This window comes from Brevibacillus sp. SYP-B805, from assembly GCF_011059135.1.
Taxonomy (GTDB): domain Bacteria; phylum Bacillota; class Bacilli; order Brevibacillales; family Brevibacillaceae; genus Brevibacillus_F.
In genome coordinates this window covers 1-47,263 of record NZ_JAALGD010000024.1, presented here as the reverse complement: position 1 = coordinate 47,263, position 47,263 = coordinate 1, and the positions used below count along the sequence as shown (strand labels likewise).

Below are 47,263 nucleotides of genomic sequence, written 5' to 3'. Positions count from 1 at the left end.
GATTCCCGATCCTTTTGGTTTCCGTCCGATCCGACTTCGTTTTCGATAAGAAACGGCAGCCAGTCCCATCCGCTGCATAAGGCGAGCGACACGGTTCTTGCTGGTAAACAAGCCGCGTTTGCACAACGCTACAGCGATCCGGGGACTGCCATATCGACCCTTGAATTCTTTGTACACTTGCAGAATGGCTTCCTCGAGAATTTCCTGGTCGATGGTTCGTTGACTTTTTCTGCGTTTCTTCCAGTCATAATACCCTTGGGGGCTGATTCCAAGCACTTTACACATGAGCCGGACGGGATAGATTTTTACGTGGCTTTGAATAAACCGATACTTGGCTACTCGGGCTCCTTCAAGAATGCCTGAAACTTTTTTAAAATCTCATTCTCCCTTTCGAGTTCTTCCAAGCGCTTTTGTAGCCGTCTGATTTCGAGATCCTTGTTGGCGATTGGTTTCCCGTTACCTGTAAATGCTTCATCACCGTGTGTTTGATATTCATACACCCATCGGCTCAGCATCGTAGGAAGAATGCCTAAAGCCTTCGCAACATGGGAGACCTTCTTTCCTTCATCCATGATCTGCATCACGGCAGCTATCTTGAAGGCTTTGTCATACTTTTTACGCACCATAGAAAAACAACCCCTTTACACAAAGTTATCCTTAGTCTTAACTCCGTGTAAAGAGGATTGATGAAAGTCCAAATTACCCAACCCAGTGCCGAACAAGACCAAAGTGACAAGAGCTACTGGAGATTATGGGGCAGACTTGGTTCTTGAGAAGGACGGAAAAAAAGATTGTTGTCCAAGCGAAGAGATACAGTAAAAACGTTGGTGTTGAAGCCGTTCAACAGGTGACCACTTCAAAAGCTCATTATTGAGCTACAGAGGCTTGGGTAGTTACAAACCGCGACTTTACTAACGCTGCATATGAGCTGGGGAAATCAAATGGCGTTCGGTTGATCAACCGCGAATCACTTGTAGAGATGATTCTCCAGATGAACCCTGCAGCGAAACCAAATCCGAAACAAGTGATAGAACAAATGCCTCAAAAACAACTAATATGTGACCGGTGTGGTAACCAGATGGTGCTGAGAAAAGGACCCAGAGGAGAGTTTTACGGTTGCTCAGCATACCCCAAATGTAGGAATACAAAAGCGGTGTAAAAGGAAAGAACCCGTCTCCGCAATAAGCAGAGGCGGGTTTGTTGTTGATTCTTTATGTCGGTTTCTGTCGAAACATCTCCCTTGATGACAAAAGTCCTATCCCTCTATTCTGAAAGAAGAAGGAGGAAGAAGGAAATGCAGTATATCATCGGTCTCATTATCATTGGGTTTATCATTTACTTCATCATTACGTATTGGGTGGGAATCCTTCTTTTCGGTCTAGTCTGCATTCTTGGTTACCAAGCGTATCAGAAAGGATTGGGAAACAAAACAGGGAAGTGGTTGGCTGGAGGAGCTTCATTCTTTGCCCTGACTTTTCTTGGCTGGCTTAATGCAGATGAATCCGCAAAAACAGTTCCGGTTAACTCCACTTCAACGAGCCAGTCGAGTTCATCAGGAAAGGAACCGCAGAATACAGAGGCAGCAACAGGAATCAGTACTTCAACGGAGCAATCAACGACGAAGGCAGTGGGGACGACAGCTTCAACAACAGCAGCGGTATCAAAAGTGACATCTACAACATCGAAGGAACCCACTAAACAAACGACCGTTGCTCCCGCCCGAATCAAAGACAAAGTCATCGAGGCTATCGACGGGGACACAATCAAATTGGAACTGAACGGCAAAGAGGAGACGATCCGGTTCTTGCTGGTTGATACCCCGGAAACGCACCATCCGCAGTTAGGAGAGCAACCTTTTGGTAAAGAGGCTGCTGCGTTCACCAAGCAAATGGTAACCGGAAAAACTGTTGAACTTGAGCAGGATGTTACCAACGGTCCCGATAAGTACGGACGCCTACTTTACTACGTGTACGTGGATGGGAAGTCTGTTCAAGAAGCCTTATTTGAGAAAGGACTGGCCCGCGTCGCATACGTTTATGTCCCGAACGTGAAGTAAGTGGACAAGTATCGCGAGATCCAGGCTAAGGCGCAGAAAGCAGGTGTAGGTATCTGGTCGATTGAGAACTATGCTCAGGAAGACGGTTATCATACTGAGGTCGTGAAGAAAAACGGACCAGGAACGGGCAAAAGCACGCCTTCCACACACAAACCAAAACCGCGGCCAGCAGCACAACAACCATCACAAGAGGTCCAAAAATAATGAATGACGTGTTCTACGCGAACTGCAGTGAAGCCAGAGCTGCCGGAGCTGCTCCTATATATCGTGGGGAGCCAGGATATCGACCAAAGCTTGACCGGGATAATGACGGTGTGGCATGTGAGTAACAAAAATACATTACGAGGACTAGAGTAAATTACTTAGTCTAAATAGTGGGGACAATTTCTGTATTAACAATTGAGTAAATAGATAATGGGAGTAGAAGAACTATATGGAAGATTTAAAAAAAGCTGCTGAGAAAATAAAAGATTATTGGTTGTTAATCCCGTTTATTGTTTATACTATTGGTTTTTTTTATGTTCAAGGGCTATTAGGTTCTTTAAAGAAGAAGCCTTTATTTTTCGACTTATCTGGTGTTAGCGCATCTTTTGAATTTTATATAAAAAACGGATTAAAAATATTATATATTTTTGTAATTTCAATGGCATTTGCATTAATTTTATTCAAATACCTTAAAGAAACTACAGTCGTTAATAAAATCAAAGTTTATTATTGGTCACTTTTTTCTACTTTGTTTTTCATAACTGTTGTGATCTGGCTGGTAGTATTAGGATGCATCTTATACAACATTAACAATGAAAACTTAAGGTATTTGCTCGGTTACATAGATGGAGTAATTCTAATTATTAATATTTTTTACTATTGTGTTCTTTTTACTTATTTTTTAATTGGTTTATACATAATTGAAAAAAGTACAAATAAGAAAAACGGTATCGGATTCATTAAAAATGAAAAATATAATAATAAAAGTAAAGAATTTAAAATAAGTGATAATCTGTTCCACCTATTGCTTTTGGTATTCTCTTTAATAATTTCTCTTATCTATTCTGGAATATCGGACCAAACAATTAACGTAGAGAAAGCTCTCAATAATAAAGGTGGTTCCTTGAAATTTGCTGATATATATAGTAACAATCAATTTAAACGCTACCTCTATATAGATATCGTAAATAATTATTTTTATGGTTATGATTTATCATTTGATAACACCACTTCTGTGGTTATTCCTCTTTCAAAAATTGATAAACTAGAAATTATTGAACTTTCTGCACCAATAAAGGTGAAAACGTATAAAAATGGTGATAGCGGTGCAGTGAAAACAATTAAAACTTATTACCATTCTTTAATAACGAAGGATGCTGCTTCGTTTATTAATACTCTATCTTGGAACATTTATAGTAAATTTCCATATTCACTAGTACCTAAAGATACATTAAAAGAGCTTTGGAATATTAAAAATACGGAAAATATTCCAATAAACTATCAAATCTTTGAGGCGATTGATCAAGAAAAATCTAAAGGTACTACGGAGTATCTATATGTTGTGGAATATTACAAAAATGATGTAAAGTATCTTGAGTTTGAGATGATAAAAGAAAAAGAATCATATAAAATTAATCGTATTTCTGACGTAAAACAACCATTTACTATAACCCAAAATTAAATCTACCACTGGTTGAAAAACCAATATACAAGGAGGAATTCGTAAAGAGCAGTAACAGCGTCGTTATGGATAATACCAGCACAAGAAAGAAACGTTTTCGTCCTAAATTTACTGGGGGGTGTCGCGTCTGACCTAGTCGGGATCACTTAACATATGTCATGGAAACCCTTGATTTCTCAAGGATTAGGTATTAATAAAACCCGAGTTTATAAGTCCAAAGATGAATTTGGCCCTCTCGTCGTCTTTCGATGGGTTAGGAGACATATTTGTTCCCCAAAAATGACAGCAATATCCCCTTTTAAATTGAAAGGGGACTATCTCCAAAATCAGAAGCCCTTCCATGATCGGAAGGGCTCTCGCTACTTCTCAAATATTTTAAGAAATTTAGAAAGGGTGGTCATATACTTTTCTGTGGGAAGATACTCGTCTTTCTCCCAACCTTGAATCATTCGGGCACTTAACCCAAAAATCCTAGCGAACCCTACTTTGGTATAACCATGATACAATCGTGCTTTTTTAATTTGTTGGCCAAGGGTTTCCTCGGGAAGGTTTTCAAAACATCCAAGATATGCAACGGAAACACCAAGAGCATCAGCCAGAACTCTTAGGTTAGGGGGTGTTATTGCTGTCTTGTTCTGATCAGCCAATCGTAACGATACGACGCTAAGACCAGTTGCTTTGGCAAGATCGACGAGCAGCATGTTTTTCGAAAGACGAGCGCGCCGCAGCCTACCTCCAGGAGTGTCATCCTCAGGCAAGGCTGGTGACAATGAAGCATCTTTTTCAATCAAAATGTCAACGGTGTTTTCTTCACGCTTGTCCGTGCGGCTTCTACGGCTCCCGCGACCAACGCGAATGCACCTGCTCGCCGCAGCAGATCCAAAAATACCGGGCCAAGCTGTCCGGACCGCTGCTCGACCGGATCGACCTGCATCTGGAGGTGCCGCGCGTGCCGGTGCAGCTGCTTCACGAACGAGCGGCGGGAGAGCCGTCGGAGACGATCCGCAAGCGGGTTGAAGCGGCCCGTGAGATTCAATGCGAGCGTTTTTCCCGGCGACCACAGTTTCCGTTCAACAGCGCGATGAGCGGGGAGGAGCTGCGGCGGTTTGCCCGCATGAACAAAGACGGCCAGGATCTGCTGCAGTTGGCCTTCGAGAGGCTCGGCCTGAGCGCCCGCGCCTACGACCGCATCGTCAAGGTGGCCCGCACCATCGCCGACCTGGCGGGAGCGGAACAGATCGAGGCGGCCCATGTGGCGGAAGCGATCCGGTACCGGGCGTTGGATCGCGGCGTGATGGGATGAGGAATGATTGCCGATTTTTACGAGCGGTTGATTACCAACCGGTTTGCTGCGCAGGCGGCAGCAGGTTACTTTCATGAGCTTATTGGAGAAAGAACGTTGTCTGTGCACGTAAAGCCATCCGGATGGTTGGCTTTATCATTATAAATAGGGATTTAGTCAGTATTTGATAAAATATACAATAATGATGATTTTTAGAATCTGGTTTTTCTTTACGCTAAGCCGTCCACTAATCGCCATTAGCGGTCATCATCCGGTCTGAATCCGTGTTCTTATGCCTGCTAAGGGTCTCAGGAACAGGGCGGATCTAAGCGTACAAAAATCGCCTAAAAGGGGGAATTAAAGAAGTAAAAATCATTTATTTTTGTTGTTGCTCCACGATGCGCTTAGGTCATGTGCGGAGATCGCTGTGGCTTGATCAGGAACCGCTTTGATGCCGGTCTGTTTGTATTCTTGGTTACCAAGCATAACAGAAAGGATTCGGAAGCAAGGCAAGGAAATGATTGGACGGAGGAACAGCATTTTTCGCCAGGCCTTTCTTTGGCTCGCTCGGTTGAAGCGTGCAACCAATTTTACTTTTTAAGGGAAGTGGAAAGTCGTTCCTTATATCCGGTTACCTGGTAAACGGGAGTTCCTAATTTTGCCCAAGTCGCATCGCCATTCTTCATTTTGTATCCTGGGCAAACCATTCCGTTCATCTTGAATGCGACTTCACCGATTTTCTTTCCGCGCCGCCGCAAGCCAGTCGTATCCGACTCATAGTTTTTCTTATACGTGATGTTATTCCACATGATAGCTGGTTCAAATTCATCAATTTTATTGATACAGTTTTCCGTTGCTGGTTCTTTCTTTGCAACATTCCCAATCTCATTGGCTTGAAGAGCGTTGAAATTCATCAGCAGGATGAGCGTGATGGAGATTGCTACAAGTTTCATCATTCCACCTCCTCATCGTCACGTTTAGACGTTATAGATTTCCTTTTTGTTACATTCCATCTAAAGAAAAATCGAGTGGAATGTCCACTCGATTCTCTTACCCCGCAACCTGGCGATGCCAACGACTGACGTAACGACGAGGCATCTATGCGATAAGGAGAGGTATCTTCGTGCCGTGGATCACCTTGTAAACGACGCTGCCCAGCAGGATACCGGCGAGCCGGTTGAGGCCGCGATGGCCCATGGCGATCAAGTCTGAGCCGGTTTCTTCGGCAAACGCTTGGATCAGGTGGCCAGGATCCCCGACAGCCACATGGGTCGTATAGGGCAATTGATGAGAGATGAACCGCTGCTCGTATTTCTCGACAACGGATTTGCCGCTCTCCAACAGTTCTGCATCGCTCGTCCATTCCATGTTTTCCAGGCCGGTGTTCACGATGGGAGGAACAACCACATGCAAAAGGGAGAAGTGTGCTTCTGTTCTACGTCCGAGGTTGATGGCTGCCTCGGCCGCCTTCCATGCGTATTCCGACCCGTCGACAGCGATGAGGATCTTCCGGAAGGGACGGGGGTTCATTTTTGCTTCCGGTATCAGCACGACGGGAATGGTGAGGCGCTGCAGGGTCGGGTAGCTGACGCTGTGGTGCAGGAAGCTGGAGACGGCGTCGTATCCATGCGTCCCCATGATGACAAGGTCGTGGTTGTTTTCTGCATAGCGCCCGATGATCTCATCGGGGACGCCGTACGCTACATGCAAGCTGTGCGGGATGCCCTCCTTCTCCGCCTGCTGCAGAAAGGGGGCCATCATCCGCATCGCATCTTGGCTTTGAATCTCTTTGATCCGCTTGGCACTCAGGTAGTGAACGGTGTGCTGGGCGGGAAACGGCTGTAACACATGAAGAAGCGTCAGATGATCTTCTTGCGTTGCCAACGCCAGGGCGGATTCCAAGGCGCGCTTGGATGGTTCGGAACCATCTATGGGCAGCAATATGCGTATCATGAGCAAATCCCCCTCTCCAACGGTCAGCGAACGACCAGCACAGCGCATTTGGCATGATGGAGCACTAACCGCTGCTGAACGCCATCGGTGGGAAAGGCTGGCGTACAAAGAGAAAGGTAAAATGGGTTTGCGGCAATGCCTGAAAGGCTTTACATGTCCATTGCACCGCTTTATTTGAAGCGTCCGACCCGTCTACAGCGACTAGAACTTTTCGAAACATATCCACCAATTCCTCCCTCTACTGATTCATCAACTCGTTGTTATTTTTTCGGTTTCAGGACTACCGGTTTGTTGGGGGGCTTATGAAACCAGCGGTCGAAAAGCGGGAACAGATAGCGGTCGAGACCGATGGCGCCCGTATTGCGTCCGCCGACTAACAGGAAGACTCCGAACAAAATCATCCGAGGGTTAGAGGAGACGGTTCCGGCCAGCAGGAAAGCGAAGTTCATCATCACTCCAAAGAATCCGGCAGCAGTGGTCAAGCAGCCGAGAATCAAACCAAGACCCACAAGAAACTCTCCCCACGGAATCAGGAAGTTGAACAGCTCGACATGAGGCAGGGCAAAGCTTTGCAGGAACGCTGTGTAGGTAGGATACACCACTTCATTATGGCTGGTAACGGGATGAGCGACAGCGTTCTGCAGGAATTTGGCGGCGCTAAAACCTTTTGCACCAGTCAACTTTTCCCAGCCAGCGGTGAGCCATTCCCACCCGATGTATAAACGGGCGAGTAACAGCAGGACAGAAGCATACCCATTGTTTCGCAGCCAATTGACGATCAAAACGGTCATCTCCATCACATGATCTGATTGGATGAAGCCTTCAGTCAAACGCGTTCGTTTTGACCGAGGGCTCACTTTCATTGTAGGGGCGATGGGATGACGTTGTATGTAGGGGAGCTCCCTGAAACACAGGAGAGCCCTCCCTGATTTCTGTGGAAGGAAATGCTGAAGAAAGGGGAAGGCTGCTCAGCCTGGGCAGGAAATGGCCCGCGTCACGGACTCATTGTTTCATCGTACAGGAACAAAAATGAAAAAATCAGGAGAATTTCCCTTAGGAATAGGGAGTTTCCCGACTTACATGTTCGAGGAAATGTTCTACACTTATGGCATTACGTGATGAAAGCGGGTAATGAAGAGATGGGGAAATCAAGGAAAATCGTCATTGTTGGATGCGGTGAGGTTGGATCGACATTTGCTTTTACCGTTTTATTAAAAGGCTTGGTGAACGAGCTCATCCTCATTGATAAAAACAGAAAAAAAGCGCTGGGTGACGTACTCGATCTCAATCACGGGCTAATGTTAACGCAACCGGTAAATATCAAAGCGGGCGGTTTTGAGGACTGCAAAGATGCTGACATCATTGTGATTGCTGCAGGTGCTGCACAAATGCCAGGAGAGACAAGAATTGATTTGATGAACCGCAATGTCGCCATTTTTCGAGAAATCATTGGCGAGATCAACAAGCATAATCAGTCCGGGATATTGTTGGTCGCAACCAATCCAGTGGATATCCTGACGCAAGTAGCATTAAAATTATCAGGCTGGAAAAGAGGCCACGTGATCGGATCAGGCACGCTGTTAGACACCTCAAGATTCAGATATCTCATCGGCGATACATTAAAGGTCGACCCACGCAGTGTTCACGGACTCATCATTGGTGAACACGGTGATTCAGAGGTCCCCTTATGGAGTTCTTTGACAGTAGCGGGAATTAACGTGGCAAGTAACGATCCAGGAAGTCAATTTTACTTGTCGCCGGAACAAAAGGACCGAATCTTCCACAATACGAAGAATGCCGCTTATCAAATTATCGAAAACAAGGGGGCAACCAATTATGCGATCGCTCTTGCGCTTGCCCGTATTTGTGAATCCATTCTGGAAGACCAAAAGTCCATTTTGCCCGTCTCCTGTTATTTGGAGAATTATCTGGGAGTCAGTGATGTCTGCTTAGGTGTACCGGCGATAATCGGTAAGGATGGAATTGAACAAATTGTTTCTCTTCCTTTGAGCGATACAGAACGCGAATTATTTCAGAGATCCGCCGGCAAGCTTAAAGAGTTGTTAACATCAATCGGTTTTTAATCTGGAGGCACGCATGTGACAAACGAGGAAATGATAACCTTTTTGGAAAGAGCAAGCGTCGATACACGATCCGACTACGCAGCGTTGGCATATGCGAATGAAAACGGAGAAGTCAAATGGCTGCAAGCTGTCGGGAATCGAAGCAACCGATACAAACGGATGACAACATCCATGCGGCAAGGGATTTTCGGCCGGGTAATCAAGCTTGACAGGCCTCTTGTGATGAATCATCTGTCCATCAGAACCTATCAGGAGATTCAAGATTATGCGATTATCCTAACTGAACAACTGAAATCTTTCATTGCCATACCGCATTATCAGGAGGAGCGTGCCAAAGGCTTCACGAACAAAGAGATTGCGGAGCAGCTCTTTATCTCGGTAAAAACGGTTGAATCCCATAAACAAAGAGCGATGGAGAAACTAAACCTAAAAAGCCGCGCCGAACTGGTGAAATACGCGTTGAAAAAAGGACTATTAGATTTCGAGTAACGGCAAATTCGCAGTGGATTTTCTTCCTTCAAACAGCCTTCCGGTCTTTGACCAGGTGACAAACCAGATCCACGGTGAACCGGTTTAACAACGTAAAGACACCGTCCCCGTAATGGAGGGACGGTGTTGTCATTTTCGACGGGCAGTCGCATCTTTGCTCGGAAGCGAATGAGTTGCAATGACAGACAGCGGTTACGTTACTTTGGAAAACGATATTCACAATTTGTTCAGTTTCATCGCGTATGCAAGTTTTATTCGTTTTCTTCGGGATCTGAAGAAAACAGTTCCTCCCCCCCAAAGCTGCAGATCGTTGCTTCAATTCCATCCATCATTTGAGGGATTGTGAAACGTTTGTATATGTATACATTTTGGAGAATAAACACAAACCATCACAGAATTCATTTGTGAATAATTTCACAAAATGATTGGCGCCATCTTCACAATCCGACACGATTCGACCTCTTATACTGAAGATAAGGAACGTTCCTTTCAGCAATCAACAAGGAGGAGAAATCGATGAAACATCCTCTGCACATTACGTCCGAGATCGGTGAACTTCGTACCGTGCTCCTTCATCGACCCGGCAAAGAAGTGGAAAACCTGACCCCGGAATATTTGGAAAGGCTCCTGTTCGATGATATTCCTTATCTGCCGGCAATCCAGAAAGAACATGACTACTTTGCACAAGCGCTTCGCAACCGAGGCATCGAAGTGGTCTATTTGGAAAAGCTGGTCGCGGAAACTCTCAGTTCAAACGAGATCCGAGAACAGTTTGTGGACGACCTTTTGGAGGAGAGCAAAGCCAACATCAACGGCGCATTTCATCATCTCAAAGAATATCTGCTGTCCCTGCCCAATGAAAAGTTAGTGGAACAGGTTATGGCTGGGATACGGAAAAACGAGATCCAGGAAGAGAAGAAGATTCATCTCTACGAAATCATGGAAGACCACTACCCTTTCTACCTGGACCCGATGCCCAACCTGTACTTTACCCGGGACCCGGCCGCCGTTATCGGCGACGGAATTTCCATAAACAGGATGAACCGGGGGGCCCGAAAACGCGAGTCGCTGTTCATGGAGTACATCATCCGCTACCATCCGCGCTACGCGTCCCACAAAATTCCCATCTGGTTCAACCGCGAATTCCGGTTCTCAATGGAAGGCGGTGACCAACTGGTTCTCAGCAAGAATGTATTGGCCATCGGAGTCAGCCAAAGGACCACTGCGCAGGCCATCGAGCGCATTGCGTTGAGCCTGTTTGCCGGCCAGAAGGACATTCGCAAAGTCGTTGCGGTGGAAATCCCAAAATCACGCGCCTTTATGCACCTTGACACCGTATTCACCATGGTCGACCGGGACAAATTTACCGTCCATCCAGCCATTCTGGGTCCGTACGGGGAAATGAGGATATTTATCCTGGAACCGGGCGAAGAAAAAGGAACCGTGAAGATTACCGAACGTAACAACCTGATCCAGACTCTGAAAGAAGTGCTGGACCTGCAGGAGGTGGATCTGATCCCCTGCGGAGGCGGTGACTCGATTGCATCCGCCCGCGAACAGTGGAATGACGGTTCAAACACACTGGCCATCGCACCGGGGGTTGTCATTACCTACGACCGCAACTATGTTTCCAACCAATTGCTGCGGGAGCATGGGGTTGAGGTGATCGAAGTGCCCAGTTCCGAACTGGCCCGCGGACGCGGGGGCCCTCGTTGCATGAGCATGCCGTTGATCCGAGACGATATCTGAACCTATCAACACTATTCCCTGACAAGGAGAGATCGATATGGCATTCAATCTGAAACGGAGACATTTTTTGAAACTGGAAGACTTTACGCCGCAGGAAATCGGATTCCTGCTGGATCTTTCCAAGCAGTTGAAAGCCCAGAAATATGCGGGAGTATTGCCGAAACTGTTGGAGGGCAAAAACATCGCCCTGTTGTTTGAAAAGCCGTCCACCCGTACCCGTTGCGCATTTGTGGTAGCCTGCGTGGATCTTGGCGCCCATCCCGAATACTTGGGCAAGGATGATATCCAGCTGGGGAATAAAGAATCGGTGGCCGATACCGCCAAGGTTCTCGGAAGAATGTTCGACGGCATCGAGTTCCGCGGCTTCAATCACGAAACAGTGGAAGAACTGGCTAAGCACGCAGGGGTTCCCGTATGGAACGGGCTCACCGACAAATACCATCCGACGCAAATTCTTGCTGACTTCCTTACGATTAAGGAGCGTTTTGGCCGCTTGGAAGGAATCAGAATGGCCTACGTCGGTGATGGCCGGAACAACATGGGCAATACGCTGATGATCGGTTCCGCCAAAATGGGACTCGATTTCAGGATTGTGGCACCGAAACAGCTCTGGCCGGAAGAGGATCTCGTGCAAACCGCCCTTGCGATTGCAAAAAACACGGGAGCGGTCATCACCTTGACGGAAGATATTGAAGAAGGAGTCCTCGGGGCCGATGTCATCTACACTGACGTTTGGGTGTCCATGGGAGAAGAAGACCGGTTTGCAGAGCGTATTTCCCTTTTAAAACCCTATCAGGTCAACATGGACATGCTCCGCATGACCGGCAATCCGGACGTTATCTTCCTCCACTGTCTGCCGGCTTTCCATGACCTCGAAACCACAGTGGGGCGAAAAATTTATGAGGAATATGGGCTCCGGGAGATGGAGGTCACCGATGAAGTGTTCCAGAGCAGGCATTCACTGGTGTTTGACCAGGCGGAAAACCGGTTGCACACGATCAAAGCCATCATGGCGGCAACCTTGTAGTTGCCTTGAAGGAGCAACCAATCTAAGGAGTGAGAACAATGAAAGAGAATAAACTCGGACTGTTCTCCCTGACCGCACTGGTAGTCGGATCCATGATCGGTGGAGGCGCCTTCAACCTTCCGAGCGACATGGCGTCCGGAGCCAACAGTGGGGCGGTCATTGTCGGCTGGATCATCACAGGTATCGGCATGATTGCCCTGGCGCTGGTTTACCAGAATCTGGCCCTGCGCAAACCGGAACTGGACGGTGGGATATACAGCTACGCCAGGGCCGGGTTCGGCGAATTTTTGGGCTTTAACTCGGCGTGGGGCTACTGGATCTCCGCCTGGCTGGGAAACGTAGCCTACGCCACGCTCTTGTTCAGTGCTCTCAGCTACTTTTTCCCGGTTTTCGGGGAAGGCAATAACCTGGCATCCATCATCGGGGCAACGATCATTCTATGGGTCGTCCACGCACTGGTCCTGAAAGGTGTCAGAGAAGCTTCATTTATCAATTTGATAACCACCATCGCAAAACTGGTGCCGATCTTTCTGTTCATTATCATCATGATCTTCGCGTTCAAAGCCGACATTTTCCATCAGGATTTCTGGGGGAAAGGTGGATTTGATTGGCCGACGGTGCAGGAACAAGTCAAAAGCACCATGCTGGTAACCCTGTGGGTGTTTATTGGGGTGGAAGGCGCTGTCGTGCTGTCGGGCCGTGCGAAAGAGCGCAGGGATGTCGGTCGGGCTACCGTCATGGGATTGCTTGTCACCATGCTGATCTACGTGTTGATCTCCATCTTCTCGTTGGGAGTTATGAGCCAACCGGAATTGGCGGAGTTGGAACCCCCTTCGATGGCATACGTCATGGAATCGGTAGTCGGCAAATGGGGAGCGGCGGTTATCAATCTCGGTCTGGTGGTGTCCCTGCTGGGAGCCCTGCTGGGATGGACCCTCCTGGCATCGGAAATTCCTTATGTGGCCGCCAAGGATGGCGTGTTGCCGAAATGGCTGGCCAGGGAGAACGAAAACGGAACTCCCAGTGCCTCCCTCTGGCTGACCAACGGATTAATCCAGACTTTCATCCTGCTGGTGCTGTTTTCAGAATCCACCTACAAAGCGCTTTATTCCATGGCCGGGGTCGCGATTCTGCTGCCCTACCTGTTCTCCGCCTTGTACCAATTGAAGCTGGCTTATACGGGTGAAAGTTACGGCGGGGAAGAAAGACGCGGCAAGGACCTGTTCCTTGGCATCGTGGCCACGATCTATTCGATTTGGCTCGTTTATGCGGCAGGGCTGTCGTATCTTCTGATGGTGTCCGTCCTGTACGCGCCGGGAATTTTCTTCTACCTGAAGGCGCGCAAGGAACAAGGAGAAAAGCCGTTCAAGGGGTATGAACTGGGCGCTGCCGCCGTTATCCTGATCATGGCGGCCGTTTCCATCGCCCTCATGGCAAACGGAACCATAGCACCTTAAATATGGGATGGAGAGGAGTACAACATGAAAAGAGTCGTGATCGCTCTTGGCGGAAACGCGTTGCAGAAAGAAAACGAACTGGCTACTGCTGAGTCCCAGCAGAAAGTATGCGAAGAAACCGCCGAACAACTGTTGGATATTATCAAGGCAGGATATGAAATTATGGTGGTCCATGGCAACGGACCGCAAGTTGGCAATCTTGTCCTGCAGCAGCATGCGGCAAATACGGCCAAAACTCCGGCAATGCCGCTGGACACATGTGACGCCATGAGCCAGGGAATGATCGGATACTGGTTGCAGCGGTCCATTGACAAATCGCTGGTTAAGGCTGGCATTCGCAAAGAAGCGGCCACCGTCATTTCACAAGTGGTGGTGGATCCCGATGACCCGGCCTTTGACCATCCAACCAAGCCGATCGGTCCCTTCTATACGGAATCGGAAGCACGGAAGATCATGCGGGAGAAAAACCATGTGTTCAAGGAGGATGCCGGCCGGGGATGGCGGCGGGTGGTTCCCTCCCCGATTCCCATAGATATAGTCGAAAAAGAAGTCATTCGGGACCTGGTTCATGACGGCTACATCGTAATCGGGGTCGGCGGTGGCGGAATTCCGGTCATTCGCCGGGAGGACGGAACACTTGAGGGAGTGGAAGCGGTCATTGACAAAGACCTAGCTGCCGAAAAACTGGCTGAACAGCTCGACGCCGACATCCTGCTGATCCTGACGGCTGTGGAGAAAGTGTCGATCCACTTTCGGCAACCAAATCAAACGGATTTGGGAACGGTTACGACGGAGCAGATGAAGCAATACATTCAGGAAGGACATTTTGCTCCGGGCAGCATGCTTCCGAAAGTGCAGGCGGCGGTGAAGTTTGCGGAATCCAAAACCGGTAGAACCGCCATCATCACATCCTTGGAAAAAGCCTACGCCGCCCTGCTTGGAGAGGGAGGCACCCGAATTTTCGCCCGCTGATAAAAGGAGGGAGAGAGCCGGGGTTAAACCGGCCTCTCTTTCTCATCCCATCAAGTCAAAAAGAATGCGGGATCCTTGATGGTGATGATTTTGTGGGAAATATCCAGTTTCCCGGCCGCTTTGTATTCCTGCAGGACATGGCTGACCGTTTCCCGGCTGGTGCCGGACATTTTGGCCAGATCGGTCGTTGTGATTGGGCAGGGGATACAGAAGTCGGCAGAATCCGTCTTCTCTCCTATATCCTGCATCAGGAAACCGATCAGATGGCGTACCCGGTCGGATGCGTGAACCTGGGTCAATTTCTGGATTCGCACTTCATGTTTATACACTTTGTCTCCCATGGTCTTGATCAGATTGATCAGAGCCATGGGGTCATTCTGCACGAGACGTTCAAATGTGGCCGTTGCAATGTAGAGCACTTCAATATCGGTGACGGCTTCCGCTGAAAATCGGTAGAACTTGTCCTGGAACAACCCGACGTAGGGAAACATGCTGTAGGGTTTCAGATACATCAAGAACTGGCTGGAGCAATCTTCGTTCATCTCAGATAGTTTGATGTACCCGCTGAGAGAAAAGTAGATTCGGTCCCGCGGATCTTCTGTCATGAACAGGATTTGCCCCTTGTGGTACTTTCTGCAGAAAGCGTTTTCCAGAATCTCCTGGATTCGCTTGTCAGGAAGATTGTGAAACACAGGGAAATGATGATAGTGGCGTTCCAATGCGAGTCGCATTTTTACACCTCCCAGACAGCGTTACTTATATTTTAAACGTTGATGAACGAAAACCAGTGCGGCGATCATGACAATTTCTCTAACCTTTCAGAAAGGAGGGGGGTGTCCATGAGCCCGGTCACCCATCTCAGCCGCAAGGAATTCTATCAAGCGGTAGAGGAACAACTGTACAGCATGGGGCTGCAAATCGTAGAGTGGGACGTGTTTTTGCTCAGGGTGCAGCTGGCGGATCGTTCCGTTGTCGACCTGGATTTGAAGGCGGTCTGGGATCAGTACAAATACGATCCCCGAACTGAGACGGTTCGTGATTTCTTGCGATTGGAACTGGCGTTTTTGCAGAAAGAAGACGAAGCGGTCATGATTCGGCCTGTTACCTGTATAGGATGCGGGAAAGAATTTTTTACCTGGAAAGACATATTATACTGCTCTGAACAATGCAGATTGTTCCAACAAGAGTAACCCGGTTAAAGGGAATGGGAAAATAGGGAAACGGCTTGGTCGGTATATCAAGCGCCAAGCGTTAGCCGCTCGGCGCTTTTTTGGCGGATGATGGGGATACTGTGACGTTCACCTATTTTGATAAAACGGAGCAGGTAGAAAAACAGGAAACGATCTCGGTTGAAGAGTTGATTTCCAAGCTGATTCGCCATATGGAAATAACGGGTGAGCATGCCGTTTTCCTTTCAGACGGACGGAGGCGTGCATCTTTTCCCAATTGAATCGCCTGAATTGTTGTAATATAATTACAATACCAACCGGTTAGTATTCTGTTTGCCAAGGAGGCATGCACGTGAATTTTGATTACAGCGACAAAGTAAAGGACCTGCAGCGGCGGTTGACACAGTTCATGGACGAAGTGGTCTATCCAAATGAAGCGGTCTATGAGCGCCAGCTGAACGAAGGGCCGGATCGCTGGCATGTACCGCCGATCATGGAGGAATTGAAGGCAAAGGCCAAGGCGGCGGGATTGTGGAACCTGTTTTTGCCGGAGAGCGAATACGGCGCAGGACTGACCAATCTTGAATACGCGCCGCTGTGCGAAATCATGGGACGTTCCTTCATCGCGCCGGAAGTGTTCAACTGCGCCGCACCGGACACGGGCAACATGGAAGTGCTGGTCCGCTACGGCACCGAAGAGCAGAAACAGAAGTGGCTCATTCCGCTGCTAAACGGCGAGATCCGCTCCTGCTTCTCCATGACGGAGCCCGCTGTGGCGTCATCCGATGCCACCAACATCGAAACGACGATTGAGCGGGACGGGGACGAATATGTCGTCACCGGCCGGAAATGGTGGTCGTCGGGGGCGGGCGATCCGCGCTGCAAGATTGCCATCGTCATGGGCAAATCGAATCCGTCGGCGCCGAAACATGAACAGCATGCGATGATTCTGGTCCCGCTGGATACGCCCGGAGTGAAGATCACACGCCGCCTGCCTGTCTTTGGCTACGATCACGCCCCCCACGGCCATGCGGAAATTGAATATGACCGGGTGCGGGTTCCCGCTTCCAACATCATCTGGGGGGAAGGAAAAGGCTTTGCCATCGCGCAGGGAAGGCTTGGCCCCGGACGGATCCATCACTGCATGCGCCTGATCGGGGCGGCGGAGCGGGCGCTGGAGATCATGTGCAGGCGGGTGAAGGAACGGGTCGCCTTTGGCAGGTCTTTGGCGGAACAGGGAGTGATGCAGGAATGGATCGCCAACTCCCGCATCGAGATCGAGCAGGCGCGCCTGCTCACCCTGAAAGCCGCGTATATGATGGACACCGTGGGCAACAAGGCGGCGAAAAAAGAGATCGCCATGATCAAGGTGGTCGCTCCCAATATGGCTTTGCAGGTGCTGGACCGCGCGATACAGGCGCTTGGCGCGGCGGGCGTGAGCGAAGATTTTCCGCTGGCCGCCCATTGGGCCAATGCCCGGACGCTGCGGCTGGCTGACGGACCGGATGAAGTTCACCGTGCCGCTATCGCCAAATTGGAATTGAAAGCGTATTCATAGCATCTGTTATAGAAGACGGTCAAGATACCGACCGCCTGGAATGTTCCGGCACCATCGCCACCAAACAAATGTCGAGGAGGGTTGGCATGAATATCGGCGATATCCGTGTCTGCATGAAGGGCCTCCATCATCCGCCCGGCCCATTCGCCTTGATGGGTTTGTCGGGCATTGATACGGCTTGTAATGTGCAGCAGCGCTATGCGGAGACAGGAGATCCTGCAGTTAAGCCTGCGGCATGCACCGAAGAGAAGGGGAAGGCGGGGACACCGGGCCGGAAAACCGGCAAAGGATGGGATGACGATGCATAGGCAAGGTGATGGTATGGCGGATAACGAGCAGGCAAAACGCATGTCCGCGCGTCGGGATACGATTGCCGTACGCCGGGGGGAGGAGCTGGATGTACAGCGGCTGGAACGCTATCTGCGCGAAAAGCTTGGCATCGCGGATCGTTCCCCGCTGGTCATCCGGCAGTTTGGCAATGGGGCATCAAATCTGACGTACGAATTGCGGATCGGCGGTTGGGAGGCCGTCCTGCGCCGCCCTCCCCTCGGCCCCGTGGCGCCCAAGGCCCACGACATGGGACGTGAATACATGATCCTAAGCAGGCTTCATCCTGTTTTTCCGTTGGCTCCCCGGCCGTATGCATACTGTGACGATCCCGCTGTCCTGGGAAGCCCCTTTTTCGTCATGGAGCGGCGCCATGGCGTCGTCCTGAATACCGAGTTTCCGGAGGAGTGGGAACCGACGCCAGAGCTGTGCCGCCGCATCTCGGAGACGATGGTGGACCGGCTGGTGGAGCTGCACGGCATCGATTACGAGGCGGCGGGGCTAGGAGGCATCGGCTATCCCGAAGGCTTTCTGACGCGCCAGGTAAACGGCTGGATCGCGCGGTACGAGCGGGCCAAAACGGATGAGATCCCGGGCGTGGAAGAGCTGCAGCGGTGGTTGGCGGACCATGTGCCCCCATCCCCGCAGCCGGCGGTCATCCATTACGATTACAAGCTGAACAACGTCATGTTTGACGCTGAAGATCCAAGCCGGATGGTGGGCATCTTCGACTGGGAGATGACCACCATCGGAGACCCGCTGGCCGATCTGGGGTGCGCCTTGAGCTATTGGACCCAGGATGGCGATCCCGATCTCCTCAAATACGGGATGGGGAAGCCTTCCGTCACCGTGCTGCCCGGCTTCATGACACGGGCGGAGTTTATCGAGGCGTATGCCCGGAAAAGCGGACGCGACATTTCCCGCCTTCCCTACTACCTGACTTTTGCCTACTTCAAGCTGGCGGTCATCTGCCAACAAATCTACTACCGCTGGAAGAAGGGGCAGACGCAGGACGAGCGGTTTGAAAGGTATGGGGCGTTCACGCGCACGTTGCTGGCCGCCGCGCAGGAGATGGCGCGACAACCCTGACGTCCCTGCGGCGGATGCCTGAATACCTAGCCATGGAAGAAGACAAAGGAGTTGATCACGATGAGAGCCGTTCAGTTTCAGACGTATGGACCGCCCGATGTGCTGCAGGTCGTCGAGGTTCCCGTGCCAGCGGTAAAACCGGGCCATGTGCTGGTGCAAGTCAAGGCGGCAGGCGTGAACTTTGCCGATACGGCTCGGCGATACGGCCGCTATTTGGCGGAAACTCCGCTGCCGTACATACCCGGCTCGGAAGTGGCCGGTGTGATTACAGAAGTGTCGCCCGAGGTGGCCGGCTTCCAACCGGGCGACCGGGTCGTTGCGCTCACGGAGAGCGGCTGCTATGCGGAGTATGTGACGCTGCACGAGAAGCAGCTGATTCGGATACCGGAAGGCGTCGGGTTCGAGCAGGCGGCTGCCATCCTGCTGCAGGGGCTTACCGCCTATCATATCTTGAAAACATCGGCCCGCATGAGTCCGGGAGAAACGGTATTGGTGCACGCGGCAGCCGGCGGCGTGGGTACGCTGGCTGTCCAGCTGGCGAAGCGGATGGGCGCCGGTCTGGTCATCGCGACGGCCGGCAGCCCGGAGAAGCTGGAGCTTGCCCGCTCGCTGGGCGCAGATGTCGGGCTCAACTACCGCGAGGACGACTGGGCCGACCGGGTGATGGACATCACGGGCAACAAAGGGGCGGATGTCATTCTGGAGATGGTGGGCGGCGAGATTTTCAAAAAAAGCTTGCACTGCTTGTCGACGTTTGGCCGTCTGGTCGTCTACGGACGAGCGGGCGGCACCGAGACCCGGTTTGACCCTGCGCTCCTGATGCAGCGCAGTGCAAGCGTCATCGGGTTCTGGCTGGTCCATGTCATGCAGAATTCCGCGCTGTACAGGGAGAGTGTCCGGGAGCTGCTCGGCTATCTCGGGGAAGGCGCCTTGCGGGTGATCATCGGGGAAACGTTGCCGCTGGCGGAAGCACAAAAGGCCCATGAGCGGCTGGAAGGAAGACAGACCACCGGCAAGGTCGTGCTGCTTCCTTAGCCGGTTCACAGAGGAGGGGACGGAATGGAGAGCCTGTTTGATTTGACCGGCCGCGTGGCGATTGTAACAGGCGGCAGCAGGGGCCTGGGAGCAGGCATGGCGAGGGCGCTGGCATCGCACGGGGCCGATGTGGTGGTCGTCAGCCGCCATGCAGCGGAGGGAGAGCTGGTAGCGGAGGAGATCCGCGCCATGGGCCGGCGATCGTTCGCGCTGGCCGTAGACGTGCAGGATGTGGCTGCGCTGCACCGGATGGCGCAGACGGTAAAGGAGCGGTTCGGCCGCATCGATATTCTGGTTAACAATGCGGGCGTCGGCATAACCAGGTTTGCGCTGGACGTAACGGAAGAGGATTGGGACAAGGTGATGGATACCAACCTGAAGGGCGTCTTTTTCTGTGCCCAAGCCGTGGCGAAGGTCATGAAGGAGCAGCATGGCGGGAAAATCATCAATATTGCTTCCGTCGCCGGCGCGATGGGGGCCGTTGCAATCGCCCCGTATTGCGCCAGCAAGGCCGGCGTCATCAATCTGACGCGAGCCCTCGCCAAGGAATGGGCGCGGTACAACATCCAGGTGAACGCCATCGGTCCCGGCTATATCAAGACGGCGATCAACGAGGCGGAATTGTCCAACGAAGCCTTTTTGCAAAAAGTGCTCTCTTCCCTGGCCATCAAAAGGCTGGGCGAAGTGGACGACCTGGCGGGAACCGTTTTGCTGCTGGCTTCCGATGCCTCCCAATACATCACCGGCCAAACGATTTTCATTGACGGAGGGACGTTGGCATGAACCGTCATGTTGCCTTCTGGCCCAAAAGATTGCCGACGACGCTCACGGTTCCCAAAACCACCATTGATGCCAACCTGGCAGTCTCCGCCAACCGCTATCCGGACAAGGCGGCCATCTGGTATTACGGTCGTGTCATCACGTATCGGGAACTGGACGATGACGTGAACAACATGGCTGGATTTCTACAAAAGAAGCTGAACGTCGCCAAAGGGGACCGCGTCCTTCTTTACATGCAAAACTCTCCGCCCTATATCATGGCGTACTATGCCATTCTCCGGGCGGGGGCGGTTGTGGTGCCTATCAACCCGATGAATACGACGGAGGAACTTGCTTTTTACCTCGAGGACAGCGAAGCAAAAGTGGCCGTCGTCGGACAGGAGCTGTATGACCGGATCGCGCCGCTCTTGGAACGAACCCCACTGGAACATGTGATCACCGCCGCCTATTCGGAGTACGCCAATCCGAGCGGAGAGGAGCCGCTCCCGGCGTTTCTGCTGGCCGCGAGTGAACGGATGCAGGATGAGCGTGTGACTCCGTGGAGCGAAGCGCTGTCAGCCGGCTGTGCGCCGGACGCCGTGGCCTTCTCCACTGACGATATGGCCGTTTTGCCGTATACGTCCGGTACGACCGGCATACCCAAGGGATGTATGCACACCCATCGTACGGTCCAGGCCAATATCCTCGGCTCCGTCGCCTGGGGGAATCTGACGGCCGACACGGTCTCTCTTTCTGCACTGCCGTTTTTTCACGTGACCGGCATGCAGCACAGCATGAATGCCCCCATCTTCAGCGGCTCTACGATCGTGCTGATGACCAGGTGGGACCGGGAGACAGCCAAGTGGTTGATCCGGCAGCATGGCTGCACGCATTGGGTGAACATCAGCACCATGCTGATCGATTTCCTTTCCACTCCCGGCTTGACCAGGGAGGACGTGCAGTCCTTGTGCTACATCGCGGGAGGGGGTGCCCCCCTGCCTGAAGCGGTCGGCAAGAAGCTGCTGGAGCTGACCGGTCTTATGTATGTCGAAGGATACGGCTTGACCGAAACCATCTCCCAAACCCACTTTAACCCGCCTGACCGCCCGAAGCTTCAGTGTCTGGGCATCCCGTCATTTGACGTGGAGGCGAAAGTGGTCCATCCGGTAACCTTGCAGGAGCTGGGGCCGGGAGAAGAAGGGGAATTGATCGTCCATGGTCCGCAGGTTTTCAAGGGCTACTGGAAACGTCCGGAGGAAACGGAACAAGCATTTGTCCGGAAGGAAGGGAAGCCGTTTTTCCGGACCGGGGACATTGTCAAATTCGATGACGAGGGCTATTTCTTCATGGTGGACCGGGTGAAGCGGATGATCAACGCTGCGGGGTACAAAGTCTGGCCGACGGAAGTGGAGTCGGTGCTCTACAAGCATCCGGCCGTGGAACAGGCTTGTGTCATCGGGGTGCCGGACGAGCGCAGAGGGGAGCAGGTCAAAGCGTATATCGTGCTGCGGGAAAGCTGCCGGGACAAGACGGGCGCGCAGGAACTGATCGACTGGGCAAGCACGCAGATGGCGTCCTACAAATACCCGCGGATCGTGGAATTCGTCGATCGGCTGCCGATTTCCGGAAGCGGAAAAATCTTGTGGAGAGTGCTGCAGGAACAGGAGAGGAGCAAGCGGCAAAACGCATGATACCTTCATTTCCTTGAAACGGGGGATAGGCATGACCATGGTGAATACGGTGTTGGGGCCGATTACGGCGGACCGGTTGGGAAAAACCTTGATTCATGAACACTTCCAGTTCGGCTATCCCGGGTTTGCGGGAGACTGCACGTTGGGCAAGCCCGACCGTGAACAGGCTCTGCAGGTGGGGATTGAGGTGGCCAAACGGGTGATGGCCCATGGGGTAAAAACCGTCGTCGATCCCACTCCCAACGAGTGCGGCAGAGATCCGGTGCTGCTGAAAGAGATCGCCGAGAGAACCGGGCTGCAAATCGTGTGCGCAACCGGCTATTACTACGAAGGGGAAGGGGCGACCGCCTATTTTAAGTTCCGGGCGGGATTGGGTGACGCGGAATCCGAAATCTATGACATGTTCATGAAAGAGATCACGGAAGGCATCGGGGAAACGGGGATTAAGCCGGGTGTGATCAAACTGGCTTCCAGCAAGGACTGCATCACCGATTATGAGCGGATGTTTTTCAAAGCGGCTGCCAGGGCGCACAAGGAGACCGGAATCCCGATTCTTACCCATACCCAGGAAGGCACGATGGGCCCTGAACAGGCGGCGCTGCTGCTCGCAGAAGGGGTGGATCCGGCGAAAATCGTGATCGGGCACATGTGCGGAAATACGGATGCGGCTTATCATCTGCGCACTTTGCAGCAGGGCGTATCCATTGCCTTTGACCGATTCGGCATTCAAGGATTGGTGGGAGCGCCTACGGATGAGGCAAGAACGACCGTTTTGATCGGTTTGCTCGGAATGGGGTTCGAAGATCGCCTCATGCTGTCCCATGATACGGTCAATGTCTGGCTCGGAAGACCCCTGGCGATGCCGGCCACCGTCGAAAGGTTGCTGTCCAATTGGCATGTCACCCATCTGTTTGACAACGTGATTCCGGTGCTGCAAAAAGCAGGCATTCGGGAAGAGCAACTTGACAGGATGTTCGTGGAGAACCCCAGAAGATTGTTTTCCTAAATGATCGGCAGGCTTGACGCCATTCCCCCCAAACGGGTCAGCATCGGCCCGATGGGGGACTTTTTTTGCCTGGCACTGTCAACCGCCTGGGTTGAACCACCTGGTTCCATTCACCCAAAAAGGCCTGCCTTCACAGCAGCCGCCGCCAAATCATGTTATAATACACGGAAATGGTTCTGCCAGTCAGTTTCAGTCGAGAGGGGAGATGGGAATTGCCGCATATTACCCGCAAAATCGCCGAGCATGTCTGGGCGATCATTACGTATGAAGAAGCGTGGAAAAGCTTCATCAACAACTATGTGATCGCAAGGGATGATCGTTTTCTCCTCATAGACACCAACCTGCGAAAGCACCGTCCTTATGTGCAGCAGGCGCTGCAGCAGATCGGGGTGACGGAAGAGCGCATCGAGCAGGTATTTTTTACCCACCGGCATCCCGACCACATTGGAAATGCAGAGATGTTCCCATCCCGCCTCAACTGGATCCATCTGGAAGATTTTTTCGAGCTGGATGATTTCTCCCAAACGCTTTTCGGCCATACCCTCACCGGAAAGGCCGGGGAGGTGTCGGGGCTGTCGTTCAAACAGCTCGCCGCCCATACGGAAGGGTCCGTCGCCTACTTTGATCCCGCCAGCAAAATATGCTTCATCGGGGATCATCTCTGTTTCTTCGCCGAGCCGCTGGGAGAAGTGGTGGGGGAGGAAGCGGAGCGAAGGGCGCAGTATCTCCGCTTCATTGCGAAATGGAAGGAGCAGGAACCGGAAAAGGTGGCCGCCTTTCGGGAAGGGGTGGAAGCGGTGCTGGAATGGCCGGTTCAACTGCTTGCCACGGGACACGGCCCCATTCTGAAAGGGGAGATTGATCTCTTCCTGCGTGCCATTCTGACGGAACTTGATTCATGAACAAAACGCTCCTGCCAACACGACAAGCAGGCCGAAGGTGCGGCAAGCACCAACGGCCTTTTTCACTGTACAAGAGACGATTATCCCGCTTGGGTGGAGGCTTTCGTCCATTCTTCGAGCCGCTTCTCGATTTCGGTCCGGCTCAGATGCAGGATGCTGGCAAAGCGGAGGGTCAGCAGCTTTTTCAAATACTGGACGGCCCGTTCGAAGTTGCCTTTCGCCGCTTCGATTTCCGCCAGGCAGAAAAGCTGCAGTTCCGGCTTGAGCCGTTTCTTGGGCAGCATCTGATACGCTTCCCAAGCGCCGCCGAGGTCGCCCAACCTGGCATGGGCACAGACGATCACTCCCAGCGCATTGGTCAGGGAATGATCCCGTTCATAGACGCGAAATGCGACATCAAGCGCTTCCCCGTACTTTCCGCGCTGCAGATAGACGATGGACAGATTGTAGAAAAAATAGTGAACCATCGCCTGGTTGAACAGGGAGGGTTTCTCCTTGCAGGAGGTGAGACCTTCTGCGATAAACTTCTCCGCCAGCTCATAGTTGCCCCTCATGATTTCGGCCGTGGATTTATCCAGCATGGCGACCGTGCGGGAACCATTGCGGCGATAGGAGGTTTCCAGCCAGCGAATCATGAGGTCGGGGCGGTAGCGGTAAAGACTGCTGATATACTGAAAGCGGAACGGCCAGTGGAGTCGGATGAACGCAGCCACCAGGACGGCCGTCAAACCGCACAGGGTCGAGACCACGTTTAAATCTAGCAATGCCATGGCGGGTTACTTCCTTTCCTACAAATCGCGTACCCCCATATTAGCACGATTCTGCGCAGGCTGGTAGAGTCTTGCCCCCCGGCGCAGGCTACTGCCGCGAAGGGATGGCCAGCACACCGGCTTCCCGGAGGGTGGTTAACTCATGCGCTTTGATGGTCGTGTCGGAAATGGTGTACAGCATGTTGCGGATATACAGAATCCGCTCCACATTGTTCTCGCTTCTGTACCAGGCGTCCCCGGCTTGCAGGGGCACTTCCGGGTCCAGATGGGTGATGCGGGCGCGCAGCCGGAAGCCGTGCGCGAGGTCGAGGGAGTACACATAGGCGCCCTGGAAGGTAAAGCTGCCGTATTCGAGGCTGTTTCCGTTCCGGACCTGTTTGTCCTTCTCCATCAGGGTGACGGGGAAGGCGAGCAGGTTTTTTTCTTTGGAGAACAGGAGGGCCTTGTGGTTGCGCAGCAGCTCGGAATCGGTTCCGCGGTCCCCGATCACCTCCTTGAACATCTCTTTCGGATGGGCGACGTCCGACACATCGAACAGGGCCACCTTCAGTCCTTGATAATAGGCGGTATCCTTCACTTCTGTGGTATCCTTGCCGAAACCGATGAGATGGTTCTCGTCATACGGATGGAGGTAATCGCTGTAGCCGGGGATTTTCAGCTTGCCGAGGATTCGCGGCGCTTTCGGGTCTTGCAGGTCGATCACGAACAGGGGATCCACCTTTTTGAACGTCACCATGTAAGCGCGGCTGCCCATGAAGCGCACGGCATAGATTTTTTCGCCGGGCGCGATGTTTTCCAGCTTGCCGACTGTCCGCAGGGATGCGTCCAGCACATACATGTTGTTTTTCGAAGTGGCTTCGTCGTTACGCCAGATATTGCCAACCGTCGTGGCGATCCGCAGGAAGCCGTTCTGTTCGTCCATGGAGAACTGGTTCAGGACGGTTCCGGGCACGCGGCCGCTGCCTTTGTAAGCAACGTGTCCGTTGGTCAGGGCGAATTTGTACACCGTGGTGCTCTGGTTGGCTGGCACGGGGCCGACGAAAGGTACGCGTTTCGCGGCAGCGGGCGTTACCTCGTTCCTGCTGACAGCCACATAGAGATTGGCTGCCGATGCATACACATGCTCGCCGGAACCGAGGTAGGCGGAGACATCCAGATGCTGCCTGGGCTGATCCAGATTGAGACCGGCGACCAGCAGGTAGTTTGGCCTCACGTTGTCCGGGAAGTAGCGGATCTCCTGATAGCCAATGCCTTTGAATGTTTGTTCAAAGAGAGAATCCCGGTAAACCGGCGGCGGCAGCTCCGTTTCCGCCTGCATCACCCCATACAGATTAATAGAGCGGCTGCTTATCAGGTACAGGGAGGAACCGATCTTGCGCGAGGTCAGATAGCTGCCCTCGATCTCCACCTCCCGCAGCTGCCGGGGGGCGGTTTTGTCGTGGATGTCGTAGAGGACGGCTTTCGTCGTAACGGGCACGAAGTAGTCAGCCTGCGCCGCATCATAAACAGCGGGGTGGGATTCTCCGATCACCACCAGGTAATTGTCGTCCACATACAGCTCCTGCGGGGTGAACTGCTCTCCCTGGAAAGGCAGGCGGCTGACGATTTTCATCTCTTGGACCGGATAGGCCTGCGTGATGACAACCTCCTCCTGCCGCGCCTGATAGAGGTAAGTCCCGTCCGTCTTGACGATATCCGCCTCGTCCACCCCTTCCACCTGCACGTTGGTGGCGGAATAAACGGCGTCGGCGGGGGCGGTGCCGGCAGCAGGGACCGCAGCCTGAGGGGCACCCGCTTTGAATACCGCGCCGTTTTCCACGGCATAATCCATCCGAAGCGTACGGTGATACTCCCATTCCTTGGCGAGCAGCTGTTTCAGATGGGCATACGAACCGACGACCGGAAGCGGATTACCCCCGGACGCCCGCGTCTCCTCGTCTGACGAGGACGGGGAGGCAAACATCACCAGCGGCACTAAGGCCGCCAGCAAGGAACAGAGAAGCCGGACTTGCCGCGCATATGTTACCATGCTGATCCTCCTCGCGTTTTTCTGCTTGTTGGACGCGGTTCCTGCCGTTTCGTTTCAGGGGAAGTGCAAGGAGTGTCATACTCATGTACACGCATCTGTGGTATAATGAATGACGTTTACAAGACGAACGCTTGTGACTTTTCAGGGAAAAGGAGCGACATAGATGAACAAGTTCAAAGAGAGCATGCTGGCGCTCATCACGGAGACATCCACCTATCTTCCGCCGGATGTGCGCAAGGCGATCAACGAGGCGAAAAAACGGGAAGATCTGGGCACAAGATCCGCGCTTTCCCTCTCCACCATCACGCAAAACATCAAAATGGCCGAAGAGAATGTATCCCCGATCTGCCAGGATACGGGCATGCCCACCTTTGAGATCAAGACGCCGGTGGGAGCCAACCAGATCGAGATGAAGAAAGCCATCCTGGAAGCCGTGGCGGAAGCGACCAAGCAGGGCAAGCTGCGTCCCAACTCCGTCGATTCCCTGACCGGGGAAAACTCGGGCAACAACCTCGGGCCCGGAACGCCGGTGATTCACTTCGAACAGTGGGAGAAAGATGTGATTGAAGTCCGCCTGATCCTGAAAGGGGGCGGCTGTGAAAACAAAAACATCCAGTATTCGCTGCCGACCGAACTGGAGGGGCTCGGCAAAGCGGGGCGCGATCTGGATGGCATCCGCAAGTGCATTTTGCACGCCGTTTATCAGGCACAGGGACAGGGCTGCAGCGCCGGATTCATCGGTGTGGGAATCGGGGGAGACCGCACCTCCGGCTATGCGCTGGCGAAGCACCAGCTGTTCCGCCGTGTCGATGACGTCAATCCCAATCCAACGCTGCGCGAGCTGGAAGAGTATATTATGGAAGCGGCCAATACGCTCGGCATCGGAACCATGGGCTTCGGCGGCAATACGACGCTTCTGGGCTGTAAAATCGGCGTGGAAAACCGTCTGCCCGCCAGCTTTTTCGTCTCCGTCGCCTATAACTGCTGGGCTTTCCGCCGTCAGGGCGTCGCGATCGATCCGCAAACCGGCGAAATCCTCCACTATCTCTACAAGGACGAAATCGTCGAGATGGACCAAACGCCAGCTGACGCGCCGACAGGGGAAGGGCGACGGGAAGTGGTGCTTGAGGCGCCTATTACGGAAGAGCAAATTCGCAGCCTGAAGGTGGGGGATGTGGTGATCATCAACGGCCTGATGCATACCGGCCGGGATGCGCTGCACAAGTACCTGATGGATCACGACTGTCCGGTTGATCTGGAAGGCGGCATCATCTACCACTGCGGTCCGGTGATGCTGAAAGACGAACAGGGAGAATGGCATGTGAAGGCGGCAGGCCCGACGACCAGCATCCGCGAAGAACCGTATCAAGGCGAGATCATCAAGAAGTTCGGCGTTCGCGCCGTGATCGGGAAAGGCGGCATGGGGGCCAAGACGCTCAAAGCGCTGCAGGAGCACGGTGCGGTCTACCTGAACGCAATCGGTGGAGCCGCCCAGTATTACGCGGATTGCATCGAAAAGGTAGAAGGGGTCGACTTCATGGAGTTCGGCATTCCGGAAGCGATGTGGCACCTGCGCGTGAAAAACTTTGCCGCGATTGTCACGATGGACGCGCACGGCAACAGCCTGCATGCCGATGTGGAGAAGAGCTCGCTGGAGAAATTGGCCCAATTGGCCGAACCGGTCTTCAAATAAGAAAAGAAAATAACGAAGAGAGGGACGAAAACCCGAGGCGCGCATGGAAAGATGCGGCCCCGGGTTTTTTCGTTGAAGCAAGGTCCCTGTCCCGGCCGCGCCCTCCGCAGCATCCGCCCAGGCCGACTCCGAATGGTTATGGATAGTTTTTTGCAAGAAATGGGTGTCCGTTGATGTCCGCATGGTCACGCCGGGCATAGGGTAATAGCGACGATGCAGGATAAAAGGAGTGAGCAAAGTGAACTATCGCGTTCAGCCGGGCGACACCCTCATTGGAATCGCCAGCCGCTTCGGCGTGCCTGTGGAAGAGATTATCCGCGTGAATAATTTGCAATATCCGTATCGACTCTTTGTGGGTCAAACCATCTTCATCCCGACCGGCCGGCCGCCGACTCCGGGCAATGTCAACGAGCGGCTGGATCGCCTGGATCAACGGGTCAACCGACTGGAAAACCGCGTTGATCGGCTGGAAAGACAGGTCGTGGATCTGAATCGCCGGGTAACCAGACTGGAAGGCCCTCGTCCGCGCACATAGCCGGTTCTCTAAAGGGAACTTCGCACAGGGCCCATCATGCCATGCCGCACTGTTTTCGTCAGTCTGAAGGGAACGGGAATCCCCCCGCTCCCTTCATTTTTGTCTTGAACTCCGCTGTCCCGGACGCTACGATAGAAGCAACGAAATGGCACGTGAGCGAGAGAGCGCGAAAGAGGGGTTTTGACGAATGAAGCAAAAGTGGAACGTGGCGCTGCTGCAGATGGATGTGGCCTTCGGTCAGCCGGAGCAGAACAGGGAGAAGGTAAGGCAGATGGTCGAACGCCTGGAGGGGAAGGAAACCGACCTGCTTCTCCTTCCCGAATTGTGGGATACGGCGTACGACCTGGAGCGGCTGGATGAGATCGCCGATGACAGCGGCGCACAGGCAAAAGCACTGTTGAGCGAGACGGCGCGCCGGTTGAACAGTTTCGTGGTCGGCGGCTCCATCGCCGAGCGGATCGGCAACAAGGTGTACAACACCTCCTATGTGTTCGATCGCTCGGGCGCGTTGATTGGGCGATACAGCAAAGCGCATTTGTTTCGACTCATGGAGGAGGAAAAGTATCTGACCGCGGGAGATGAGGTCGGGATATATACCATGGATGGTCAGCCAACCGGCTCGATGATCTGCTACGACATCCGCTTCCCGGAGTGGTTCAGAACGTACGCCCTGCATGGGGTTAAAGCGCTGTTTGTCTGCGCCCAGTGGCCCCATCCCCGGCTGAATCACTGGAGGCAGCTGCTGATTGCCCGGGCGATCGAGAACCAGATGTACGTGGTTGCCTGCAACCGGGTGGGAGACGGCGGCAATAACACCTTCTGCGGCCATTCCATGGTGATCAATCCTTGGGGCGAGATCGTGGCCGAAGCGATGCAGCAGGAAGAGATCGTCACGGGCGAGATCGATTTCGCGCTCGTGGATGAAGTCCGCGGCCGCATTCCGGTGTTTGCGGATCGCAGGCCCGGCTTGTATCGCATGGCATAAATTTGGGCGATGGCAAAAGGGCAAACCCTTCTCCAGAAGAGCCTCTTTGGCATAGGGTGATAACAGAGAAAGTCTGGGGGAGGTGAATCGATGGTTCGGTTGAATGGCAAAAACATTCGCCATCATTTCGAAGGAGTTCACGGAAAAGTGGTCCAAATGCGGGAACTCGTCGAGGTTCTCGATCAAATGTTCGATTCGTTTCACCGGGTAAACAAGCTGAGCCGCCATATGCTGGGTCAGCCCAGGCAGGAACAGAAGCCTGACGAACGGTTCTGACGGTTGGCTGATATGAAAGAAGACGCCTTTCCCCAAGGCGTCTTCTTTAGCTATGCCGCTTATGGCCGGCGGGCCATCTGTTCCTTCACCGAGCGGATCATCGCTTTGACCATGCTGCCGCCCAGTTGACCGCCGATGCGCCCCGCATCGTGGGCGGTCAGATTGCCGTTGTATCCCGGCTGCAGCGGAATGTTCAGCTTACGGGCCGCTTGATATTTTGCATCTTCCGGTTCCAAAACGTTTTGCAAACGGGCTTTCAGCAGGTTTAACCCGTCCTCTGCGCCGGGGACGAGGGGTCTGCGCCTTCTGGCCACGACAAACACCTCCCCCGTTAGTATGCGCCATTTAGACGAGCGCTTTCCGTTCCTTGAAGGAAACGGTTGGATAATAGGCATGTTTCACCAGCAGGTTGGGGCCGGCGCAGCGGGCTTCCGGACAGTAGCAATTGATCTGTTGGTTGAGCGGATGGGCCAGCCAGCGCTGGAACATCTCCTGCAGCGAGTGGGTCTTGAGGTTGCCAAGCGGCTCCACATCCCCGAAGTCCGTGACGATGCCATCGCCGGTAAAGACATTGACATTCAGGCGGTTGCGGCCGTCCGGATCATTGCGGACGGACACGTTCCTGGCCTCCCGCAGGCGCCGGATCAGCTCGCGATCCGCTGCCAGCGGGCTGCAGGCGAAGAACGGCAGTGTGCCAAACAGCATCCACATCTCCTCGTTGCGTTCATCCAGCAGGCGATGGATCGCTTCCCGCAGCTGATCCAGAGAGAGCACTTCCAGATCGCGGGCGAAATCGCTCGGGTACATGGGATGAACCTCGTGGCGCCGGCACCCCATCGCGTGAATCTGGCGGTGCAGTTCGGGCAGCTTCCGCCAGGTGCGGGCGTTGATCATGGTTTCGGCTGAGACAAAGACCCCTTCCTTGGACAGCTGCTGCACGTTGGTGACGATGGTTTGGAAAAGGTTTTCTGCCTGTTTGAGCGACACCTGCTGCGGCGTTTTTGCGTATACGATACTGTGGAATTCTTCCGGCGTGCTCCAGTTCCAGGAGATATGCATCACGTCGAGATAGGGCAGGATCAGCTCGTACCGGGAGAAAGGCATCGTCATGTTGGAATTGATCTGTGTGCGCAGTCCGCGTTCGGCGGCATAGCGGAGAAGCGGCAGGATGATCTCTTTTACCGTCCGTTCGCTGTACATCGGTTCGCCGCCTGTTATACTGAGGGTGAGCAGATCTTCCGCTTCATCCAGCCGGCGCAGGATGTCCGCCATCGGCATCGGCGCGTCGTCCTTGAAGCGGAGGGTATCCCCGACCGCACAATGCTCACAGCGCAGGTTGCACAGATTGGTTACGGTAAATTCTACGCTCGTCAATTTATAGGAAGGGGGAGCGGCGTTATAGAGCGGCTCCCACGGATCTTGCGTGGGCGTCAACGGTGTGGTTGGAACCAGGCGAACCATCGAATGAAACCTCCTTCAAGCGGGTGGATAGTCGTTACATTCATGCAAATCGAACAAAATCATGGCGAAAGGAGAATACCTGGCGATGATAACGGGCATCTCGTTTGGAAACGGCGTGTTTTTTCATGATCGCAAGGTAATTGCCTGCGCCGAAGTAAAGAAGGGAACGATTCATCTGTGGGCGGAGACCATCACGCTGCGCACCATGGGCAAAATGTGGTGGCGTGTCGTCCTCTCCCTGCCATGGTATTACCATCTGTTTCACCTTATGCTGGCTCTCTTCCTGCTGGGGGCACTTGATATGCTGCCGATCGCGCACATCCCCGGGCTGCGATGGCTCACGGCCGTGGATCCCCTGTGGGCGGTCGTTTATCTGGCCGGCTTTCATTTCGTCTTTCCGGCCCGGTTGAAAAAGTTTCACGGGGCCGAGCACAAGGTGTTCAGCTATCCCGGCGTCAAGCGGCTGGAAGCTCTGGAGGAGATCCGGCGGGCGGACATCGTCAACAGCGGCTGCTCCACCAATCTGGTTACCTGCTTCTTCCTGCCGTTTCTGCTCACGGTGCCGTTTGCGCCGCTTTCCGGCGCCGTGGTGGCAGGCGCGGCGGGTTTTCTTGCAGGCATAGCCGCAGAAGGCTACCTGCGCCGCTATCTGCCCGTAATCTACCGGATCTCCGCTTTTTTGCAGCGTTACGTAACCACCAAGGAGCCGGACCGCCTCCATTTGGAGACGGCGATTCGTTCCTACCGGCTGTTTGAACACTACCGTTCCATGCCCGCCGGCACCAAATAACCGGCCTGCCGCACAGGGAAGGCCGGTTATGCGTCAGCTGCCCGCTTCTTCCTCCAGCCGTTTGTAGATCTTGCCCTTGTCTACATAGGACTGGCGGATGCGGCGAAACTCCCGGAAGTCATCTTCGGTCAGCTCCCGTTTTACCTTTGCCGGGGAACCGACCACCAGGGTGCGGGGCGGCACTTTCATGCCGGGTGGAACCAGGGCGCCGGCTCCCACCATCGCTTCTTCCCCGATCTCGGCGCCATCCATCACAATGGCACCCATGCCGATCAGGGCTCCCCGGCGGATGATGCAGCTGTGCAGAATCACATTGTGGCCGATCGTGACCTCATCCTCGATGATCAGCGGATTGCCGGGGCTCTGGTGCAGCGTGCTGTTGTCCTGCACGCTGACGCGCCGGCCGATGACGGTGGGCGCGATGTCGCCGCGAATCACGGTATTGTACCAGATCGACGTGTCGGCGCCGATGGTGACATCGCCGGTCACCACGGAACCGCGCGCGAGGAAGACGGACGGATCGATTTGCGGTTTTTTCCCTTCAAAAGGCAGTATCAACAAGCGCTATTCCTCCTTATGTACACCCTGCGGAAGCGGGCATGGAGATGCCGGCGGATGCGGACGGAACACCTGCAGGCGGCCGGTGTGGGGATTCAGATCCACGATGCTCCCCTCAAGAAACGGCCGATCGGCTTCTTTGTAACAAAGCATGATGCCGGAGATGGTCATGGTGCTCTCATCCGGTGACGGTTCGGTGATGGCGATGCTGTAGGCGTAGCTGCCGCAGCCCGTCGTGGTCACCACCAGGCGTATGCCGAGCCTGTCCGCGTCCGGTTCATGGCTGATCAGCGCCGACAAGCGGGCGCTGGCTGCAGGGGTGATGGTAATCATGGCACATTCCTTCCCTTCGAATCGGTGCGGCAGAATCCATACGTAATTCTACTACAGGAAGGGAAATTGAACAATTTTCTTTCCCTGCCAGTCATTTCAGTTGACCGGCATTCCCGATGTATGATAAATTATTTCATGCGAAATCACAATAGAGATAAGGAATGCGGGTAGTCGCTGCCGCAGTTCGCTTCTGGCGGCTGCGGTAGAGGAAAGTCCAGGCTCGCCCAGGCTGAGATGCCTGGAGTGTTCGTACCTGGTGATAAACCAGGGCAGCGAGGCTTCGGCGTCGCTGACGGCGCGGAAAGGGTTCTCCCTGAGACCCGAGTACGCTGAAAGTGCCACAGAAACGGAGCTTTCCTGGCGACAGGAAAGATGGAACGCGGTAAACCCTGCGAGCGAGAAACCCAAATTTTGGTAGGGGAACCGTCCTGAAGGAAATGAACGGAGGGACGGATGGCGCACCATGCGCCATAGATAGATGACTACCGCTCTTGGTGCGAGGGGAGACCCGTTTGCAGCACGGGAGTACAGAACCTGGCTTACAGCATTTCTTATCTCAGGCAAGTGAATCAGGTGAAACCGCCTTGGCAGCAAGGCGGTTTTTCGTTATTGGCAGATGCGTGGTACAATATTCGTATATAGTTGAAAGGTGCCTCACATCACACGCATGCGGAGGAATGCCCATGAACAAAGTGAAATGGCTGGCAGCTGAAGCGAAAAAGTGGAAGGATGAAGGCATCATTGACGAAGACCAGCATGAACGGATCATGAGCCGGTATGCAGGCGGGGCGCGAACGCCTGTCCTGCCCATCCTGGCCGCTGTCCTGCTCGGTTTGGGGGTGCTGACGTTTATCGCCTCCAACTGGCAGGGACTCTTGCCTGGCACCAAGTTGACCACGATCATCGTTTCCCTGGCGGCTGCCTATGCTGCAGGGGAATGGGGGCGCCGAAAAGGGCATGAGGGTTGGGGAGTGGCCCTGACCATCGTCGGCATCGCCATCTATGGCGCCGGCATCTTCCTGATCGGCCAGATCTATCAGGTGTCTGCCCATCCGGTTTACGCGTTTTACCTGTGGTTTGCCGGAGCGGTTCCGCTCGCCTGGCACTACCGCAGCCGGCTGATCGCCTGGGTCTGTCTGCTCATCCTGACTGTTTCCGCCCTCTATGGGATGGAGGACAGGTATCATGACGGCATGGAAAGAGTTTTTTTTTACCTGCTTTTTGCAGCGGGCCTTGCCCCGCTGGTGTGGCGGTTCCGCGGAGCGTGGCTGACCGCTCTCTCCGGGAGTCTGCTGCTTGTTTCCGCCGCTTATGACCTGGATGATGTCGGCGATGGCATGGTGTATCCCGTTCTTTTTCTCGCCTGCTATCTGGCCGGGCAATGGCTGCCGACGTCACTCGCCCCCATCCCGACCGTGCTGCGCAACCTTGGTTATCTGGGAAGCGTGCTGCTGACCGTATTCCTCATTTTCGAGCCCTATGACATCCCTGCCCACAACGTGACGGACACGTGGCTGGCGGCAGGCCTTGCGCTGTTGGCAGGGTGGTCGGCGATGCTCTCTTACCGGGCCAGGCAGCCGGAGAACGCAACGGACCTGATTCCCTTCCTGGCACACCTCCTCGTCTATTGGCTATCTCCGCTTCTCTTGAAGAATGCCGCCGTCGTCCTGATTCTCGGCTTGTTTGCCTTTGCCATCGGGATGATCGTCGGCGGCGAACGCAAACGGCAGGTGGACCGCATCAATCTGGGCGCCCTCTTTTTCGGCGTCAGCTGTGTCGTCGGGTATGTCAATTTCGCCTGGGATTTTCTGGACAAATCCCTCTTTTTCCTGCTGGGCGGGGCTTTGATGCTCGTGATCAGCGGTCTGCTGGAACGGCAGCGGCGCAAATGGGTAAACGATGCAAGGAGGGAGTCTCGATGAGACGATTCAGGCTGCTTTTCATCGTTGTCTTTCAAATCGCGCTGCTGCTGTCGATCGTGGGGAAATACCAATACATCGCCGCGTCCGGGATGAGCGTCACCCTCAAAACGGCCCCGGTTGATCCGCGCGATCTGTTTTCCGGTGATTATGTCCGCCTGCACTACGAGATCAGTGAGATCAACAAGCAGCACGTGCAGCAGGACATCGCCGACGGCCTCGACGATGTCCCCGTGTATGTGGTTTTGGAGAAAAAGACACATCCCTGGTTCGAAGCGGTCGGCGTCTACCAGCAACCGCCCCGGCTTCGGGAGGGGCAGGCGCTGCTGCGCGGAACGCTCCTCTATCAGGATGAGTACACCGGGACGCTTCATATTGATTATGGGCTGAACCGGTTCTATCTGCAGGAGAATACCGGCAGGGAATGGGAACAAAAACCGTTCCTGCTGGTCGATCTGCGGGTGACCGAAAGCGGAGACGCCATCATTGAGCGATTGCGCTGACGAACAACCTTTCAGGGTTTCCCGCCGACACAACATGTTCAAGGGTCCCCAAAAAGTATTCGGATTATGCTTCGAAGGTCAACGTCACTTTTTGGGGTTAAGCATAGCTTAAGTCGGCGGGGGTTTTCACGCTTGAATGGACACGCGGTACGTCCGCAGCCAATAATCGATCGAGGCGAGATAGGCGAAAAGCTGCGGGGTGCTCATCAACTGGCCGAACCACGGGATGCCGGACGCCTTGGCGTCGGAAGCGGCGATCGCCCGGACCGCATCGACATCAATCAATGGCAGGAGCGGCGAGGAACTGTCCGCCAGCACTTCCAGCAGCCATGTCCGCGTCGCCTCGGCATAGGCGGGGTTGTGGGTTTTGGGATAGGGGCTCTTCTTGCGGTACAAGACATCATCGGGCAGTATGCCTTCCATCGCCTTGCGCAGAATGCCTTTTTCCCGACCCAGATAGGTTTTCATCAGCCAGGGGATGTTCCAGACGTATTCCACCAGGCGATGATCGCAAAAGGGCACACGGGCCTCCAGGCTGGCTGCCATGCTCATCCGGTCCTTGCGATCCAGCAGGGTGTTCATGAACCAGGTGATGTTCAGGTAAAACATCTCCCGCCTGCGGGCTTCTTCCGGCGACTCCCCTTCCAGGCGGGGCACCTCGGCCAGGGTTTCCGCATAACGCCTGGCGACATACGCTTCCGGCTGAATCAGGTCCCGCACGTCGGGGGAGAGCCAGCGGGCGCGTTCGGCCGTCATCCGCGCCCACGGGAAGGTGCCGGCATTCAGCGCATCCTCCCGGTAAAACCACGGATAACCGCCGAATACCTCGTCCGCGCATTCGCCGGAGAGGACCACTGTGGTCTCCTTTTTAATTTCGCGGCAGAACAGATAGAGAGAAGCGTCCACGTCGGTCATGCCCGGCAGGTCGCGGGCGATCACCGCTGTTTTCAACGCTTCCACCAGTTCGGGCGTATCGACCTCGATCGCATGATGCTCGGTGCCGAGATAGGCTGACATGCGCCTGATCCAGGGCGCGTCGGCATTGGGTTGGAAATCGTTCGGCCGAAAATGCTTGTCGTTCCCCTTGTAATCGATGGAATAGGTATGCAGCCTGCCGCGCCCCTCCCGTTGGAAGACCCGGGCGGCGACCGCCGTGATGGTGCTGGAGTCAAGGCCGCCCGACAGCAGGGTGGCGATGGGCACATCGGAGACGAGCTGCCGTTCGATCGAGTCGAGCACAAGGGTGCGGACGGTCTCGATGGTGGTCTCCAGATCGTCCGTGTGGGGAGCGCTGGTGAGCGACCAGTATGTCCGCAGGGCAACGCCCGAAGGATCCACCGTCGCATAATGCCCGGGCCTGATTTCGGCGATGCCGCGAAAAACGCCGTGCCCTGGCGTCCGTGCGGGTCCGATGGCAAAGATTTCGGCCAGCCCCTCCCGATCGATGACCGGCTCTACGGAGGGGTGGGCCAGCAGGGCCTTCAATTCCGAGGCAAACAGAAAGCGGCTGCCTCTCACCGCGTAAAAGAGCGGTTTGACCCCCGTCCGGTCGCGGGCGAGAAAGAGCCTCTGCTTGCGTTCGTCCCAGATGGCGAAGGCAAAAATGCCGTTAAACCGCTCCAGGCAGTCGACGCCCCACTCGATATAGGAGGTGAGCAGCACTTCCGTGTCGGAATGGGAGCCGAAGCGATGCCCCCTCGCCGCCAGCTCGCGCCGAATCTCCTCCGTATTGTACAGTTCCCCGTTATATATCAACGTGTACACGTCATCGCCGTACAGTTTGGTCATGGGTTGGCCTCCCCCGGCCGGATCGACGACACACAGCCGTCTGTGACCAAGGGCGACATGGCGGGATATCCAATACCCTTCCGCATCCGGACCCCGGGACGTCAAGGTATTGGTCATCCGTTCCAGGACAGGTTGTTCTTGGGACAGATCGCGTTCCCAATCGATCCATCCGGTAATTCCACACATAGGCGCACATCCTTCCTTTTGCAGCATGCGAAACATAGCACATGGTATGCAGGGAGGGAGGAGGAGTTGTTTGTCCCGCCCGCATTCGGCGTCAAAAAGGAAGCTGGCGGCCGTTTTGAAAATTATAGTATAATTCTTACAAATTTCCTTGCATGGAAAAACGGGGGCGATTCGTTGGAGACACTGACGCTGCTCTTGTTCGAGCGGATGGGTATCCTGCTGATGTTTACGTTTATCCTGACCCGAATCCCGCTGTTTCGGCAGCTGCTCGACCGGGAAGTGCGTGTCCGTACCGCCCTGTCCTTTTCCCTGTTGTTCGGTTTGTTTGGTGTGGCGGGCACCTATGCCGGGGTTCTCGTAAAGGGGACGTCGTTTCTGCCATCGTTCTGGATTTTTCATCTGGAACCGGACGAGTCGATCGCGCATGCGGGCCTGGTCGGTGTCGTCATCGGCGGGCTGTTGGGCGGGCCGGTTGTGGGGGTGGGGGCCGGTTTGCTGACCGGTCTGCATCTCTACAGCCTGGGCGGGATGACCGCCTTGTCCGGATGCGTCTCTGCCCCCATCACCGGTTTGCTGGTCGGCTTTGTGGCGCGCTTTTTCACCGAAGAGCGCGTCATCTCGCCAGCAAAATCGCTGTTTATCGGGATGTTTGCCCCCATCCTCCTCATGGGCATGATCCTGATCTTCTCCACGCCCCCGGATGCGGCGCGGACGCTGGTCAATATCATCGGCATCCCGATGGTACTGACCAACAGCATCTCGATCGCCATCTTCACCACCATGATCCGCGTCGCCCTGAAAGAAGAAGAGCGTTCGGCGGCCATCGAGACGGAAAGGGCGCTGAAGATCGCCGAGCTGATCCTACCCCATCTCAAGCTGGGATTAACCCCGCAAACGGCCCGCGCCGCCGCCCAACTGCTGCTGAAGGAGCTGAAAGCCGCTGCGGTGGCGGTATCGGATACGGAACAGATTCTCGCCCATGTGGGGATCGGGGCCGATCATCATCTGCCCGGCGAGAGAATCAAGGCGGATCTGGCGCGGCGGGCGCTTCTGACGGGTCAGGTGCAGGTCGGGCTGTCCCGGGAGCATATCAACTGCCGTCACCCTGCCTGCGGGCTGGCGGCGCTCCTGATCGTTCCGGTCAATCAGGCGGGGCGATCGGTCGGGCTGTTAAAGCTTTATTTCAAGCGGCCGCAGCAAATCCGCAAAGTAGAGGAAGTGCTGGCCCAAGGCTTGAGCAACCTGATTTCCAACCAGCTGACGCTGGCGCTGGCGGAAAGGATCACGGGGCTGATGAAGGATGCCGAACTGCGCATGCTGCAGGCGCAGATTCATCCCCATTTCCTGTTCAACACCCTCAATTCCATCGTGACGCTGATCCGCGTAAATCCCGATCTGGCCCGGCACATGACGATCCAGCTGGCAGTCTTTCTGCGCATGAACCTGAAAATGACGTCCGCCCAGCTCGTCTCGATCGAACAGGAATTGAGCCACCTCAATGCTTATCTGGAAATCGTCCGCATCCGGTTCGCCGAGCAATTTACGGTCAGCTGCGAAGTGGAGAGCGGGATCGAGCATGTGATGATTCCGCCCGGCACGTTCCAGCCGCTGGTGGAAAACAGCATTCTCCACGGCCTGAAGGAGAAGACATGCGGCGGCTTCATCCGCATCGCCCTTCGCCGCCGGCAGGAGCGCGTGGAGGTGCTTGTGGAAGACAACGGGACAGGGATACCGCCCGAGATCCTGGATCAGCTCGGGGAGATGCCGGTTTCGCGGACGGAAGGCAACGGCATCGGGGTCCATAATGTGAACCAGCGGCTGATCAGCCTGTTTGGACCGGATGCGCGCCTGCGGTTTGCCAACAGGGCGGAAGGCGGCTGCCAGATACGCTTTTCCATTCCGATCATGAAGTGAAGGGGTTTGTCAAGCATGCCGATTCGTGTGATGATTGCCGAAGATGAGCGGTTGGCAAGGGAGGAACTGGCCTATCTGCTGGCGCAGGAGGAAGATATCGAACTGCTGCCGGAAGCGACAAACGGCCGCGAGCTTCTGAAGCTGGTGGAAGAACATGAACCGGACGTTGTCTTTCTCGACATCAAAATGCCGGAGATGGAAGGGATTCAGGCGGCGCGGATGCTGACCTCCCGCAAGCAGCAGCCGCTGATTGTCTTTTCCACCGCGTACGAAAATTATGCGCTGGATGCCTTCTCGCTCAATGCGGTCGATTACCTGCTTAAACCGACGGAGCCGCACCGGCTGAAGGAAACCCTGCAGCGCATCCGCAAGCGGCTGAACGAAGCGCTGCCCGCTGCGGACGGAAAGGATTCCCCGCCCACTGCCGCGCCAGGGCCCGGTCCCAAGGTGACGAAGCTCCTGATCGAGGATAACAACCGCTTCGTGGTGATCGACCCGCAGACGATCCTGTATGCCGTGCGCGATGAGCGGGTGATTCAGATCCACACGCTGACCGACACCTACACGTCCAAGATGACGCTGCAGCAGCTGGAGGAGAAGCTTCACGCCTACAACTTTTTCCGGACGCATCGGAGCTACCTGGTGAATCTGCACTATGTAAGCGAGCTGGTGCCATGGTTTAACGGCGCTTACAATCTGCTGCTGAAGGAAGGCAAGCGCGTCCAGATTCCGGTATCCCGCTCCTATGCGCGCGAATTGTTGAAACGGCTGGAAGGGGAGCAGTTGTAGGGGACAGCCCTGCATGTTACGCACGAAAAACGACATGTTGCGCAGAAAGTTTACAATATTGGCAAGATTTCGTTACAATATGTGGTAAGCGCTTACATTCAGGTGAAGCGGGCTAACCATAAAAAAACAAAGGAGGTATCCAGCGTGGCAAACACAACTTCGGCGGCCAAGGACGCGAATGCAGGAAAACAAAGGTCGGTCAACTACGCGGAAATTGCCCGTTCCGACAAGTTCAATACGCTGCTGCAGCGCAAAAAGGCCTTTATCGTGCCGTGGTCCGTTTTCTTCTTCGTGTTTTACTTTCTGCTTCCGGTGCTGACATCCTACTCAAAAGTATTGAATACGCCGGCGGTAGGCGCGATCACCTGGGCGTGGGTGTTTGCGTTTGCCCAATTTGTCATGACGTGGGCGTTATGTATCCTTTATACGAAAAAGTCGCGGGAATTTGATGCCATTGTCGAAGAGATCAAGCAGGAAGCAAAAGGAGGGAATCACTGATGCATGGTACCGCCTTTATCCTCTTTTTAATCATTGTTGCGATTACCCTCTACATTACCTACTGGGCTGCGAAACGCACGAACAGCACCAGCGAATTTTACACCGCAGGCGGCGGCCTTACGGGGTGGCAGAACGGGCTGGCGATCGCGGGCGATTACATGTCGGCCGCATCCTTTCTGGGGATTGCCGGGATGATCGCGCTCTCCGGGTTTGACGGTTTTTTCTACAGCATCGGTTTTCTGGTGGCGTATCTGGTCGTCCTGTATCTCGTGGCGGAACCGATGCGCAATCTCGGCAAGTACACCATGGCCGACATGATCGCGGCCCGCTTCAACAACAAGCAGGTGCGCGGCGTCGCTGCGCTGAATACGATCGCCATCTCGATCTTTTACATGATCGCGCAGCTGGTGGGGGCCGGCGCCTTGATCAAACTGCTGCTCGGACTGGATTACATTACGTCCGTGCTGATCGTGGGCATTCTGATGACGGTATACGTCGTGTTTGGCGGCATGAGGGCGACAAGCTGGGTGCAAATCGTCAAAGCGGTCCTGCTGATGGGGGGCACCCTGATTATCTCCCTGATCGTCTTTGCCAAGTTTGGCTTCAGCGTTTCGGCCATGTTTGAGCAGATGAAGACGGCGACTCCCCTGGGAGACGCGTTCCTGAATCCCGGAAACCGGTTCAAGAACGGGCTGGACACGATCTCTCTGAACCTTGCGCTGGTGCTTGGCACGGCGGGGCTGCCGCACATCCTGATCCGCTTCTTCACCGTGAAGGATGCCTCCACCGCACGCAAGTCGGTCGTTTATGCGACCTGGATCATCGGCATCTTTTATGTCATGACCATTTTCCTCGGGTTCGGAGCGGCAGCCTTCGTCACGCAGGATGTGATCCTGAAGGCTGACAAAGGCGGCAACATGGCGGCGCCGCTGCTTGCCCAGGCGCTGGGCGGCGACTTCCTGTTCGCGTTCATTTCGGCCGTTGCATTCGCGACCATCCTTGCCGTCGTCGCCGGTCTTGTCCTCACAGCGGCTTCCGCCTTTGCCCACGATTTCTACAGCCATATCGTCCGGAGAGGCAAAGCGACGGAGGCGGAGCAGATGAAAGCGGCGAAATGGGCATCTGTCGGTGTGGCGGTCGTCTCCATCCTGCTTGCCCTGTTCGCTCAGAAGATGAATGTCGCGTTTCTCGTGGCTTTGGCGTTTGCCGTGGCAGCCAGCGCCAACCTTCCCGTGATTATCTTTACGATCTTCTGGAAACGGTTCAATACCACAGGGGCCGTGACCGGCATGCTGGTCGGACTGTTCAGCGCCCTGATTCTGGTGGCCGTCAGCCCCAACGTCTGGAACCCGGAAGCCGGTAAGGCCATCCTGGTTGGCAATGCGCTGTTCCCGCTCTCCAATCCGGGGATTGTCTCCATCCCGCTTGGCTTTATCGCGGCATGGCTGGGGACGGTTTTGTCCACATCCAGAGACGATGCCAAATATGAGGAGATCCTGGTCAAGGTGAATACCGGCATCGGGGATACGGTGTAACCCATAACATAAAGAAGGAGATTGCGAAGAGGCTGGAGAAGAATTCTCCAGCTTCTTTTTATTGGATCGTGAGGGACGCGGATGAACGTCACCACCATCATCTTTTTTCTGGCCGTCGTGGTCGGCACACTGGCTATCACCTACTCGGCCGCCAAACGGACCGTCAATGCGCGCGACTTTTATGCGGCGGGCCATCGGCTGACGGGCTTGCAGAATGGCTGGGCCATCGCCGGTGATTACATGAGCGCCGCGTCGTTTCTCGGCATCACCGGGACGATTGCCATGTACGGATTTGACGGCTTTTTTTATGCAATCGGGTTTCTGGTCTCTTATCTGGTGATGCTGTATCTGGTGGCGGAACCTTTGCACAACCTCGGCACCTACACCTTGGCCGATGCCATCGCCGTTCGTTTTGACAGTCCCCTGCTGCGCGGGGTGATCGCCCTGAACACCCTGACGATTACCATTTTCTATATGATCGCCCAGCTGGTGGGGGCCGGGGCTCTCATCCACCTGCTGCTTGACATCGATTACGCCAGCGCCGTCATGATTGTGGGGGGATTGATGACGATCTACGTGGTGTTCGGCGGCATGGTGGCGACGTCATGGGTCCAGATCATCAAGGCGATCCTGCTGTTGGCCAGCACCCTCCTGGTCAGCCTGATCGTCCTGTCGCGCTTTCATTGGAACCTGCTGGAGATGTTTGCCGCCGTGAAGGCCCATTCGCCGCTGGGTGAGCGGTTTCTTGAGCCGGGCAACGAATTCGTCAACCCGCTGGAGACGATCTCCCTGCATCTGGCCCTGATATTCGGGACGGCAGGGCTGCCGCACATTGTCGCGCGCTTTTTTACCGTCAAGGATGCCGTGACCACCCGCCGATCGGTCGTTACCGCCACCTGGGTGGTCGGCTCCTTTTACCTGATGACCATTTTTCTCGGGTTTGGCGCGAGCGTCTTTGTCGGATGGGAGCAGATCCGGATGGGGGAAAACGGAGGCAATCTCTCTGTCCCGCTGTTGGCTTATGCCCTGGGCGGGGATTTTCTCATGGCCTATCTCACGGCCGTCGCCTTCGCCACCATCCTGGCGGTTGTGACGGGGCTTGTGATGTCGGCTTCCTCCGCCTTTGCGCATGACCTGTACGCCAATGTGCTGCGGAGAGGGATGGCTTCGGAGAACGAGCAGGTCACCGCCGCCCAATGCTCGTCCATCGGGGTCGGCGTCATCTCGATCGTGCTGGCTATCGGCGCCCAAAACATGAACGTCGCCATTCTGGTCTCCCTTACCTTTGCGATGGCGGCTTCGGCCAATCTGCCGCTGATCCTGCTGACGCTGTATTGGCGCCGTTTTACGACAACGGGAGCGCTTGCCGGCATTTTCACCGGGCTTCTCTCCTCCGTGATCCTTGTGATGCTGGGGCCGTATGTGATGAACCCGGTGGATGGCCTGATCCGGGCGGACACGATGTTTCCGCTGGCCAATCCGGGGATTGTCTCCATCCCGCTCGGCTTCCTCGGCGCCGTGCTGGGGACGCTGCTGTCGCGCGAACCAGGCGGCTGTGCGCGATACGAACAGATGCTGCTGCGGGCGCATACGGGCGGGCGTTCATGAGGCGGCCCTCCCAGATCGCCCACATCGGAGGAGAAGGAATTTTGCCGATTTCTGTCGAAAGAACATGGAAATGATTGCCGGCATCGGCAAAGCGCACGAGAGATGACTCTGGAGGAGAACAACCGCGATGCGTTACATCAGTCTTGACGATGTGGAACCAGGAGATACGCTTGCCCGCAGCATCTATACGAGCGACGGCTTGACGCTGTTGCAGGCGGACATGCAGCTGACCGTCGGCATGATCAACAAGCTTCGCCGTTTCGGCGTGACCATGCTGTGCATCAAAGACCCGCACCTCCAGGATGTGAAGATGGAAGACGTGGTACAGGAAACGACGCGGAAGGAAGCGATCGCCAGCCTTTCCGCAGCGATGCAGTGCGTGCAGACGGGCAAAGGCATGGACCTGCGCGGCATCCTAAAGTCGGTGAACAGCATCATTGACGAGACCTTGCGCAATCGCCGTCTGCTGTTGAACCTGTCCGATATTCGGACGGCGGACAACCACATGTTTATCCATTCGCTCAATGTCTGCATGATGGCGACGGTCATGGGCATCTCGCTCGGCTACAACCAGCAGCAGTTGAAGGAACTGGCGGTCGGGGCTCTCCTGCACGATATCGGCAAGGTGGTCAAGGACGATGCCGCGTACGCGAATGGCACACCCGGCCAAACCGAACATCATGCATGGAAAGGATTTCACCTGCTGCGCAAAAAACATGAGATGAGCATCGTCTCCGCCCACGTGGCCCTGCAGCATCACGAATGGGTGGATGGCAGCGGGGAGCCGCGCGGGCTGACAGGGGCGGAGATTCATGATTTCGCCAAGATCGTGGCGATTGCCAACTACTACGACAACCTGATTTCCCCCTTTTCCGCCGAAGAGGAGACCTGCCATCCGTACGAGGCGTGCGAAAAAATCATGGCGCTGGCCAACAAGCGCTTTGACCACCAGATGGTGATCCGGTTTCTCCGCTCGATTGCCACCTACCCGACAGGCTCTTCGTTGCGCCTCAGCACAGGGGAGGTGGGGGTGGTCATCGATCAGAACCGCGGGCTGCCGTCGCGTCCGGTGGTCCGGGTTATCAAAAGGGAAAAAGGAACGATCCAGACCCTGGATAGCGATCATGAAGTATACGACGTGGATCTCAGCGAGGAGCCGACCATCTTCATCACCGGGATGCTGGCATAAACCTGTTTGCGCCCAAACAGGTTTTTTCTTTTGCGCTTTGCAGAGATTATAGGGAAGAACAGGGAAAGGGGCATGCGCATGAAAGTGGGTTGCCATGTAAGCATACGGGCGGGATATGCGGCAGCGGCCCGGACGGCCCTGCGGCTGGGAGCCCGCTCCTTTCAATATTTTCCCAAAAACCCGCGCAGCCTGGCTGTCAAAACGTTTGATCGGCGGGACGCGCGCCTCTGCCAGGCCTTCTGCCGCGAACACGGCCTGCTCTCCATCGCCCATACCGCCTATCCCACCAATTTGGCGGTGGATGATCCCGATTTGGCTGCAAAGACCGTACGCTCCATCCTGTGCGACCTCGCCATCGCGGAAGCGTGCGGGTCCGTGGGGGTGGTGGTTCATTTCGGCCAATACAAGGGGGAGGCGGCCGATCCGCTGTACGGCTATCATCTGATGATCCACACATTGAATGAGATTCTCAACCAGTGGGACGGCGACGCGCTGATCCTGCTGGAAAACAACGCGGGGCAGGGCGGAGCCATTGGCATGACGCTGGAAGAGCTGACGCAGGTGCGGAGCCTGTTGGACAGGCCCGAACAAGTGGGGTTCTGCCTGGATACCTGCCACGCCTTTGCCAGCGGCATGTGGCGGGGGGACAACTGGCCGGAGGTGGCGGAGAAAGCGCGGAAATTGGGCTATTTTGACCAACTGAAAGCGATTCATCTCAACGATTCCGTCTATCCATCCGGTTCACGGCGGGACCGCCACGCCAATATCGGCAGGGGAGCGATCGGGGAGGAAGCTTTGCTGACCCTCCTGCAAACGGCAGAGTTGGCGGCACTGCCCGTGATCCTGGAAACGCCCGCACCGGCCGACGGCAGCCACCGGGAAGAGATCGCCTTTTTGCAAGAGCGGTTGGCGCTGGCGGGTTCCGGACAAACATGATAGAGTGGAACACGTATCCAACAGAAAGTAGAGGGAAGACGATGAAACGAACGATCAAGGTTACGATTGCCGATTTTCAACAAATCGCCGAAAACTTGAACAATCCGGGCGAACTGGCGCTCTACGAGGCGGCCAACGGTCACATCTACGAAGCGGAGATCGAGCACGACGGCTATGCGGTGGTGGATCTGCCCGACGGACAATATATCGAACTGGCTCCGGCGGAATACCAGATCATGATCCTGGATTGGCAAATGGCGGGGGAGATGGACGGTCTGACGCTGGAGACAAAGTCTGACCCTGCCGATGACAAGGCGCTCCTCTACCGCGCCGTGGATGCGGCGGGAAACGAAGTGCGCCCGCCCCAGTCGCTGCCGAAAGAGCTGGTGAAGCTGCTGGGTGACGTCTGGTTCGCGAAACGAAAAGGCGGCCTCTCCGAATAGGAGGTGCCGCCTCAGTGTATAGACAAAGTCGGGCATAGGGGATTTCCCGCTCGCTCTCTTGCCGACCAGCGAAGAAGTTGGCAGTGTCCGCTCCGAAACGCGACGCGGGCAGGGGGCTCAACATCTGGTTTCCGTATTATGAGGTCAATCAGAGTAACATCTGATTGACCTTTTTTCATGAGTAAAGGTGTAGAATGGCGGTAGCCGGGGGAAACGAATCTGGGTTTGAGACGTTGATCTCGCTGTCTGAAGTG

49 protein-coding genes, 1 other RNA gene and 2 pseudogenes are annotated in these 47,263 nt (G+C 54.7%); 37 read left to right on the top strand and 15 right to left on the bottom strand.

Going from position 1 to position 47,263, the window contains the following annotated elements; genetic code table 11:
• The coding region (locus G3578_RS21425) for an IS3 family transposase (RefSeq protein ID WP_206529912.1) at window positions 1–285 on the bottom strand (285 nt) is incomplete at its 3' end.
• Between the two features lie 50 nt (window positions 286–335).
• Window positions 336–626: a transposase gene (locus G3578_RS20430; RefSeq protein ID WP_035300391.1), complete on the bottom strand. Its 291-nt coding sequence runs from the start codon at window positions 624–626 to the stop codon at window positions 336–338.
• Window positions 627–751: 125 nt separating this feature from the next.
• Here G3578_RS20430 and G3578_RS21315 point away from each other — a divergent pair.
• The 5 genes and pseudogenes from G3578_RS21315 to G3578_RS20410 all read left to right on the top strand — a co-directional run.
• Window positions 752–925: pseudogene (locus G3578_RS21315) on the top strand (restriction endonuclease); the annotation flags it as partial.
• A 54-nt stretch (window positions 926–979) separates the two neighbouring features.
• Window positions 980–1,159: a topoisomerase DNA-binding C4 zinc finger domain-containing protein gene (locus G3578_RS21310; protein ID WP_346774043.1), complete on the top strand. Its 180-nt coding sequence runs from the start codon at window positions 980–982 to the stop codon at window positions 1,157–1,159.
• A gap of 135 nt (window positions 1,160–1,294) precedes the next feature.
• A complete protein-coding gene (locus G3578_RS21420; protein ID WP_481752760.1) occupies window positions 1,295–2,056 on the top strand; it encodes a thermonuclease family protein in 762 nt (253 codons plus the stop codon).
• Window positions 2,057–2,259: 203 nt separating this feature from the next.
• Window positions 2,260–2,385 carry an excalibur calcium-binding domain-containing protein gene (locus G3578_RS21415; protein WP_206529910.1) on the top strand — a complete coding sequence of 42 codons (126 nt, stop codon included), beginning with the start codon at window positions 2,260–2,262 and terminating at the stop codon, window positions 2,383–2,385.
• A gap of 104 nt (window positions 2,386–2,489) precedes the next feature.
• Complete coding sequence (locus G3578_RS20410; RefSeq protein ID WP_165215628.1) at window positions 2,490–3,722, top strand: hypothetical protein; 1,233 nt, start codon at window positions 2,490–2,492, stop codon at window positions 3,720–3,722.
• Window positions 3,723–4,081: 359 nt separating this feature from the next.
• On the opposite strand, the gene G3578_RS20405 is transcribed toward G3578_RS20410, so the two are convergent.
• Window positions 4,082–4,492 (bottom strand): helix-turn-helix domain-containing protein, encoded by a 411-nt coding sequence (locus G3578_RS20405; RefSeq protein ID WP_241254738.1) that lies wholly within the window; start codon window positions 4,490–4,492, stop codon window positions 4,082–4,084.
• Between G3578_RS20405 and G3578_RS20400 the strand changes: the two genes are divergently transcribed.
• Window positions 4,492–5,025 carry a magnesium chelatase subunit ChlI family protein gene (locus G3578_RS20400; RefSeq protein ID WP_165215626.1) on the top strand — a complete coding sequence of 178 codons (534 nt, stop codon included), beginning with the start codon at window positions 4,492–4,494 and terminating at the stop codon, window positions 5,023–5,025. The two genes, G3578_RS20405 and G3578_RS20400, sit on opposite strands and share 1 nt — an antisense overlap.
• Window positions 5,026–5,594: 569 nt before the next feature.
• Here G3578_RS20400 and G3578_RS20395 read toward each other — a convergent pair.
• The 4 genes from G3578_RS20395 to G3578_RS20380 all read right to left on the bottom strand — a co-directional run bounded on the left by G3578_RS20395 (window position 5,595) and on the right by G3578_RS20380 (window position 7,739).
• Window positions 5,595–5,957 (bottom strand): hypothetical protein, encoded by a 363-nt coding sequence (locus tag G3578_RS20395; protein ID WP_165215623.1) that lies wholly within the window; start codon window positions 5,955–5,957, stop codon window positions 5,595–5,597.
• 145 nt (window positions 5,958–6,102) lie between these two features.
• Window positions 6,103–6,957 carry a universal stress protein gene (locus tag G3578_RS20390; protein WP_165215621.1) on the bottom strand — a complete coding sequence of 285 codons (855 nt, stop codon included), beginning with the start codon at window positions 6,955–6,957 and terminating at the stop codon, window positions 6,103–6,105.
• Between the two features lie 64 nt (window positions 6,958–7,021).
• Window positions 7,022–7,177: a universal stress protein gene (locus G3578_RS21410; RefSeq protein ID WP_481752761.1), complete on the bottom strand. Its 156-nt coding sequence runs from the start codon at window positions 7,175–7,177 to the stop codon at window positions 7,022–7,024.
• A 40-nt stretch (window positions 7,178–7,217) separates the two neighbouring features.
• The gene (locus G3578_RS20380; RefSeq protein ID WP_241254737.1) at window positions 7,218–7,739 is read right to left on the bottom strand and encodes a DoxX family protein; all 522 of its coding nucleotides are present in this window, start codon (window positions 7,737–7,739) and stop codon (window positions 7,218–7,220) included.
• Window positions 7,740–8,096: 357 nt separating this feature from the next.
• On the opposite strand from G3578_RS20380, the gene G3578_RS20375 reads away from it, so the two are divergent.
• The 6 genes and pseudogenes from G3578_RS20375 to arcC all read left to right on the top strand — a co-directional run bounded on the left by G3578_RS20375 (window position 8,097) and on the right by arcC (window position 14,735).
• Complete coding sequence (locus G3578_RS20375; RefSeq protein ID WP_165215640.1) at window positions 8,097–9,041, top strand: L-lactate dehydrogenase; 945 nt, start codon at window positions 8,097–8,099, stop codon at window positions 9,039–9,041.
• 330 nt (window positions 9,042–9,371) lie between these two features.
• Window positions 9,372–9,530: pseudogene (locus G3578_RS21065) on the top strand (response regulator transcription factor); the annotation flags it as partial.
• A 516-nt stretch (window positions 9,531–10,046) separates the two neighbouring features.
• Window positions 10,047–11,279, top strand: coding sequence for an arginine deiminase (arcA, locus tag G3578_RS20365; RefSeq protein ID WP_165215617.1), 1,233 nt, complete (start codon window positions 10,047–10,049; stop codon window positions 11,277–11,279).
• A gap of 37 nt (window positions 11,280–11,316) precedes the next feature.
• Window positions 11,317–12,306 carry an ornithine carbamoyltransferase gene (argF, locus tag G3578_RS20360; protein ID WP_206529909.1) on the top strand — a complete coding sequence of 330 codons (990 nt, stop codon included), beginning with the start codon at window positions 11,317–11,319 and terminating at the stop codon, window positions 12,304–12,306.
• A 38-nt stretch (window positions 12,307–12,344) separates the two neighbouring features.
• Window positions 12,345–13,763 (top strand): arginine-ornithine antiporter, encoded by a 1,419-nt coding sequence (gene arcD / locus G3578_RS20355; protein ID WP_165215615.1) that lies wholly within the window; start codon window positions 12,345–12,347, stop codon window positions 13,761–13,763.
• Between the two features lie 24 nt (window positions 13,764–13,787).
• The gene (gene arcC / locus G3578_RS20350) at window positions 13,788–14,735 is read left to right on the top strand and encodes a carbamate kinase (protein WP_165215613.1); all 948 of its coding nucleotides are present in this window, start codon (window positions 13,788–13,790) and stop codon (window positions 14,733–14,735) included.
• Window positions 14,736–14,785: 50 nt separating this feature from the next.
• Here arcC and G3578_RS20345 read toward each other — a convergent pair whose 3' ends face one another.
• Window positions 14,786–15,466: a Crp/Fnr family transcriptional regulator gene (locus tag G3578_RS20345; protein ID WP_165215611.1), complete on the bottom strand. Its 681-nt coding sequence runs from the start codon at window positions 15,464–15,466 to the stop codon at window positions 14,786–14,788.
• Window positions 15,467–15,574: 108 nt separating this feature from the next.
• Here G3578_RS20345 and G3578_RS20340 point away from each other — a divergent pair, with 108 nt between their 5' ends.
• From G3578_RS20340 to G3578_RS20300, 9 genes are all read left to right on the top strand, one after another.
• On the top strand, window positions 15,575–15,925 hold the full coding sequence (locus G3578_RS20340) for a hypothetical protein (protein ID WP_165215610.1): 351 nt from the start codon (window positions 15,575–15,577) through the stop codon (window positions 15,923–15,925).
• A 331-nt stretch (window positions 15,926–16,256) separates the two neighbouring features.
• Window positions 16,257–17,462 carry an acyl-CoA dehydrogenase family protein gene (locus G3578_RS20335; RefSeq protein ID WP_165215609.1) on the top strand — a complete coding sequence of 402 codons (1,206 nt, stop codon included), beginning with the start codon at window positions 16,257–16,259 and terminating at the stop codon, window positions 17,460–17,462.
• A gap of 86 nt (window positions 17,463–17,548) precedes the next feature.
• The gene (locus G3578_RS20330; RefSeq protein WP_346774042.1) at window positions 17,549–17,770 is read left to right on the top strand and encodes a 3-hydroxyacyl-CoA dehydrogenase family protein; all 222 of its coding nucleotides are present in this window, start codon (window positions 17,549–17,551) and stop codon (window positions 17,768–17,770) included.
• A gap of 13 nt (window positions 17,771–17,783) precedes the next feature.
• The gene (locus G3578_RS20325) at window positions 17,784–18,878 is read left to right on the top strand and encodes a phosphotransferase family protein (protein WP_165215633.1); all 1,095 of its coding nucleotides are present in this window, start codon (window positions 17,784–17,786) and stop codon (window positions 18,876–18,878) included.
• Between the two features lie 60 nt (window positions 18,879–18,938).
• The gene (locus tag G3578_RS20320) at window positions 18,939–19,913 is read left to right on the top strand and encodes a quinone oxidoreductase family protein (protein WP_165215606.1); all 975 of its coding nucleotides are present in this window, start codon (window positions 18,939–18,941) and stop codon (window positions 19,911–19,913) included.
• Window positions 19,914–19,937: 24 nt separating this feature from the next.
• Window positions 19,938–20,696 carry an SDR family NAD(P)-dependent oxidoreductase gene (locus G3578_RS20315; protein WP_165215605.1) on the top strand — a complete coding sequence of 253 codons (759 nt, stop codon included), beginning with the start codon at window positions 19,938–19,940 and terminating at the stop codon, window positions 20,694–20,696.
• The gene (locus tag G3578_RS20310) at window positions 20,693–22,363 is read left to right on the top strand and encodes a long-chain fatty acid--CoA ligase (protein WP_165215604.1); all 1,671 of its coding nucleotides are present in this window, start codon (window positions 20,693–20,695) and stop codon (window positions 22,361–22,363) included. The genes G3578_RS20315 and G3578_RS20310 overlap by 4 nt, the downstream gene beginning before the upstream one ends.
• A 31-nt stretch (window positions 22,364–22,394) precedes the next feature.
• On the top strand, window positions 22,395–23,369 hold the full coding sequence (locus G3578_RS20305; protein WP_165215603.1) for a phosphotriesterase family protein: 975 nt from the start codon (window positions 22,395–22,397) through the stop codon (window positions 23,367–23,369).
• Window positions 23,370–23,581: 212 nt separating this feature from the next.
• Window positions 23,582–24,271 carry an MBL fold metallo-hydrolase gene (locus G3578_RS20300; protein ID WP_241254736.1) on the top strand — a complete coding sequence of 230 codons (690 nt, stop codon included), beginning with the start codon at window positions 23,582–23,584 and terminating at the stop codon, window positions 24,269–24,271.
• A gap of 80 nt (window positions 24,272–24,351) precedes the next feature.
• On the opposite strand, the gene G3578_RS20295 is transcribed toward G3578_RS20300, so the two are convergent.
• Both G3578_RS20295 and G3578_RS20290 read right to left on the bottom strand, forming a co-directional pair.
• A complete protein-coding gene (locus G3578_RS20295) occupies window positions 24,352–25,041 on the bottom strand; it encodes a tetratricopeptide repeat protein (protein ID WP_165215599.1) in 690 nt (229 codons plus the stop codon).
• 88 nt (window positions 25,042–25,129) lie between these two features.
• The gene (locus G3578_RS20290; RefSeq protein ID WP_165215597.1) at window positions 25,130–27,070 is read right to left on the bottom strand and encodes a beta-propeller domain-containing protein; all 1,941 of its coding nucleotides are present in this window, start codon (window positions 27,068–27,070) and stop codon (window positions 25,130–25,132) included.
• Window positions 27,071–27,233: 163 nt separating this feature from the next.
• On the opposite strand from G3578_RS20290, the gene G3578_RS20285 reads away from it, so the two are divergent.
• From G3578_RS20285 to G3578_RS20270, 4 genes are all read left to right on the top strand, one after another.
• Complete coding sequence (locus tag G3578_RS20285) at window positions 27,234–28,763, top strand: fumarate hydratase (RefSeq protein WP_165215595.1); 1,530 nt, start codon at window positions 27,234–27,236, stop codon at window positions 28,761–28,763.
• A 238-nt stretch (window positions 28,764–29,001) separates the two neighbouring features.
• Window positions 29,002–29,298: a LysM peptidoglycan-binding domain-containing protein gene (locus G3578_RS20280; protein WP_165215593.1), complete on the top strand. Its 297-nt coding sequence runs from the start codon at window positions 29,002–29,004 to the stop codon at window positions 29,296–29,298.
• A 187-nt stretch (window positions 29,299–29,485) separates the two neighbouring features.
• Entirely contained in the window at window positions 29,486–30,283 is a 798-nt protein-coding gene (locus G3578_RS20275; protein ID WP_165215590.1) for a carbon-nitrogen family hydrolase, read from the top strand.
• 90 nt (window positions 30,284–30,373) lie between these two features.
• A complete protein-coding gene (locus tag G3578_RS20270) occupies window positions 30,374–30,559 on the top strand; it encodes a hypothetical protein (protein WP_165215588.1) in 186 nt (61 codons plus the stop codon).
• Between the two features lie 59 nt (window positions 30,560–30,618).
• On the opposite strand, the gene G3578_RS21220 is transcribed toward G3578_RS20270, so the two are convergent.
• Entirely contained in the window at window positions 30,619–30,873 is a 255-nt protein-coding gene (locus tag G3578_RS21220; protein WP_165215585.1) for a small, acid-soluble spore protein, alpha/beta type, read from the bottom strand.
• A gap of 31 nt (window positions 30,874–30,904) precedes the next feature.
• Window positions 30,905–32,020 carry a radical SAM/CxCxxxxC motif protein YfkAB gene (yfkAB, locus tag G3578_RS20260; protein ID WP_165215583.1) on the bottom strand — a complete coding sequence of 372 codons (1,116 nt, stop codon included), beginning with the start codon at window positions 32,018–32,020 and terminating at the stop codon, window positions 30,905–30,907.
• 85 nt (window positions 32,021–32,105) lie between these two features.
• Between yfkAB and G3578_RS20255 the strand changes: the two genes are divergently transcribed.
• Window positions 32,106–32,810, top strand: a complete 705-nt coding sequence (locus tag G3578_RS20255) for a DUF1385 domain-containing protein (protein WP_165215580.1) — start codon at window positions 32,106–32,108, stop codon at window positions 32,808–32,810.
• Window positions 32,811–32,843: 33 nt separating this feature from the next.
• Here the strand turns inward: G3578_RS20255 and G3578_RS20250 are convergent, their stop codons facing one another.
• Together G3578_RS20250 and G3578_RS20245 are read right to left on the bottom strand one after the other, a co-directional pair.
• Window positions 32,844–33,371, bottom strand: a complete 528-nt coding sequence (locus G3578_RS20250) for a gamma carbonic anhydrase (RefSeq protein WP_165215578.1) — start codon at window positions 33,369–33,371, stop codon at window positions 32,844–32,846.
• A 3-nt stretch (window positions 33,372–33,374) separates the two neighbouring features.
• The gene (locus tag G3578_RS20245) at window positions 33,375–33,701 is read right to left on the bottom strand and encodes a HesB/IscA family protein (protein WP_165215575.1); all 327 of its coding nucleotides are present in this window, start codon (window positions 33,699–33,701) and stop codon (window positions 33,375–33,377) included.
• 159 nt (window positions 33,702–33,860) lie between these two features.
• Here G3578_RS20245 and rnpB point away from each other — a divergent pair.
• From rnpB to G3578_RS20230, 3 genes are all read left to right on the top strand, one after another.
• Window positions 33,861–34,248: RNase P RNA component class B (gene rnpB / locus G3578_RS20240), an RNA gene on the top strand.
• Between the two features lie 136 nt (window positions 34,249–34,384).
• Window positions 34,385–35,623: a DUF2157 domain-containing protein gene (locus G3578_RS20235; protein ID WP_165215573.1), complete on the top strand. Its 1,239-nt coding sequence runs from the start codon at window positions 34,385–34,387 to the stop codon at window positions 35,621–35,623.
• A complete protein-coding gene (locus tag G3578_RS20230) occupies window positions 35,620–36,123 on the top strand; it encodes a GDYXXLXY domain-containing protein (RefSeq protein WP_165215570.1) in 504 nt (167 codons plus the stop codon). The genes G3578_RS20235 and G3578_RS20230 overlap by 4 nt, the downstream gene beginning before the upstream one ends.
• Before the next feature lie 126 nt (window positions 36,124–36,249).
• Here G3578_RS20230 and asnB read toward each other — a convergent pair whose 3' ends face one another.
• The gene (gene asnB, locus G3578_RS20225; RefSeq protein ID WP_165215568.1) at window positions 36,250–38,097 is read right to left on the bottom strand and encodes an asparagine synthase (glutamine-hydrolyzing); all 1,848 of its coding nucleotides are present in this window, start codon (window positions 38,095–38,097) and stop codon (window positions 36,250–36,252) included.
• A gap of 174 nt (window positions 38,098–38,271) precedes the next feature.
• On the opposite strand from asnB, the gene G3578_RS20220 reads away from it, so the two are divergent.
• The 8 genes from G3578_RS20220 to G3578_RS20185 all read left to right on the top strand — a co-directional run bounded on the left by G3578_RS20220 (window position 38,272) and on the right by G3578_RS20185 (window position 47,009).
• Entirely contained in the window at window positions 38,272–40,011 is a 1,740-nt protein-coding gene (locus tag G3578_RS20220) for a LytS/YhcK type 5TM receptor domain-containing protein (RefSeq protein ID WP_165215565.1), read from the top strand.
• Window positions 40,012–40,026: 15 nt separating this feature from the next.
• Window positions 40,027–40,800, top strand: a complete 774-nt coding sequence (locus G3578_RS20215; RefSeq protein ID WP_165215562.1) for a LytR/AlgR family response regulator transcription factor — start codon at window positions 40,027–40,029, stop codon at window positions 40,798–40,800.
• A gap of 144 nt (window positions 40,801–40,944) precedes the next feature.
• Window positions 40,945–41,298 carry a DUF485 domain-containing protein gene (locus G3578_RS21055; protein ID WP_165215560.1) on the top strand — a complete coding sequence of 118 codons (354 nt, stop codon included), beginning with the start codon at window positions 40,945–40,947 and terminating at the stop codon, window positions 41,296–41,298.
• Window positions 41,298–42,833: a solute symporter family protein gene (locus G3578_RS20205; protein WP_165215557.1), complete on the top strand. Its 1,536-nt coding sequence runs from the start codon at window positions 41,298–41,300 to the stop codon at window positions 42,831–42,833. Before G3578_RS21055 ends, G3578_RS20205 begins: the two co-directional genes overlap by 1 nt.
• Before the next feature lie 81 nt (window positions 42,834–42,914).
• Window positions 42,915–44,441, top strand: coding sequence for a solute symporter family protein (locus G3578_RS20200; RefSeq protein WP_165215555.1), 1,527 nt, complete (start codon window positions 42,915–42,917; stop codon window positions 44,439–44,441).
• Window positions 44,442–44,568: 127 nt separating this feature from the next.
• Window positions 44,569–45,630 carry an HD-GYP domain-containing protein gene (locus tag G3578_RS20195; RefSeq protein WP_165215552.1) on the top strand — a complete coding sequence of 354 codons (1,062 nt, stop codon included), beginning with the start codon at window positions 44,569–44,571 and terminating at the stop codon, window positions 45,628–45,630.
• A 78-nt stretch (window positions 45,631–45,708) separates the two neighbouring features.
• Entirely contained in the window at window positions 45,709–46,566 is an 858-nt protein-coding gene (locus G3578_RS20190) for a deoxyribonuclease IV (RefSeq protein WP_165215550.1), read from the top strand.
• Between the two features lie 41 nt (window positions 46,567–46,607).
• Window positions 46,608–47,009, top strand: a complete 402-nt coding sequence (locus G3578_RS20185) for a hypothetical protein (protein ID WP_165215547.1) — start codon at window positions 46,608–46,610, stop codon at window positions 47,007–47,009.
• Window positions 47,010–47,263 lie beyond the last annotated feature (254 nt).

Bases quoted from the DNA above. Each gene is read 5' to 3' on its own strand.
- G3578_RS20235 (WP_165215573.1), top strand. From the start codon at position 34,385: ATGAACAAAGTGAAATGGCTGGCAGCTGAAGCGAAAAAGTGGAAGGAT.
- G3578_RS20245 (WP_165215575.1), bottom strand. From the start codon at position 33,701: ATGATTACCATCACCCCTGCAGCCAGCGCCCGCTTGTCGGCGCTGATC.
- G3578_RS20315 (WP_165215605.1), top strand. From the start codon at position 19,938: ATGGAGAGCCTGTTTGATTTGACCGGCCGCGTGGCGATTGTAACAGGC.
- argF (WP_206529909.1), top strand. From the start codon at position 11,317: ATGGCATTCAATCTGAAACGGAGACATTTTTTGAAACTGGAAGACTTT.
- arcA (WP_165215617.1), top strand. From the start codon at position 10,047: ATGAAACATCCTCTGCACATTACGTCCGAGATCGGTGAACTTCGTACC.
- G3578_RS20305 (WP_165215603.1), top strand. From the start codon at position 22,395: ATGACCATGGTGAATACGGTGTTGGGGCCGATTACGGCGGACCGGTTG.
- G3578_RS20310 (WP_165215604.1), top strand. From the start codon at position 20,693: ATGAACCGTCATGTTGCCTTCTGGCCCAAAAGATTGCCGACGACGCTC.
- G3578_RS21420 (WP_481752760.1), top strand. From the start codon at position 1,295: ATGCAGTATATCATCGGTCTCATTATCATTGGGTTTATCATTTACTTC.
- G3578_RS20215 (WP_165215562.1), top strand. From the start codon at position 40,027: ATGCCGATTCGTGTGATGATTGCCGAAGATGAGCGGTTGGCAAGGGAG.
- G3578_RS20230 (WP_165215570.1), top strand. From the start codon at position 35,620: ATGAGACGATTCAGGCTGCTTTTCATCGTTGTCTTTCAAATCGCGCTG.
- G3578_RS20345 (WP_165215611.1), bottom strand. From the start codon at position 15,466: ATGCGACTCGCATTGGAACGCCACTATCATCATTTCCCTGTGTTTCAC.
- yfkAB (WP_165215583.1), bottom strand. From the start codon at position 32,020: ATGGTTCGCCTGGTTCCAACCACACCGTTGACGCCCACGCAAGATCCG.
- G3578_RS20290 (WP_165215597.1), bottom strand. From the start codon at position 27,070: ATGGTAACATATGCGCGGCAAGTCCGGCTTCTCTGTTCCTTGCTGGCG.
- G3578_RS20330 (WP_346774042.1), top strand. From the start codon at position 17,549: ATGAATATCGGCGATATCCGTGTCTGCATGAAGGGCCTCCATCATCCG.
- G3578_RS20200 (WP_165215555.1), top strand. From the start codon at position 42,915: ATGAACGTCACCACCATCATCTTTTTTCTGGCCGTCGTGGTCGGCACA.
- G3578_RS20285 (WP_165215595.1), top strand. From the start codon at position 27,234: ATGAACAAGTTCAAAGAGAGCATGCTGGCGCTCATCACGGAGACATCC.
- G3578_RS20275 (WP_165215590.1), top strand. From the start codon at position 29,486: ATGAAGCAAAAGTGGAACGTGGCGCTGCTGCAGATGGATGTGGCCTTC.
- G3578_RS20410 (WP_165215628.1), top strand. From the start codon at position 2,490: ATGGAAGATTTAAAAAAAGCTGCTGAGAAAATAAAAGATTATTGGTTG.
- G3578_RS20320 (WP_165215606.1), top strand. From the start codon at position 18,939: ATGAGAGCCGTTCAGTTTCAGACGTATGGACCGCCCGATGTGCTGCAG.
- G3578_RS20270 (WP_165215588.1), top strand. From the start codon at position 30,374: ATGGTTCGGTTGAATGGCAAAAACATTCGCCATCATTTCGAAGGAGTT.
- G3578_RS20340 (WP_165215610.1), top strand. From the start codon at position 15,575: ATGAGCCCGGTCACCCATCTCAGCCGCAAGGAATTCTATCAAGCGGTA.
- G3578_RS20190 (WP_165215550.1), top strand. From the start codon at position 45,709: ATGAAAGTGGGTTGCCATGTAAGCATACGGGCGGGATATGCGGCAGCG.
- G3578_RS20185 (WP_165215547.1), top strand. From the start codon at position 46,608: ATGAAACGAACGATCAAGGTTACGATTGCCGATTTTCAACAAATCGCC.
- G3578_RS20430 (WP_035300391.1), bottom strand. From the start codon at position 626: ATGGTGCGTAAAAAGTATGACAAAGCCTTCAAGATAGCTGCCGTGATG.
- G3578_RS20395 (WP_165215623.1), bottom strand. From the start codon at position 5,957: ATGAAACTTGTAGCAATCTCCATCACGCTCATCCTGCTGATGAATTTC.
- arcC (WP_165215613.1), top strand. From the start codon at position 13,788: ATGAAAAGAGTCGTGATCGCTCTTGGCGGAAACGCGTTGCAGAAAGAA.
- G3578_RS20205 (WP_165215557.1), top strand. From the start codon at position 41,298: ATGCATGGTACCGCCTTTATCCTCTTTTTAATCATTGTTGCGATTACC.
- G3578_RS20375 (WP_165215640.1), top strand. From the start codon at position 8,097: ATGGGGAAATCAAGGAAAATCGTCATTGTTGGATGCGGTGAGGTTGGA.
- G3578_RS20325 (WP_165215633.1), top strand. From the start codon at position 17,784: ATGGCGGATAACGAGCAGGCAAAACGCATGTCCGCGCGTCGGGATACG.
- G3578_RS21410 (WP_481752761.1), bottom strand. From the start codon at position 7,177: ATGTTTCGAAAAGTTCTAGTCGCTGTAGACGGGTCGGACGCTTCAAAT.
- G3578_RS20195 (WP_165215552.1), top strand. From the start codon at position 44,569: ATGCGTTACATCAGTCTTGACGATGTGGAACCAGGAGATACGCTTGCC.
- asnB (WP_165215568.1), bottom strand. From the start codon at position 38,097: ATGTGTGGAATTACCGGATGGATCGATTGGGAACGCGATCTGTCCCAA.
- G3578_RS21415 (WP_206529910.1), top strand. From the start codon at position 2,260: ATGAATGACGTGTTCTACGCGAACTGCAGTGAAGCCAGAGCTGCCGGA.
- G3578_RS20390 (WP_165215621.1), bottom strand. From the start codon at position 6,957: ATGATACGCATATTGCTGCCCATAGATGGTTCCGAACCATCCAAGCGC.
- arcD (WP_165215615.1), top strand. From the start codon at position 12,345: ATGAAAGAGAATAAACTCGGACTGTTCTCCCTGACCGCACTGGTAGTC.
- G3578_RS20295 (WP_165215599.1), bottom strand. From the start codon at position 25,041: ATGGCATTGCTAGATTTAAACGTGGTCTCGACCCTGTGCGGTTTGACG.
- G3578_RS20255 (WP_165215580.1), top strand. From the start codon at position 32,106: ATGATAACGGGCATCTCGTTTGGAAACGGCGTGTTTTTTCATGATCGC.
- G3578_RS21310 (WP_346774043.1), top strand. From the start codon at position 980: ATGATTCTCCAGATGAACCCTGCAGCGAAACCAAATCCGAAACAAGTG.
- G3578_RS20400 (WP_165215626.1), top strand. From the start codon at position 4,492: ATGAAGCATCTTTTTCAATCAAAATGTCAACGGTGTTTTCTTCACGCT.